46 protein-coding genes and 1 pseudogene (1 of these 47 running past the window's edge) are annotated in these 57,671 nt (G+C 71.1%); 17 read left to right on the top strand and 30 right to left on the bottom strand.

What is annotated here, in order from left to right; all coding sequences use genetic code 11:
- From ABTY62_RS02595 to ABTY62_RS02550, 10 genes are all read right to left on the bottom strand, one after another.
- A protein-coding gene (locus tag ABTY62_RS02595; protein ID WP_352127507.1) for a hypothetical protein crosses the window boundary here: on the bottom strand, positions 1-836 show its 5' portion. The gene continues 616 nt to the left of window position 1, outside the view; only the first 836 of its 1,452 coding nucleotides appear in the window; its start codon is at positions 834-836; its stop codon lies off the left edge, out of view.
- A gap of 34 nt (positions 837-870) precedes the next feature.
- On the bottom strand, positions 871-1,842 hold the full coding sequence (locus ABTY62_RS02590) for a formylglycine-generating enzyme family protein (protein WP_352127506.1): 972 nt from the start codon (positions 1,840-1,842) through the stop codon (positions 871-873).
- A gap of 8 nt (positions 1,843-1,850) precedes the next feature.
- Complete coding sequence (locus tag ABTY62_RS02585; protein ID WP_352127505.1) at positions 1,851-3,392, bottom strand: sulfatase family protein; 1,542 nt, start codon at positions 3,390-3,392, stop codon at positions 1,851-1,853.
- Between the two features lie 70 nt (positions 3,393-3,462).
- The gene (locus ABTY62_RS02580) at positions 3,463-4,917 is read right to left on the bottom strand and encodes a sulfatase family protein (protein ID WP_352127504.1); all 1,455 of its coding nucleotides are present in this window, start codon (positions 4,915-4,917) and stop codon (positions 3,463-3,465) included.
- Complete coding sequence (locus tag ABTY62_RS02575; RefSeq protein WP_352127503.1) at positions 4,914-7,421, bottom strand: beta-glucosidase family protein; 2,508 nt, start codon at positions 7,419-7,421, stop codon at positions 4,914-4,916. The genes ABTY62_RS02580 and ABTY62_RS02575 overlap by 4 nt, the downstream gene beginning before the upstream one ends.
- A gap of 53 nt (positions 7,422-7,474) precedes the next feature.
- A complete protein-coding gene (locus tag ABTY62_RS02570) occupies positions 7,475-9,598 on the bottom strand; it encodes an ABC transporter ATP-binding protein (protein ID WP_352127502.1) in 2,124 nt (707 codons plus the stop codon).
- Positions 9,595-10,506: an ABC transporter permease gene (locus ABTY62_RS02565; protein WP_352127501.1), complete on the bottom strand. Its 912-nt coding sequence runs from the start codon at positions 10,504-10,506 to the stop codon at positions 9,595-9,597. Before ABTY62_RS02565 ends, ABTY62_RS02570 begins: the two co-directional genes overlap by 4 nt.
- The gene (locus ABTY62_RS02560) at positions 10,503-11,456 is read right to left on the bottom strand and encodes an ABC transporter permease (protein WP_352127500.1); all 954 of its coding nucleotides are present in this window, start codon (positions 11,454-11,456) and stop codon (positions 10,503-10,505) included. Before ABTY62_RS02560 ends, ABTY62_RS02565 begins: the two co-directional genes overlap by 4 nt.
- A 2-nt stretch (positions 11,457-11,458) precedes the next feature.
- On the bottom strand, positions 11,459-13,021 hold the full coding sequence (locus ABTY62_RS02555) for an ABC transporter substrate-binding protein (protein WP_352127499.1): 1,563 nt from the start codon (positions 13,019-13,021) through the stop codon (positions 11,459-11,461).
- A 247-nt stretch (positions 13,022-13,268) separates the two neighbouring features.
- Positions 13,269-13,907 (bottom strand): TetR/AcrR family transcriptional regulator, encoded by a 639-nt coding sequence (locus ABTY62_RS02550; protein ID WP_352127498.1) that lies wholly within the window; start codon positions 13,905-13,907, stop codon positions 13,269-13,271.
- A gap of 129 nt (positions 13,908-14,036) precedes the next feature.
- Here ABTY62_RS02550 and ABTY62_RS02545 point away from each other — a divergent pair, with 129 nt between their 5' ends.
- The 3 genes from ABTY62_RS02545 (at position 14,037) to ABTY62_RS02535 (ending at position 17,698) form a co-directional block, all read left to right on the top strand.
- Positions 14,037-14,648: a PadR family transcriptional regulator gene (locus tag ABTY62_RS02545; protein WP_352127497.1), complete on the top strand. Its 612-nt coding sequence runs from the start codon at positions 14,037-14,039 to the stop codon at positions 14,646-14,648.
- Entirely contained in the window at positions 14,645-16,423 is a 1,779-nt protein-coding gene (locus ABTY62_RS02540) for a sulfatase (RefSeq protein WP_352127496.1), read from the top strand. The genes ABTY62_RS02545 and ABTY62_RS02540 overlap by 4 nt, the downstream gene beginning before the upstream one ends.
- A gap of 135 nt (positions 16,424-16,558) precedes the next feature.
- A complete protein-coding gene (locus ABTY62_RS02535; RefSeq protein ID WP_352127495.1) occupies positions 16,559-17,698 on the top strand; it encodes an amidase domain-containing protein in 1,140 nt (379 codons plus the stop codon).
- A 68-nt stretch (positions 17,699-17,766) separates the two neighbouring features.
- Here ABTY62_RS02535 and ABTY62_RS02530 read toward each other — a convergent pair whose 3' ends face one another.
- A complete protein-coding gene (locus ABTY62_RS02530; RefSeq protein ID WP_352127494.1) occupies positions 17,767-18,588 on the bottom strand; it encodes a maleylpyruvate isomerase family mycothiol-dependent enzyme in 822 nt (273 codons plus the stop codon).
- 243 nt (positions 18,589-18,831) lie between these two features.
- On the opposite strand from ABTY62_RS02530, the gene ABTY62_RS02525 reads away from it, so the two are divergent.
- On the top strand, positions 18,832-19,524 hold the full coding sequence (locus ABTY62_RS02525; RefSeq protein ID WP_352127493.1) for a pentapeptide repeat-containing protein: 693 nt from the start codon (positions 18,832-18,834) through the stop codon (positions 19,522-19,524).
- 17 nt (positions 19,525-19,541) lie between these two features.
- On the opposite strand, the gene ABTY62_RS02520 is transcribed toward ABTY62_RS02525, so the two are convergent.
- Positions 19,542-20,456, bottom strand: a complete 915-nt coding sequence (locus tag ABTY62_RS02520; RefSeq protein WP_352127492.1) for an MBL fold metallo-hydrolase — start codon at positions 20,454-20,456, stop codon at positions 19,542-19,544.
- Between the two features lie 104 nt (positions 20,457-20,560).
- Between ABTY62_RS02520 and ABTY62_RS02515 the strand changes: the two genes are divergently transcribed.
- From ABTY62_RS02515 to ABTY62_RS02505, 3 genes are all read left to right on the top strand, one after another.
- Entirely contained in the window at positions 20,561-21,487 is a 927-nt protein-coding gene (locus ABTY62_RS02515) for an AraC family transcriptional regulator (protein WP_352127491.1), read from the top strand.
- A 161-nt stretch (positions 21,488-21,648) separates the two neighbouring features.
- Positions 21,649-22,893: a right-handed parallel beta-helix repeat-containing protein gene (locus ABTY62_RS02510; protein ID WP_352127490.1), complete on the top strand. Its 1,245-nt coding sequence runs from the start codon at positions 21,649-21,651 to the stop codon at positions 22,891-22,893.
- Between the two features lie 293 nt (positions 22,894-23,186).
- The gene (locus ABTY62_RS02505; protein WP_352127489.1) at positions 23,187-23,795 is read left to right on the top strand and encodes a choice-of-anchor C family protein; all 609 of its coding nucleotides are present in this window, start codon (positions 23,187-23,189) and stop codon (positions 23,793-23,795) included.
- Between the two features lie 38 nt (positions 23,796-23,833).
- On the opposite strand, the gene ABTY62_RS02500 is transcribed toward ABTY62_RS02505, so the two are convergent.
- Positions 23,834-24,154, bottom strand: a complete 321-nt coding sequence (locus tag ABTY62_RS02500) for a helix-turn-helix domain-containing protein (RefSeq protein WP_502997389.1) — start codon at positions 24,152-24,154, stop codon at positions 23,834-23,836.
- Between the two features lie 67 nt (positions 24,155-24,221).
- Here ABTY62_RS02500 and ABTY62_RS02495 point away from each other — a divergent pair.
- A pseudogene (locus ABTY62_RS02495) lies at positions 24,222-24,404 on the top strand (peptidase inhibitor family I36 protein); the annotation flags it as partial.
- A 167-nt stretch (positions 24,405-24,571) separates the two neighbouring features.
- Here ABTY62_RS02495 and ABTY62_RS02490 read toward each other — a convergent pair.
- From ABTY62_RS02490 to katG, 5 genes are all read right to left on the bottom strand, one after another.
- Complete coding sequence (locus ABTY62_RS02490) at positions 24,572-26,032, bottom strand: dihydroorotase (RefSeq protein WP_352127837.1); 1,461 nt, start codon at positions 26,030-26,032, stop codon at positions 24,572-24,574.
- 23 nt (positions 26,033-26,055) lie between these two features.
- Positions 26,056-26,880, bottom strand: a complete 825-nt coding sequence (locus tag ABTY62_RS02485; protein WP_352127488.1) for an ABC transporter permease — start codon at positions 26,878-26,880, stop codon at positions 26,056-26,058.
- A complete protein-coding gene (locus ABTY62_RS02480) occupies positions 26,877-27,659 on the bottom strand; it encodes an ABC transporter ATP-binding protein (RefSeq protein ID WP_502997398.1) in 783 nt (260 codons plus the stop codon). Before ABTY62_RS02480 ends, ABTY62_RS02485 begins: the two co-directional genes overlap by 4 nt.
- Before the next feature lie 105 nt (positions 27,660-27,764).
- Positions 27,765-28,880 carry an ABC transporter substrate-binding protein gene (locus ABTY62_RS02475; protein WP_352127486.1) on the bottom strand — a complete coding sequence of 372 codons (1,116 nt, stop codon included), beginning with the start codon at positions 28,878-28,880 and terminating at the stop codon, positions 27,765-27,767.
- 215 nt (positions 28,881-29,095) lie between these two features.
- A complete protein-coding gene (gene katG / locus ABTY62_RS02470) occupies positions 29,096-31,312 on the bottom strand; it encodes a catalase/peroxidase HPI (protein WP_352127485.1) in 2,217 nt (738 codons plus the stop codon).
- A 310-nt stretch (positions 31,313-31,622) separates the two neighbouring features.
- On the opposite strand from katG, the gene ABTY62_RS02465 reads away from it, so the two are divergent.
- Together ABTY62_RS02465 and ABTY62_RS02460 are read left to right on the top strand one after the other, a co-directional pair.
- Complete coding sequence (locus ABTY62_RS02465) at positions 31,623-32,033, top strand: Fur family transcriptional regulator (RefSeq protein ID WP_352127484.1); 411 nt, start codon at positions 31,623-31,625, stop codon at positions 32,031-32,033.
- Positions 32,034-32,237: 204 nt separating this feature from the next.
- Complete coding sequence (locus ABTY62_RS02460; RefSeq protein ID WP_352127483.1) at positions 32,238-35,249, top strand: carbohydrate binding domain-containing protein; 3,012 nt, start codon at positions 32,238-32,240, stop codon at positions 35,247-35,249.
- On the opposite strand, the gene ABTY62_RS02455 is transcribed toward ABTY62_RS02460, so the two are convergent.
- Positions 35,237-36,595 carry an MFS transporter gene (locus ABTY62_RS02455; RefSeq protein ID WP_352127482.1) on the bottom strand — a complete coding sequence of 453 codons (1,359 nt, stop codon included), beginning with the start codon at positions 36,593-36,595 and terminating at the stop codon, positions 35,237-35,239. The two genes, ABTY62_RS02460 and ABTY62_RS02455, sit on opposite strands and share 13 nt — an antisense overlap.
- Before the next feature lie 307 nt (positions 36,596-36,902).
- Here ABTY62_RS02455 and ABTY62_RS02450 point away from each other — a divergent pair, with 307 nt between their 5' ends.
- Positions 36,903-38,060 carry a T6SS phospholipase effector Tle1-like catalytic domain-containing protein gene (locus ABTY62_RS02450; RefSeq protein WP_352127481.1) on the top strand — a complete coding sequence of 386 codons (1,158 nt, stop codon included), beginning with the start codon at positions 36,903-36,905 and terminating at the stop codon, positions 38,058-38,060.
- Between the two features lie 7 nt (positions 38,061-38,067).
- On the opposite strand, the gene ABTY62_RS02445 is transcribed toward ABTY62_RS02450, so the two are convergent.
- From ABTY62_RS02445 to ABTY62_RS02430, 4 genes are read right to left on the bottom strand one after another with little or no spacing between them, the layout of a single operon-like run.
- On the bottom strand, positions 38,068-39,090 hold the full coding sequence (locus tag ABTY62_RS02445; protein WP_352127480.1) for a Gfo/Idh/MocA family protein: 1,023 nt from the start codon (positions 39,088-39,090) through the stop codon (positions 38,068-38,070).
- The gene (locus tag ABTY62_RS02440) at positions 39,087-40,091 is read right to left on the bottom strand and encodes a Gfo/Idh/MocA family protein (RefSeq protein ID WP_352127479.1); all 1,005 of its coding nucleotides are present in this window, start codon (positions 40,089-40,091) and stop codon (positions 39,087-39,089) included. Before ABTY62_RS02440 ends, ABTY62_RS02445 begins: the two co-directional genes overlap by 4 nt.
- A gap of 32 nt (positions 40,092-40,123) precedes the next feature.
- Positions 40,124-40,885, bottom strand: coding sequence for an SDR family oxidoreductase (locus ABTY62_RS02435; protein ID WP_352127478.1), 762 nt, complete (start codon positions 40,883-40,885; stop codon positions 40,124-40,126).
- Positions 40,886-40,901: 16 nt separating this feature from the next.
- A complete protein-coding gene (locus ABTY62_RS02430) occupies positions 40,902-42,080 on the bottom strand; it encodes a phytanoyl-CoA dioxygenase family protein (protein WP_352127477.1) in 1,179 nt (392 codons plus the stop codon).
- 109 nt (positions 42,081-42,189) lie between these two features.
- Here ABTY62_RS02430 and ABTY62_RS02425 point away from each other — a divergent pair, with 109 nt between their 5' ends.
- Together ABTY62_RS02425 and ABTY62_RS02420 are read left to right on the top strand one after the other, a co-directional pair.
- Entirely contained in the window at positions 42,190-43,236 is a 1,047-nt protein-coding gene (locus tag ABTY62_RS02425; protein ID WP_352127476.1) for a LacI family DNA-binding transcriptional regulator, read from the top strand.
- Between the two features lie 183 nt (positions 43,237-43,419).
- Positions 43,420-44,535 (top strand): SGNH/GDSL hydrolase family protein, encoded by a 1,116-nt coding sequence (locus ABTY62_RS02420; RefSeq protein WP_352127475.1) that lies wholly within the window; start codon positions 43,420-43,422, stop codon positions 44,533-44,535.
- Between the two features lie 50 nt (positions 44,536-44,585).
- Here the strand turns inward: ABTY62_RS02420 and ABTY62_RS02415 are convergent, their stop codons facing one another.
- From ABTY62_RS02415 to ABTY62_RS02395, 5 genes are all read right to left on the bottom strand, one after another.
- Positions 44,586-45,212, bottom strand: a complete 627-nt coding sequence (locus ABTY62_RS02415; protein WP_352127474.1) for a hypothetical protein — start codon at positions 45,210-45,212, stop codon at positions 44,586-44,588.
- Positions 45,213-45,342: 130 nt separating this feature from the next.
- Positions 45,343-46,479, bottom strand: a complete 1,137-nt coding sequence (locus ABTY62_RS02410) for a mandelate racemase/muconate lactonizing enzyme family protein (RefSeq protein WP_352127473.1) — start codon at positions 46,477-46,479, stop codon at positions 45,343-45,345.
- A complete protein-coding gene (locus ABTY62_RS02405; RefSeq protein WP_352127472.1) occupies positions 46,476-47,420 on the bottom strand; it encodes a dihydrodipicolinate synthase family protein in 945 nt (314 codons plus the stop codon). The genes ABTY62_RS02410 and ABTY62_RS02405 overlap by 4 nt, the downstream gene beginning before the upstream one ends.
- Positions 47,417-48,781 (bottom strand): MFS transporter, encoded by a 1,365-nt coding sequence (locus tag ABTY62_RS02400; protein ID WP_352127471.1) that lies wholly within the window; start codon positions 48,779-48,781, stop codon positions 47,417-47,419. The genes ABTY62_RS02405 and ABTY62_RS02400 overlap by 4 nt, the downstream gene beginning before the upstream one ends.
- Before the next feature lie 410 nt (positions 48,782-49,191).
- Positions 49,192-50,550: an alpha-L-fucosidase gene (locus tag ABTY62_RS02395; RefSeq protein WP_352127470.1), complete on the bottom strand. Its 1,359-nt coding sequence runs from the start codon at positions 50,548-50,550 to the stop codon at positions 49,192-49,194.
- 152 nt (positions 50,551-50,702) lie between these two features.
- Here ABTY62_RS02395 and ABTY62_RS02390 point away from each other — a divergent pair, with 152 nt between their 5' ends.
- The 4 genes from ABTY62_RS02390 (at position 50,703) to ABTY62_RS02375 (ending at position 54,539) form a co-directional block, all read left to right on the top strand.
- The gene (locus ABTY62_RS02390) at positions 50,703-51,983 is read left to right on the top strand and encodes an ABC transporter substrate-binding protein (protein ID WP_352127469.1); all 1,281 of its coding nucleotides are present in this window, start codon (positions 50,703-50,705) and stop codon (positions 51,981-51,983) included.
- A gap of 86 nt (positions 51,984-52,069) precedes the next feature.
- Positions 52,070-53,059 (top strand): carbohydrate ABC transporter permease, encoded by a 990-nt coding sequence (locus ABTY62_RS02385; protein ID WP_311722232.1) that lies wholly within the window; start codon positions 52,070-52,072, stop codon positions 53,057-53,059.
- Positions 53,060-53,061: 2 nt separating this feature from the next.
- On the top strand, positions 53,062-53,925 hold the full coding sequence (locus tag ABTY62_RS02380; RefSeq protein ID WP_352127468.1) for a carbohydrate ABC transporter permease: 864 nt from the start codon (positions 53,062-53,064) through the stop codon (positions 53,923-53,925).
- Complete coding sequence (locus tag ABTY62_RS02375; RefSeq protein WP_352127467.1) at positions 53,922-54,539, top strand: hypothetical protein; 618 nt, start codon at positions 53,922-53,924, stop codon at positions 54,537-54,539. Before ABTY62_RS02380 ends, ABTY62_RS02375 begins: the two co-directional genes overlap by 4 nt.
- Here ABTY62_RS02375 and ABTY62_RS02370 read toward each other — a convergent pair.
- Together ABTY62_RS02370 and ABTY62_RS02365 are read right to left on the bottom strand one after the other, a co-directional pair.
- On the bottom strand, positions 54,496-56,415 hold the full coding sequence (locus ABTY62_RS02370; protein WP_352127466.1) for a polysaccharide lyase family protein: 1,920 nt from the start codon (positions 56,413-56,415) through the stop codon (positions 54,496-54,498). The genes ABTY62_RS02375 and ABTY62_RS02370 overlap by 44 nt on opposite strands.
- 138 nt (positions 56,416-56,553) lie before the next feature.
- Positions 56,554-57,671 (bottom strand): alpha/beta hydrolase (locus ABTY62_RS02365; protein WP_352127465.1); only part of this gene is annotated, 1,118 nt, incomplete at its 5' end.

Raw genomic sequence — 57,671 nt, 5'->3', positions numbered from 1 at the left:
GCCCCGGCGCGCAGCTCCGCATAGATCGAGGCGCGCCGCTCCTCGGGCGTGTCCTGGCGGGCGAAGACCTCCGCGCGCACCAGCGGGTCGGGGTCGCCGGCGAGGGTCTCCCGCAGCTCCGTCGGCAGACCGGGGTGGGCCGCGACGGCCGCGCGTACCGCCGGGTCCTGGTCCGTGGCCAGCTCACGGGCCGTGTCGGGACCGAGGTCGAGGTGCGCCACCACGCCCGCCCGCGTCACGGGGTCGGCGAGCAGCGCGGGGTGGAGATCGGCGGGCGGCACCGGGTGGGGCAGTCTGCGGAAGTAGGTGGCGCAGGCCGCCGCCCGGACGGTGGACTCCGCGTCGGTCAGCCAGATGCGCCGTATCTCTTCCGGCGCGCCCGTCCACCGCTGGGCGAGCCTGGCGCGGACCGTGGGGGCCGGATCCCGGGCCAGCCGGGCGCGGAGGTCGACGGGCACATCCTCGTTCTCGGCAGCCGACTCCCGTACCTCCACCGACGGGTCGGCGATCAGCCGCTCCCACACCTCGCGCGGCAGCTCCTCGCGGAACGCGATCGCCGCCCGGACCGAGGTGTCCGGGCTGTTCGCCAGGCGGTGTTTCACGCCGGGCGGGATGTTCCGGTTGCAGGCGAGCGTGTGGACGAGGACGGTGTCGCCCAGCGCGACGATCTCGTCGGCCAGTTCCTCGGTCAGGTCCGTGCGCCACATCACCGCCTCGTCGCGGGTCGCCCGGTGGCCGAGCAGGCGGCGCAGCAACGCGGGCGGCAGGGCCGGGTTCCGGGCCAGGCCCAGCAGGACGGCACCGAGTTGGGCGGGGAGAGGCAGGGGCGGCCGCATGGCGGTCATCCTAGGCAGCGGCCGCCGGGAGGATTCAGACGGGCTCGCTCCACGCGACGCGGAAGCCGGTGTTGCCGCCGGAGCTGTCGGGGCTGTTGCTGGTGCGCGCGGCGACGCGATAGCGGTTGCAGTAGGAGTCGTGACACAGATACGAGCCGCCGCGCATGACGCGGGCGGTACCGTCGCGCGGGCCGCCGGGGTTGGCGCAGGGCGCGGCGGCCCCGGTGGGGCGGGCGGTGCTCCACCAGTCGGCGCACCACTCCCACACATTGCCCGCGACGTTGTACAGCCCGAAGCCATTGGGCGGGTAGGCGGTGACCGGAGCGGTGCCCTCGTAGCCGTCCTCGGCGGTGTTCCGGGTGGGGAAGCGGCCCTGCCAGATGTTGCAGCGGTGGTCGCCGCCCGGGGTGAGCTCGTCTCCCCAGGGGTAGCGTTTCCGCTCCAGGCCGCCGCGGGCGGCGTACTCCCACTCGGCCTCGGTGGGCAGCCGGGACCCCTCCCACGCGCAGAACGCCTGCGCGTCGGCCCAGGAGACATGGACGACGGGGTGGTCGCCGCGGCCGGACAGATCGCTGCCGGGGCCCTCCGGGGCCGCCCAGTACGCCCCGTTCACCCCGCACCACCACGGCGTGGTGTCCGGCCGCGGGGACACCCGGCGCAGCGCCGACGGCAGGAACTTGGCGAACACGTACGACCAGCCGAACCGCTCGGCGTCGGTGCGGTGGCCGGTCGCGTCCACGAACGCCGCGAACCGCTCGTTGGTGACGCAGTGCGCGTCGATCGCGAACGGGTCCACCGCCACCTCCCGGACCGGGCCCTCGCCGTCACCGGGGTTGACGTCCGGGTCCTCGCTGCCCATCCGGAACGTGCCCCCGGGCAGGCGCACCGCGTGGGCGCGGGCCCCCGCCCCCGCGCCCCCACCGGTTTCAGGGGCAGGGGCGAGGGGCGCGAGGACGGGGGCCGGGCCGGAGGAGGACCGGCCGGGGGAACAGCAGTGCGAGGCCATGTGCGGGATTATGTCCTTTCCGGGAGACGGGCCTGGAGGCGCACGTCCGGAATGTGCGGGGCGTGCCAGGAGACCCGGGTCGCGCCACCGGTGGGGGTGAGGCGTGTCTCCAGGTCCTCGGCCAGCGCGGCGCGGCCGGTGTCCCGGAGGTGCTGAGCATATTGGCCGGGGTCGTTGTAGTAGGTGGGGCCGGTCTGGAGGGTGGTCAGCATCGGGTCCGGCAGGGCCCCGGGGCCGCCCGCGTAGTGGTTCCACCACTCCGCGAGATGGGCGCGCATCCGGTCGGCCAGCTCCGGCTCCTCCGCGAGGAGGTCGCGGGTGAGATGCGGATCGGCGGTGACGTCGAACAGGGACTCCCACTCGGCGCGGAAACACCCGGGGTGGTAGGTGCGGATGTAGAGGTGGTCGCGGGTGCGCACGGCCCGCTGGTAGGTGTGCGCGCCGTGGCCGAGGACGAGGTACGGGCGGGAGTCGATCGCCTCGCCGCGGACCGCGGCCGCGAAGGACCGGCCCTGCCATCCCGAGGGTGCCGGGATGCCGAGCAGGTCGCACAGGGTGGGGGCGTAGTCGATGTTGTAGAGGAGGCTGTCGCAGTGGCGTGCGGAGTCCGGGAGGTCGTCGGTCACTCCCGGCCAGTAGACGACCAGCGGCAGCCGGTGGGTGGGTTCGTTGGCGAGGCCGTGTTCGGCGTAGGAGCCCTGTTCGCCGAGCGATTCGCCGTGGTCGGCGCTGACGATGATGGCGGTGTCCTCGGCGATGCCCAGCTCCTCCAGGGTCGCGAGGAGCCGGCCGAGGTGGTGGTCCCAGTACATCACCGCGCCGTCGTAGCCGTTGACGAGCAGTTCGAAGTCCTCGCGGGTACGGATGGCGTCGGGCATGGCGTGCGGGACCGCCGAGTCGCGGGGGCCGCGGAAGTAGTGCAGGTCCAGGGCGCTGCGCGGGCCGTAGACCTCCGCGTGGCCGTCGATGGCGGCCTGGTCCGGCCAGGCGGGGGCGGGTCCGGATTCGGCGGCCCGGCGGACCCATTCGGGGCCGATGAGGTAGTCGGTGTGCGGTTCCCAGTAGGTCAGATGCAGATACCAGTCGTCCTGGTCGGCGTGGCGGCGGATCCAGTCCAGGGCGACCGCGTTGATCTCGTGGGCCTGTTCGTCGTTGATCTCGTTGGTGGCGCGGATGGCCTCGCGGAAGTTGCCGTGGAAGAAGTACGCGCGGTGGCGTTCGGCGAACATCGACACCATCGCGGTGTACCAGCCGTGGTCCTGGAGCCGCTGGCCGAGCAGTGGCCGGTCGCGGTCGGGCCGGTGTCCGGAGTCGAGCCGGAAGCGGGCCGCCTCGCCGAAGTGTCCGACCACGCCGTTGGTGATGCCGAACTGCCCGCTGGTCAGCGCGGTGCGCGAGGGCAGACAGGGCGAGTCCGAGCAGTAGTAGCGGTCGAAGACGACCCCGCGGTCGGCGAGGCGCTGGAGGTTGGGGGTGGTGGGGCGGTGGTATCCGTAGGGCTGGGTGTGGTCGGCGCGCAGCGTGTCGACGTCGATGTAGATGACGCGCAAGGGGTCCTCCGGCGGGGCGGTCGACGGGTGGGCGGTCAGGTCGGCGGGTGGGTGGTCGGTGGTGTCCGGGTCAGGTCCGCGGACCCGCCGCCGGGGCGGCCAGCTCGACCGGGGGGAACCGCGGGTCCGTGGTGGGCGGGATGATGTCGGCCGTCTCGATCTGCCAGCGCAGCAGGGCCTGCTCGAAGCGCCGTTCGGTGTCGGCGTGCTCCGGGCGCCCGGCCAGGTTGACCGTCTCATGCGGGTCGTCGCGGCGGTGGTACAGCTCCGGGGGCTCGTACAGCCGCCACACATACGCCCAGTCCGTGTCGCGCACGGCCACCGCCTTGCCGACGAGGTGGGGCTGTTCGTGCTGGAGGTCGCCCTTGATGTCGTAGGGGTACCCCGGGCGCTCCAGCTGCGGCTCCTCCTCCGCCACGAAGCCGCCCTCGGTGAAGGCGTAGCGACGGTGTTCACGGCCGGGGTCCTTCAGCACGGGCAGCAGGCTCCGGCCGAAGTGGCGGTGCGGCGCGGTGACACCGGCCAGGTCCAGGACGGTGGGCAGGACGTCGACCAGCTCCACCATCCCGTCGTGGCGCTGTCCGGCCGGCAGCCCGCCACCGCTGATGATCAGCGGGTCCCGGGTGATGCAGGGGTCCATGGCGGAGGGCCACTTCTCGATCAGTCCGTAGTCGCCGAGGTATTCGCCGTGGTCGGCGAAGAAGACGCTGACGGTGCGGTCGGCCGCGCCCGAGTCGCGCAGGGCGGCCTGGACGCGCCCGACGTGGTCGTCCAGCCGGGACACCATGCCGTGGTAGACGGCGGCGATCTCGCGCCACATCGGCGGGCTGACCCGGTCCAGGCCGTACGCGCGGCGGATCGCCTCCTTGAAGCCGGGTTCGGCGCCCTCGACGGCGGAGGCGGGCACCGGGTCGGGCACCGTGCCGCGGCCGTGCATCGAGAAGTAGGGCTCCTGGGCCTGGAACGGGCAGTGCGGTGCGAACAGCGGCACGAACAGCACCCATGGCTCCGGCGGCGGGTCGGCGAGCCAGCGCTCGGCGGTCCGCACCGCCGCCTCGTCGTGGTCGATGAGCCCGTCCTGCTCGATCCGGCCCCGGTAGAAGGCCCGGGCCCACACCTCCGACGGGAAGTCCTTGGCGAACCCCGGCCGGGTCGGCTCCTCGGCGAAGCCGTACTCGTCCACGCTCAGCTCGGTCACCCCGGGCGCGAAGGTGTCGCCGCGGGTGCCCGCCCAGGTGACGTGGTATCCGGCCTCCTTCAGGATGCGCAGCAGGTTGGGCTCGTCGGGCCGCAGCAGATGGGTCAGGGTGCGATGGCCGCGCACGTGCGGATACCAGCCGGTCAGGAAGGACGCCCGGCTCGGGGAGCAGACCGGGTGCTGGACGTACGCCTGCCCGAAGACCGTGCCGCGCTCCGCGAGGGCGTCGAGGTGCGGGGTGCGGGCGCGGTCGTTGCCGAAGCAGCCCAGGGCGTCGGCGCGCAGCTGGTCGGGGACGAGGATGACGAAATTGGCGGGGCGGGTCATGACAGCCGTACCTCCTCGGTCAGCGGGGTGTCGTCGCTCGCGGTCCCGGCGTGCACCAGGAAGGTGCCGGGTTCATAGGCCCACCCCCCGCCGTCCGGGGCCGCCTCCCAGTGGGCGAAGGCCCGGGGCGGCAGCTCGACGGCGACCTCGGCGGACTCGCCGGGGGCGAGGTGTACGGGCGCGAAGCCCGCGAGCCAGCGGGCCGGGCGCGCCACGGCGCTGCCGGGCCGGGACAGATACACCTGGGCGACCTGTTTGCCGGGGCGGTGGCCGGTGTTGGTGAGCCGTACGGTGGCGGTCAGGCCCGCGCCCGGGCCGATCCGGGCGGGCAGTGCGAGGCCGTCCAGCCGCCATGTGGTGTAGCCGAGGCCGTGGCCGAAGGCGTAGGCGGGGGCGCGGCCGGCGCGCAGCCAGGCGCGGTAGCCGATGTCCAGGCCCTCCTCGTAGGCGAGGCGGCCGTCCACCGGGCGGGTGGACAGGACCGGCACGTCCTCTTCGGTGGCGGGCCAGGTGGTCGGCAGCCGTCCGCCCGGCTCGCGGACACCGAGCAGCACATCGGCCAGCGCGCCACCGAAGTCCTGGCCGGGGAACCAGGTCAGCAGCACCGCGGCGACCTCGTCCCGCCATGGCATCAGCACCGGGCTGCCGGTGTTGACGACCACGACGGTGCGCGGGTTGGCCGCGGCCACGGCGCGGACCAGGTCGTCCTGGCGACCGGGCAGGGCGAGCGTGGCCCGGTCCCGGCCCTCGGTCTCCGCCTGCGGGGTGGTGCCCACGACCACGACGGCCACCTCGGCCTCGCTCGCGGCCCGTGCGGCGTCGGCGATGGCCCGGTCCGGGTCGGGGACGACCGGCAGCAGGCCGAAGGACAGCACGACGGAGCCGGTGCGGCCGGTCCCGGCCCGGGAGGCGAGGTCGTGGACCACCCTCAGCGCGATCTCCCGCCCGGCCTCGAGACGCACCGGAGTGGCGGCCGTGGGCGGCACGAACAGCCCCGCGCCCAACTCCTTCTCGGCCCCGGCGCGGAAGTCGGACTCCAGGACCGGCTCGCCGTCGGCGTACAGGACGCTCTGGCCGACCGAGGCGACGGCCAGCTCCGCCGGGCCGCCCTCCTCGGGCAGATACCGGGTGGTCAGCTCCAGGGTGCGGGCCCCGGCCGGGGGGTCGCCGAGCCAGACCAGGTCGGAGGCGAACCGGTCCTCGGTGAAGACCTCGCCACCGTCCTCGTCCAGGAACCGCACCCGCACCCCGGGGCCGCCGGTCGCGGGGTTGGTGAGGGTGTGCGGGGGCAGCGGCACCGGCGCGTCGGAGACGACGGTGCCGATGTCGTACCGGACCTCGGCGCCGGGGAGCGCCGCCCGCAGGCCGTCGAGGGGCGAGGTGAGGTGCGTCGGGACGACGGTCGCGCTGCCGCCGCCCTGGATCCGCGGGGTGCGGGCGGCCTGGCCGCTGACCGCGACCGAGCGCAGCGCATCGGGGCTCCAGGGCAGACCGCCCGGGGCGTTGCGGACGAGCACCATCCCGGCGGCGGCCGCCTCGCGGCCGAAGTCCTCCGGGACCTCGGCCGGGAGGGGGTATCCGGCGGGGCCGGCGCCGCGCAGCGCGCCCACCCGCGCGGCGAGCCGCAGCAGCCGCCGCACCTTCTCGTCGATGGCCGCCTCGGGCACCCGGCCCTCGCGCACGGCGGCGACCAGGCGGTCTCCCCAGGGTCCGTCCGGGCCCGGCATCGCCAGGTCCTGCCGGGCGGAAGCGCTGGCCTCGGTGGAACGCACGGCGGTCCAGTCCGAGACGACCGCCCCGTCGAAGCCCCACTCGGTGGACAGCGGATGGCGCAGCAGGTCGTTCTCGCTCATGGTGGCGCCGTTGACCGCGTTGTACGCGGACATCACCGCCCAGGCCCCGGCCTCGGCCACCGCCGTCTCGAAGGGGGCCAGGTAGAGCTCGCGCAGGGTGCGTTCGTCGACCCGGATGTCGACGGTGTACCGGTCGGTCTCGGAGTCGTTGGCCACGAAGTGCTTGGGCACGGCCGCCACCCCGTGGCGTTGCAGACCGCGGACGTAGTGCGCGGCGAGCGCCCCGGACAGCAGCGGGTCCTCGGAGAAACACTCGAAGTGGCGGCCACCCAGCGGGCTGCGGTGCAGGTTGATCGTCGGCCCGAGGACGACATGCACCTCCTTGGCCCTGGCCTCGCGGGCCAGGACCGTTCCGTAGCGCCGGGCGAGGTCGGTGTCCCAGGACGCGGCCAGGGAGGTCGCGGAGGGCAGGCTGAGCGAGGGGGACCGCTCGTCCCACAGCTCGCCGCGCACCCCGGACGGCCCGTCGGACAGCAGCATCGAGTCAAGACCGATGGCGGGTTCGGCGTGGGTGCGCCAGAAGGTGCCCCCGGTGAGCAGGCGGACCTTGCGCTCCAGGGTGAGCGAGGCGGTCAGCTTCGCCACCATGGCGTCGTCCTCGGCGGTCAGCTTCTGGGCGGTCGGCTCTTCTTCGGTGGTCGGCCGAGTCATCGTCGTCCTTGTCGTTCTTGTCGTTTTTGTCGATAGGGGGGAACGGCGGGCGGTCAGCGGACTGCTCCGGCCGCGGTCAGCTCGCCGGCGAAGTGGCAGGCGGCGCCGTGCGCGGCGAGGCCGTCCACGCGGAGTTCGGGTGTCTTCTCGGCGCAGATGGTGCGCTCGGGGCGGGCCAGCGGGCCGATGGGACAGCGGGTGCGGAACCGGCAGCCGGAGGGCGGGTTCTTGGGGCTCGGCAGGTCGCCGCGGAGCACGATCCGCTCCCGGCCAGCCCCCACCTCGGGAACGGGCGAGGAGGACAGCAGGGACACGGTGTACGGGTGGAGGGGGTCGGCGTAGAGCCGCTCGGCGGGGCCGGTCTCGATGATCCGGCCGAGGTACATCACGGCCACCCGGTCGCTGATGTGGCGGACCACGGCCAGGTCGTGGGCGATGAACAGATAGCCGAGCCCCAGCCGGTCGCGCAGGTCGGCGAGGAGGTTCATGATCTGGGCCTGGATGGACACGTCCAGCGCGGACACCGGCTCGTCCAGCACCAGGCACTCGGGTTCGACGGCCAGCGCGCGGGCGATGCCGATGCGCTGCCGCTGGCCGCCGGAGAAGGCGCGCGGCAGCCGGTCGAGGTGGCGTTCGCCGAGGCCGACGGTCTCCAGCAGCTCCAGCGCGCGGGCGGACCGCTCGGCGGCCGGAACTCCGCGCACCTCCAGCGCCTCGTCCAGGACCTGGCGCACGGTGCGGCGCGGGTTGAGCGAGGCGTACGGGTCCTGGAAGACGTACTGGAGACCGCGCCGGACCTCGGCGGCCTCGCCGCGGGTCATCGAGGCGACGTCCCGGCCGCGGACCCGCACGCTGCCCTCCGTCGGCCGGTTGATGCCGACCAGGGTGCGGGCGAGGGTGGACTTGCCGCAGCCGGACTCGCCGACCAGGCCCAGGGTTTCGCCCGCGCGGACGGTGAGGCTGACGCCGTCGACGGCGTAGACCGGGCTGCCGCGGCCGAAGGCGCGCCGGGTGCCGAGGTTCACCCGCAGGTCGGTGACGTCCAGGATGGAGTCGCCGATGGGGGCACGGGGATGGCCGGGCGCCTGGGCGGCGGACGGCACCGGCTCGGGCCCCGGCACCGCCTCGGCCTCCGGCTCCGATGCCGCCGTCACCCAGCAGGCCGCCGTGTGCTCCGGATCCGCGGGCAGCGGTTCCAGCGCGGGCACGGAGCCCAGGCACCGGTCCCGGGCCAGGGCGCAGCGGGGGTGGAAGGCGCAGCCGGAGGGCAGCCGGGCCGGGTCCGGCGGCTGGCCGGGGATGGCGAACAGCCGATCGGCGGAGGTGGCGTCGGGGCCGTCCAGGCGGGGCATGGCGCGCAACAGGGCCCGGGTGTAGGGGTGGGTGGGCGTGGCGAACACGGTGGCCGTGGTGCCGGTCTCCACGATCCGGCCGCCGTACATCACCGCCACCTCGTCGCAGAGCTCGGCGACCACACCCATGTCATGGGTGATCATCAGCACCGCGACCCCGGTGCGGTCGCGCAGGTCGGCCAGCAGCCGCAGGATCTGGGCCTGGATGGTGACGTCCAGGGCCGTGGTGGGTTCGTCGGCGATCAGCAGGTCGGGGTCGCGGGCCAGCGCCATGGCGATCACGACGCGCTGGCGCATGCCGCCGGAGAACTGGTGCGGGTGCTCGCCGGCGCGCCGCTCGGGGTCGGGGATGCCCACCATGTCGAGCAGTTCCACGGCCCGTCGGCGGGCCTGGGCGCGCGGTGTGCCGTGCACGATCAGGGCCTCGGCCACCTGGGCGCCGACGGTGAGCACGGGGTTGAGCGAGGCCTGCGGGTCCTGGAAGACCATGGCGATCCGGTCGCCGCGCACCGCCCGCATGGCGCGCTCGTCCAGTGCCATCAGGTCGGTGCCGTCGAAGCGTACGGTGCCGCTCACCCGCCCCGGGGCGGGGACCATGCGCATCAGGGTGCGCGCGGTGACGGACTTGCCGGAGCCGGACTCGCCGACCAGGCCGGTGATGTGGCCGCGCCGGATGCGCAGGGACACGCCGTCCACCGCGGTGACCGGCCCGCCCGCGGTGTCGAACCGCACGCGCACATCGGTCGCTTCGAGAAGGACACCCGCGGTGTCCGGGCCGTCCGCCGGGCCGTCGACGGCCCTTCTGCCGGTCACTTCCGCGGTCATGTCCGGGTCACCGCCTCGTTGAGTGCGTCGGAGAGCAGGCTGAAGGCCAGGGCCAGCAGCAGGAGGATCAGGGTCGGGCCCAGGACGTAGACGGGCGCGAAGGACAGATAACGGACACCGGTGTTGAGCAGGGTGCCCAGGGACGGCTGCGGCGGCTGGATGCCGAGGCCGACCAGCGAAAGACCGGTCTCCAGGAAGATGGCCACGACCATGGCGATCGCCGTGTGGACGATGATCGGGTCGATGGCGTTGGGCAGGATGTGCCGGATCAGCACCTTCCCCCGGTCCACCCCCAGCACCCGCGCGGCCAGCACGTACTCGCGCTGTTCCTGGGTGAGCAGGGCGGCCCGGGCGAGGCGCCCGTAGCCGGGCAGCAGCACGATCACGATGGTGAGCAGCAGGGCGGAGACGCCGGGCTTGAGGATCAGGGCGATCACGATGCCGAGCACCAGGCCGGGGAAGCCGAGGATGATGTCGAACACGCGCTGGAGGAACAGTCCGAGGGTGCGGGAGAGCCCGCCAGCGATGCCCAGCAGGGTGCCCAGGGCCATCGCGATCGGCACGCCGACGAACAGCAGCACCAGGTCGGAGCGGAGGCCGTAGAGGGTGCGGACGAAGATGTCGCGGCCGAGTTCGTCGGTGCCGAACGGATGTGGCCACGACGGCGGGGCGAAGGTGGTGGTCGACTGCTGGTCGTAGCCGGCGCTGAAGGCCGGCACCAGCAGCGCGGTCAGCACCAGCAGCCCGAGCAGGGACACCCCGACGGCGCCGCGCGGGCGTCGCACCGCGAGCAGATAGCGCCGCCAGCCCTCGGCCGCCCGGGGTCCGGCCCCGGCGCCCGGCTCCGGGGCGGTGGCGGTGGCGGTGGCCGAAGCGGGGTCCGGAATGGTTTCCGCGGTGGTGGTCATCGGGTGCCCTCCAGCCGGATGCGCGGGTCGAGCAGGGACAGCCCGATCTCGGTGAGCAGTTGCAGCAGCACGGCGACGCCGACGGCCAGCAGGACCAGCGCCTGGATGACCACGTAGTCACGCTGCCCGGAGCTGGACACCGCCAGGGAGCCCAGGCCGTTGCGGGCGAAGACGGCCTCGACGACGATGGCGCCGCCGAGCAGCTCGCCCAGCCGGACACCGAGCGAGACCAGGGCGGTGGCCAGCGAGTTGCGCAGGACGTGGCGCAGGGTGACCCGCCGGCCCGACGCCCCCTTGGCCACGGCGGTCTGCACATACTCCTCGGTGTACGACTGGCGCATGGCGGTCTGGATGAGCCGGGCCATCGAGGCGGCCTGCGGCAGCGCGAGCGCCACGGCGGGCAACAGCAGGTACTGGAAGCCGATCTCGGGGTCGCCCAGCAGCGACACCTCGCCGCTGACCGGGAGGACCTGCCAGGCGACGCCGAACAGCAGGGCCAGCAGCAGACCGGTCAGGAACGCGGGGGTGGCCAGCAGCACCGTACAGGTGACGTCCAGCAGGGACCGGGCCCACGGGCGCCGGCTCGACCCGGCGGCGACGCCCAGCGTCACCCCGATGACGATCATCAGCAGGGTGGCGGCCAGGGCGAGTTGCACCGTGCTGCCGAACCGGTCGCCGAGCAGCGCGGTGACCTGGCGGCCGGTGGTGTACGAGGTGCCGAAGTCGCCCTGCACCACCCCGGCCAGCCAGTGGCCGTACTGGCTGATCAGCGGACGGTCCAGGCCCAGGTCGGAACGGACGGCGGCGATCTGGGCGGCGGTGGCGTCCGGGCCCGCGACGGCGGTGGCGGGGTCGCCGGGGGCGAGCCTGGGCAGGACGAAGGCGAGGACGGAGGTGGCGAACAGGACCAGGACGGCCGAGGGGATTCGGCGGATCAGGAAGGGGAGCATGCTCACACCAGATGTGCGTCGTCGAGGCGGAAGGCGCCGAGGAAGGTCTGGTCGACCCCCTGGGCCCGCTTGGAGCGGATGATGGCCGCCGGCGCGGTCACCAGGGACTGGCTGAAGGCCTGTCGCTGCATATACGTGCCGAGGTCCCGCACGGCAGCCCGGCGGTGTGCGGTGTCGGCGGTCGCCACCCGTTCGATGGCGGCGGTATAGGCGTCCGTGTGGAAGCGCGAGGCGTTGGTGGCGGCGAACGCGGGGTGTGATCCGACGAGTGTGGCGGCCGACAGATCGGCGATGCCATAGCCGTTGAGGAACATCTGCCCGAGCTTTCCGGCGGCCTGCCGGCCGCTGTACTCGATGGCGTCGAGCACCTGGGTGCGTACCGTGAACCCGGCCGCGGCCAGGTCGTAGCGGACGATCTGGGCGGTGCTCAGCGCGGCCTGGATCGCGATGACGTCGATCGACACCTCCGCGCCCCTGACCCCCGCCTGCTCGATCATCCGGCGGGCCCGGTCGGGGTCGTAGGTGTAGGCCTCGGACTGGTCCTTCCGCCACCCCGGTTCCTTGGTGGTCCACCACAGGCTGCTGGTGTGTCCGTAGCCGGCGAAGACCTGGTTGAGGATCCGCTCGCGGTTGATGGCGTAGCCGACCGCCCGGCGCACCTCGGGCTTGTCGAAGGGGTGGGCCTGTACGTTCATGCCGAGCGCGTAGTCGACCGTGACACCGCGGTCGATGACGTACCGCTCGTCCTTGGACATCCCCTTGGCGTCCAGTGGCGCGGTGCCGTAGGCGATGTGCGCCCGGCCGCTGCGGACGGCGGTGACCAGGGCGGTGGCGTCGGTGATGACGGGCATGTCGATCCGGTCCAGATAGGGCCGGCCCGGGGTGCGGAAGTGTGGGTTGCGCACCAGCGTGAGCTGCGAGCCGGGGTTCCAGGACCGCCAGGCGAACGGCCCGGTCCCGATCACCTCCTTGCCGCTGGCCAGGCCGGACGCGCTCTCGCGGTCGAGGATGGAGGTCAGCTCGAACATGTCGAAGAGGTTGCCGGCGGGCCGGCGCAGCCGGATGCGCAGCGCGTGGTCGCCGTCGGCGGTCATGTCGGTGATGTGCGCGCTGACGGACCGGGCCTGCGTGCCCGCCGCCGGGTCCATGGTCCGCTTCAGCGAGAAGATCACGTCCTCGGCGGTCATGGGCCGTCCGGAGTGGAAGCGGACGTCGTCGCGCAGGCGCAGCGCGACGGTGCGGCCGCCGTCGGTGATCTTCCAGTCGGTGGCCAGGAGCGGGCGGGGGGTGCCGCTCGCGTCGTACGCGGTGAGGGTCTCGAACACCAGCCGCCGCCAGGTCACCGACTGGGCCTGCTGGGACTGGGCGGTGACCGGTTTGGCGTCGATGTTGCAGGCGATGACGAGGGTCCCGCCGCGGCGGGCCTTGCCGCCGACGGACCCGCGGGCCTCGTCCACGGCGAGACGGCAACCGCTGAGGGTGGCGAGTCCGGTGGCCCCGAGTCCGGCGAGTCCCAGGAGGGTGCTGCGCCGGGTGACGGGCCCGGCTCTGAGAAAGGCTGTCATGGCTTTTCGCCTCTCTGTGCGCCATGTGTGGCGTCTGTGGCATCACCGCCCGAAGCGACGGGCGGTGTGGGAGCACTGTAGGACTAGAAACCATTCATGTGAATGGTTTGTTGCCGACTCATTGCCACCGTCACGTGCCGCAAGCGGGCGGTGACGCGGGGAAACACCGGAGAAACGTCCGGAGGCGAGGGGGAGGTGGCCCGGGCAACATACCCCTGTGCGCCGCGCGCCGGACCGCCTTGCCGCCTTAGGCCAGGCCGCGCAGATAGCCGTCCAGGAACCGGGTGAACACCTCGGGCATGTCGACGGACGCCGGGTCCAGCAGCCACTGGAGTTGGAGGCCGTCCATCACGGCGAGGATCGAGGTGGCCGCCTGGACGACATCGACGTCCTCGCGGATCAGCCCCTCGGCGCGGGCGCCGCGCAGATACCCGGCGACCCGCTCCCGCAGCTCGGTGTAGCGGGAGATGAAGTACGGCTGCGCCGGGTGGCCCGCCCCCACCGACTCGCCCGACAGCACCGTGTACAGACGCACCAGCCCCGCCTGCCGCGCGTTGAGCTCCACCAGGTCCACCAGCCGGCGCAGCGCGGCCATCCCGGTCTCCCGCCCGAAGCGCTGGTTGAAGGCGTAGGTCTCCTCGTCCCTCAGCCGCAGCACCTCGGCGAGCAGGTCGTCCTTGGAGCGGAAGTAGTGCAGCAGCCCGGCCTGGCTCAGCCCCACGGCCTCGGCGATCTCCCGCATCGAGGTCGCCCGGAAGCCCTGGTCGGCGAAGGCCCGGTGCGCGGTGCGCAGGATCTCCTGGCGCCGGGCCCGCCCCTTGGCGTATCCCCGGCCGGAGCCCTCCTGGTCGGTGGCGGCGGACTGCACTGGCTGATCGGGACGCATGACGGAAACGGTAGCCGGATCGGCCACGGATCTTGACGCCGTCGCGGACAGCTCCTAGTTTTTCGGCCACACATATGTGCTCTTGCACATAGGAGCCCCCTGGAAGCCCCAGGAACCCCAGGAGCCCGAGTGAAGCTCGAACACGTCCTGCTGCGGCTGCTGGCCACCCGTCCGTACAGCGGTTACGACCTGCGTAAATGGCTGTCCGCCGAGGGCCAGTTCGTCAGCTCCCGGCTGCATCACAGCCAGGTCTACCGAGCCCTGGCCCGGATGCAGGAGAGCGGCTGGGTCGAATTCCGCGTGGACCCGCGCGAACGCCGCCCGGACGCCAAGGTCTACCGGCTGACCGACCAGGGCCGGGCCGCGCTGCAGAAGTGGGTCCGCTCGCCCTACGAACCCACCAGCCGCTTCGCGGACCCCGACTTCACCAACCGCTTCCTGATCACGGTGGCGCTGGACCGGCAGGCGGCGGTCCGGCTGGTGACGACCGAGCTCCGGTACCGCAGGGAGCAGATCGCCAGGATCCGCCACCGGGACCGCACCCTCCTCTTCGAGGACCCCGTGCCCGGGCTCGACCCCGTACGCCACCAGGCCGCCGCGGACCTGGTGCACGGGTGGGGCACCGGCGCCGTGGACCGGTGGGTGGCCTGGCTCGAGGACGTCCTGCGGCGGCTGGAGAACGACGACCTCGCCCCGGACACCTCCCCCGACCGCCCGGACACCTCACAGGAGGACACATGAAAGCCATCATGGTGATGTTCGACAGCCTCAACCGGCGCATGCTGCCTCCGTACGGGGCCGACTGGACCCACGCCCCCAACTTCGCGCGGCTGGCCGAGCGCACGGCCGTCTTCGACAACGCCTACGCCGGGTCCATGCCCTGCATGCCGGCCCGGCGCGAGCTGCACACCGGCAGATACAACTTCCTGCACCGCTCCTGGGGGCCGCTGGAGCCGTTCGACGACTCCGTCCCCGAGCTCCTGGGGCGGCACGGTGTGCACACCCACCTGGCCAGCGACCACCCGCACTACTGGGAGGACGGCGGCGCCACGTACCACGGCCGCTACACCACCTGGGAGTTCTTCCGGGGCCAGGAGGGCGATGCCTGGAAGGGGCAGGTGGCCGGCCCGAAGGCGCCGGACGACCTCAAGGAGGTGCGCCGCCCCACCTACCGCCAGGACTGGGTCAACCGGCAGTACATGACCACCGAGGAGGAACACCCGCAGACCCTCACCTTCGACGCCGGGATCGAGTTCATCCGCACCAACGCCGCGGCCGACCGGTGGTTCGTCCAGGTGGAGACCTTCGACCCGCACGAGCCGTTCTTCTCCCACCAGCGCTACAAGGACCTGTATCCGCACGACTACGACGGCCCGCACTTCGACTGGCCCGACTACAAGCGGGTGGCCGAAACACCGGAGGAGAGCGCCCACGCGCGCTACGAGTACGCCGCCCTGCTGTCCATGTGCGACCGCTCCCTGGGCCGGGTGCTCGACCTGATGGACGAGCTGGACCTGTGGTCGGACACCATGCTCATCGTCAACACCGACCACGGCCTGATGCTGGGCGAGAAGAACTGGTGGGGCAAGGGCGTCCTGCCCTGGTACAACGAGCTGGTCCACCTGCCGCTGTTCGTCTGGGACCCGCGCGTCGGCACCGCCGGGGAGCGCCGGACCTCCCTTGTGCAGACCATCGACCTCGGGCCCACCCTGCTGGAGTACTTCGACGTGACGCGCCCCGCGGACATGCAGGGCAGGCCGCTGCGCGGTGTCCTCGCCGACGACACCCCGATCCGCGAGGCCGGACTGTTCGGCATCTTCGGCGGCCATGCCAATGTCACCGACGGCCGCCACGTCTATATGCGCGCCTGCGCCGACGACTCCAACGCGCCGCTGTACGACCACACCCTGATGCCCACCCGTATGCGTGGCCGCTTCACCCCGGCCGAGCTGGCCGGGGCCAGGCTCGCCGAGCCCTTCGACTTCACCAAGGGCGTCCCCACGCTGCGCGTCCCGGGCCGGTCGATGCTCAACCCCAGCGCCTACGGAACGCTGCTGTTCGACCTGGACACCGACCCGGAGCAGACCGCCCCGATCGAGGACGACGAGGTGGAGCTGCGCATGGCCGGGCTGCTCACCGAGCTGCTGCGGGCCACCGACGCCCCGGACGACCAGTACCTTCGCCTCGGCCTGCCCCGAACCGGCCCGGTGACCGCGGAACACCTGCTGGTCCGCGCCCAGGGCGAGCGCGCCCGGGCCGCGCTGCGACCGCTGCCGCCGGTCGGTGACTTCCCGGACAGCCGGCTGTCGGTGCGCACCCCCGTGCACATCCTCACCGCCGACCCGGCCGCCGCCGAGATCCTGAGCCGCCACATCCCGGGCGTCACCGACTCGGAGAACCTCCAGTTCATGGCCACGATCTCGCTGATCGGCCTGGCCGCGCTGCCCGTCGCGCGACTCTCCGTCGAGCAGTTGCACGCCATCGCCGACGAACTGGCCGCCCTGGACGCGGCCTGACGGGCCACCAGACGACGGAACACCACGTGGCCGAATCTGATCGGCAATCTTGTGAAGCAACTGAGAAGGTTGAGGAGGTCATGCAAAGATGACGCTCACCCGGGAGCCGACCACCCGGGTTCGAGGAGAAACCCCGTGAGATCTCGGACGTTGAGCCGTTGCTCAGCCGTTGCCGCAACCGTGCTGTCCGCCGCGCTGCTGCCCCTGTCCGCCGCCCACGCCGCCGACGCCTCGGCGCCCGCGGCGCCGCAGCCGAACGCCGACTCGTTCGGCCGAATAGCGGACGCCGTGCTGACCGACCGTACGGCCGCGCTGCTGGACCGGCCCCAGCTCGCCCGTACGGCGCAGAAGGCGCAGGGTAACGTGCGGCTCTCGTCCGCGCTTTCCCGCACGGAGAACACCACCCTGGCCTCCGTGCGGGGCACGCGCGAGCGGCTGGCCGAGTTCGGTGAGGCCTACAGCGACGCCGACACCGAGGTGACCGTCGACAGCACCCGCGTGGAGGGGCAGCGCGCCACGGTCCGGGTCACCGAGGCCACCACCCTCACCTATCAGAAGATCCGCGGCGACGAGCCCCCGACCACCGGCTTCACCGCGCACCACGAGCTCACCTTCACCGCGCAGACGGACGGCACCTGGCAGCTGGAGAGCGTCCGCCGCACGGACAAGGGCCCCCGCGCGGTCAACGAGCCCGTGCCCGCGGCGAGCTCGGCGCCGGTGCGCCCGACCGCGATCATCGACGCCCCGCGCGCCGCCATCACCCTCCCGGCGCCCGCCAAGCCCAAGAACCTCGGCAGCGGCACCACCTACGACTACACGGCGATGGCCACGTACGCCGAGAAGTACTGGAAGAACTACAACACCGCCTACCGCCGCTTCAACAGCGCCGGCGGGGACTGCACCAACTACATCAGCCAGTCCCTCTTCGCGGGCGGCTGGAAGAACGACACCACCTCCACCGAGGACTACGACACCTGGTGGTACAGCACGTCGGGCCAGTCCGACTCCTGGATCGGTGTCAACGAGTGGTCCTGGTTCACCCAGACCGCGAAGCGGACCACCGCCCTCGCGAACGCCTACCAGATGGACCTCGGTGACGTCCTCCAGGTGGACTTCGACAAGGACGGCGCGAAGGACCACACCATGATCACCTCGTACCGGAGCACGAGCGGCGTCCCGTACCTCACCTACCACGACACCGACACCTACCGGCGGTCGCTGTCCAGCCTCATCTCCTCGTACCCGAACTCCGCGTACTACGCCTACCGCACCTGACACCGCGCCACCCCCTGAACCCCGGCCCGCTGCTCCCGTACCCCCGGCGACAGGAGCGGCGGGCCGGCTCACGGCGGGGTGAACAGCGTCGGAAAGCGGGGCGCGAGCCACGGCTTGCGCCCCCAGGCCAGCACGTGGCCCCGGGCGAGCGCGCCCCACGGGCCGAGGCGGCCCAGCGCCATCAGGAAGAAGGCCACCGGCTCGGTGAGGATGGTGCAGTCCGGCCGGCTCGGCGGGCACGGGCTCACGGCTATCGCGCCGTCGGTGAAGGTGGTGCCGAAGCGGGCGCCACCCCTCAGCCGGATGGTGTAGCGCGCCGTGAGCCCGGCGGTGGCCTCGGCGTCGACGACCCGCTCCATGGCCGTGAGCAGGAAGGGCAGGGTCAGCTCGACCCGGACGCGGTCCACCATATGCGGACGGCCCAGCGCGCGGGCCAGGTCATAGCCGTGGCCGAGCATATGCGTCAGCAGATACGACCCCAGGACGTCCAGGCCCATCGGACCCATCGGGGTGTCCAGCTCGCCCTGCGCCACCGGCCGGGCAGCCGCCTCGAGAAACGCGTCGGCCTGCTCGACGATCATGGTGGCCAGCGGCTCGGCCCGGCGCTCCGTGAACGCGGCGAGCGCACGCTCATTGGCCACGGCCAGCCCGTCCCGCGTGCCGTCCCCATGGGTGCGCGCCTTCCCCGCCGCGACATCCGCCATCAGCCCATTGGCCTGCGCCAGATGCGCCGCCGCCTCCCCGACCGACCACCGCGACCCGGGCACCGGAACCCCGGTGTCGGCCGCGCCGCGCAGTACTGCGGCGATGTCCTCGGCGGTGGCGTGGATCGCCTCGCCCAGCCCCGCGGGCCCCGGGCCCCCGATGTTCCGGCCACTCACGGACCCCATCGCTCTCCCTCTCGAACCGGATGCGCCCCGGCGCCTGCCCGAGCGTCAGCCCAGGATCCCCGAACCCGCCGGTAACCTCTACCGCCACGACAAGCGCACCAGGGCAACACGCGGGGACCACCGAGAGTGCGGCGCCCGCTTCTGAGGCTCGTCTACGCTGGCCACAGGCGCGGGGCCGACGGGTTCCGTGCCCTCATCGGTACCGCGCGGCACTCCGCGACCAGGCGGCGGCAGGGATGGCCCATGAACACGCGTTGGCCCCGTTCGCTCTCCTGCCTCATGGTGGCCGCCCTGTCCTCGGCCTTCCTCATCGGCTGCGGAAGGGACGAGCACGGCCGCAACTGTCCCGGCCACGCGGGCAAGGACCTCTCCGGCCGCACCGTCGACGGCTCCGACCTGTGGCAGAAGAAGATGCGCTGCATCAGGCTCGAAGGCTCCACACTGACCGGGTCCGTGTCCGAGGCGAACCTGCGCCACGGCAACCTCTACAAAGCGCGGCTGACCGGGGCGTCGCTGGAGAACGTCGACCTGCGCGACGCCGACCTCCGCCGGGCCGACCTCAGCACCGCCACCCTCTCCGAGGTCGACCTGCGCGGCGCCGACCTCAGCGGCGCGGCGCTCGGCAGGAGTCTCCTCACGGACGTGAGCTTCGACGGCGCACACCTGGGCGACGCGAATCTGCGGTCCGCGTCGCTCACCCACGTCGGCCTGGCCGACGCGGATCTGCGCGGTGCCGACCTGGCCGGGGCCACGCTGTCCGACTCGGATCTCCGCGGCGCGCGCGTGCGGAAGGCCGATGTCACCCAGGCGAGCTGGGAAAACGTCGTCTGCCCGGACGGCTCCCGGTCGACCCCCGGGGGTTCCTGCCTGGACCATCTCACCCCGGCGGCCGGACCCTCGGGGCATCGCGGACACGCCGGGACCACGCCCGGGTGATGGCCGGGAACACCCGCCTACCGGGTGGCGTAGGCCGCCCACGGCCCGAGGGTGAACCCGCCGTCCTTCCTGCGGACTTCCACCGCGCCCGCGCCACCGAAGTGTGCCGGAACGACCAGCTCGCGTGTCTCCGCCGCCCGTTCGAGGATGCGACTGCGGCTGGCCACCGCCTGCCCCGGGCCGAGGCAGAAGCAGCTGTTGCAGGAAGGGCGCAGGATCTGCACCGGGCTGTGCAGCAGATCGCCGACGAACACCGCCCGGTCACCCCCTGATGCGAGCCGCAGCACCGAGGATCCGGGGGTGTGGCCGGGTGCGGACTCCAGGATGAGGTGTTCGTCGATGCGGTGGGTGCCGTCCCACAGCACGGCCTGTCCGGACCGGTGGACCGGTGCGACGCTGTCCTCGTAGACCAGCCGGTCGTCCTCCCGCAGGCCGCCGCCGTACGCGTTGTCCGGCCCGAAGTGGAAGTCGTCCGCGGCCGGGATGAGGTAGCGGGCGTTGGGAAACGTCGGCACCCACTCCCCCTCGACGCCGACGGTGTTCCAGCCGACGTGGTCGGCGTGGACGTGGGTGTTGACGACGACATCGACAGCCTCCGGGCGGACACCAGCCCGCGCCAGCCTGCCGAGGAAATCGCCCTCCCGGCGGTGGAACTGCGGCATTCCGGGGCGCTCGCGCCCGTTGCCCACTCCGGTGTCGACCAGGACGGTCCGCCCGGCGCTGCGCAGCACCCAGGTCTGGAGCGCGGCCACCGCCATGTCGTGCTCGGGGTTCCAGTGGTCCGGCGCCAGCCAGTCCTCGTTCTCCTTCCACACCTCGGCCCCGGCCTCCGGAACGATGCCGGGGGCCGGCGCGAAGGGCCCGCCCCACTCGACGATCCGGATGACCTCGACATCTCCCAGCACGATGTGCTGCACGTTTTCGCTGCTCATGTTCTCGACCTTAAGGAAGGCCGGTTGAGCCTCTCAATGCGTGAAGGAGTCTTCTGAATACGCATCCGTCTCATGCTCGAAACGATGAGAGCTATCCTGACCCGGTGGATGTGGTGAGCGATGCGATCGCGGCCGTGCGCGTCGGACGGCCGTCCTCCAACCGGGTGCGGGTGGGCGGAAGCTGGTGCACACGGCTCGCCCCGTATGACGGCGCGGGCTTCCATGTCGTACTGGAGGGCAGTTGCTGGCTGCTGCCCGACGGCGGCGCCCCGGTCTCGCTCGGCACGGGGGACGCGGTGCTGCTGCCGCACGGCACCGGGCATGTGCTCGCCGACGCCCCGGCCGACGCGGCGACCGTGCGGCGGGCGGTGCCGTTCGAGCCCTGGCTCGACGGGACTCGGCCACGCGAGACCGGGCCGGCCACCGGCGCGGCGGAGTTGCTCTGCGGCAAGTACCGGCTGGACCGCGCCTGCGTCCATCCGCTCATGACGGAGCTGCCGACGGTCGTCCACCTGCCGAACCGCGTGGGCGGCCACCCCGAACTCCGCGCCGCCATCGACCTGCTGGGCCGTGAGCTGGACGCGCAGCGGCCCGGGTCACACGTCGCGGTCCCCAGCCTGCTCGACCTCTTGCTGGTCTACATGGTCCGCTCCTGGGTGGCCGAGGACACCAGCGGGGTCTGGCCGGCCGTGCTGAACGACCCGGTGACGACCCTCGCCCTCCGGGCGATGCACTCGGATCCGGCCGCCGCGTGGAGCAACGACCGCCTGGCCGCCGAGGCGGGCGTCTCCCGTCCCACCCTGGCCCGCCGGTTCACCGCGCTGGTCGGCCGCCCGCCGATGGCGTATCTCACCTGGTGGCGCCTCACTCTGGCGGCCACTCTGCTGCGCGACACCACGGATCCGCTGGCCACCATCGCCCACCGGATCGGCTACGGCACCCCGTATGCCTTCTCCCACGCCTTCAAAAGGGAGTTCGGAGCCACCCCCGGGCAGTACCGGACCGAAGCCGCCGGGCGGCGGGGGCGTTGACGCTCCAGCAAGCGCTTGCTAATTTGAACTTCATGTGATGGCCGTCACGTGCTAAGAGCCGCCCTGTCCTGCCCTTCTGAGGGTGGGAAGCCGTCAGCAATCGCTCTCATGTGCTGCGTGCCGCCCCCACGGCAGCCCTCACAGCAGGAGGTCTCAGCGCCATGAAGCACACCCGGATGACCCGGATTTCCCCTGCCCCGCGGCAGAAGCCCCCCACGGCCGCGCGCGCCCACCGCGCACGCGGCACCCTCGCCGCCGCCGCTGCGGCGGTGGTCGCCTCGGCGGGTCTGCTCGCGGTCCAGCCCACCGTCTCGCACGCCGCGTCGATCAAGGCCGACGCCTTGTACGTGTCGCCGAACGGCAGCGCGAGCGCCCCCGGGACGGAGTCCTCCCCGACGACTCTCGCCTCGGCGATCACCCGCATCACCGCCGGTGGCACCATCTATATGCGCGGAGGGACCTACAACCTCTCGCAGACCGTCACCATCGCACCCGGCAACAACGGCACCTCCAGCGCCCCCAAGCAGCTGTCCGCCTACCCGGGCGAGAAGCCGGTGTTGAACTTCTCGGCCATGAGCGAGGACCCGGCCAACCGCGGGCTCGCCGTCAACGGGTCGTACTGGCGCATCAGCAACCTCACCGTCGAGCGCGCCGGTGACAACGGCATCTTCGTCGGGGGCAGCAACAACGTCATCGAGCGGGCGGTGACGCGCTTCAACCGCGACACGGGGCTCCAGATATCGCGTATCGCCTCCAGCACCCCGCGTGAACAGTGGCCGGCGAACAACCTCGTGGTGAGCTCGGAGTCGCATGACAATGCCGACTCCGACGGCGAGGACGCCGACGGCTTCGCCGCGAAGCTCACGGTCGGCGCCGGAAACGTCTTCCGCTACGACGTGTCCCACAACAACATCGACGACGGCTGGGACCTGTACACCAAGGATGACACCGGCGCCATCGGCCCGGTGACCATCGAGGACTCCCTCGCCCTGAACAACGGCACCCTCTCGGACGGCTCACAGGCGTCGAGCGGTGACCGCAACGGCTACAAGCTCGGCGGCTCGGACATCGCCGTCGACCACGTCGTCCGCCGCAGCATCGCCTACCGCAACGGCAAGCACGGGTTCACGTACAACAGCAACCCGGGCCACATGTCGGTGTCGGGCAACGTCAGCGTCGACAACGCCGAGCGCAACTTCTCCTTCGACGGGGGCACCTCGGTGTTCCGCGACAATGTGTCCTGCCGCAGTAGCAGCAGCGGGACGAAGGACCGCACCATCGGCGACGCCGACGGATCGAACCAGTTCTGGTCCGGCACGAACGGATCCCGCTGCTCGTCGTACGGTGGCGCGCTGAAGTGGTCCTTCGCCTCGGACGGCCGCCTCACCGTGAGCTTCGGCGGCTAGCCGGCGGCCACCGCGCCGAGCCCGGGCGACACCGCCGGCCCGGGGAGAGGTGGTCCCGCACCACGGACGGCTTCTCCCCGGGCCGGCGGCAGCACGATCCCCCGCGTCACCGTGTCACCGCGTCGGACGAACCTCCCTCCCCCATCGGCTCGTTGTTGCGCGAGGGGCGCGCACGGGCCACCGGGCGATGCCCGGCGCCACCGCACTCCCGCCTGCGAGCCTTCCTGGCGCCTTCCGCCAGGTGGGAAGGTCGAGCGCTGTTCCGCCGACCTTCACTCTTCGGGAGGAATTACATGGTGGTTTCCCGCTCTGCCTTCACCGCGATCGCGGTGGTCGGGCTGCTGGCCGCCTCCGGTACGGCCATGGCCGCGGCCCCCGCCGCCACCGCCACCGCGGCCGTCAGCCGTTTCGACGACGGGAGTTTCGAGTACCCCACCGCGCCCGCGAACGCGTTCACCACGCTCTCCAGCGGCCAGTCCATCGGCCCCTGGAAGGTCACGCGCGGGGCCGTGGACCTGATCGGCGCCGGATTCTGGCAAGCGGCCGAGGGGAACCAGTCCGTCGATCTCAACGCCGCCGAGCCGGGCACGGTCGCACAGACCTTCCGGACGACGGCCGGCCAGAGGTACACCGTGACGTACTCGCTGGCCGCGAACCCGGCGGGTGGTCCGGCGGTGAAGACCGGGAGCGTCCTGATCGACGGGCAGAACTTCCAGGACTTCTCGTTCAACTCCACGGGCAAGAGCTTCGCGAACATGGGCTATGTCACCCGAGGGGTCACGTTCGTCGCCAACGGCACCACCACGACGCTCGGCTTCACCAGCACGGTGGCGGGCGCCTACGGCCCCGTCATCGACGACGTACAGGTCGAGCCCTGCTGCCAGTGTGGTTGCTCGAAGTAACAGCCGCCAGGGCGGTGCCCGGTGACCCGCGGCCGGGTTCACCGGGCACCGAGCCGCTCTCCGCAAGGTGGGCCGAGGACGGGGTCTCCCCCGCCGACCTGCTCCGCCACCTCCCGCCGGCGGCGCTCCCACTCCTCGGTGTCCCCGTCGCAGGCGCGCACATACGCCAGCGTCACCGCCAGCGTCGGCAGCCGCTGTCCGGACGCGGCGGACGACAGGGTCGAGATCGAGTAGTGGGCCCGCTCCGCCAGCGCCCGGTACGTCGGGCTGCCGGCCTTCTGCCGCAGCTGCCGCAGGCCCGCGGCGAACTCCGGTAACGGGCCTTCCTCCGTATCCAGCGGGCGCTCCCTGCGCGCCATCGCCGCACCTCCCCGCTGCCCGGGCGCACCGGCGGGGCCGCCTGCCGAGACGGGAGAAGTGGTTGTGATGATCAGGAAGAGGATGCTGGGCGCGGCGGCCGGTGTCGCGCTGACGCTGAGCGGCACCCTGGCGGCCGGCCCCGCGGCAGCCGGGACCACGGCGGCCGCGGCCGGTTGGGAACGCTGCAATCCCGGCTACTTCTGTATCTTCGACGGCCCTGACGGGACCGGCACTGGAATCGCACCAGCAGGGTCTGGACCATGTACGACGGCTACAACTACACGGGCCAGGACACATGCGTCGGGGCGAGCACCGGTCCGTGGACGATCACGCCCGGCCGCGACAACACGGTCAGCTCGCTGAGGGCGACCCCCGGGCGCGTCTGCCCCATCTGATGTGGGCTGGATCAGCCTGCATCAGGCCGGGCGGTGCAGATAGGCGCCGACGGGCTCGCCGACGACCTCGCCCGCCCGCAGGATGTGATGGCCTCTCAGGAAGGTGTCGGTGACCCGGGCGGTCAGCTCGAACCCCTCGAACGGGGTGTACTCCTGCATCGACTCCGACTCCGCGGCGCGCACGGTCCACGTGCGGCCCGGGTCGACCAGGGCGATGTCGGCGTCGAAGCCGGGTGCGATGGCGCCCTTGCTGGGCAGCCCGTAGCGCTGGGCCGGGTTCCAGGAGGTCAGCGCGGCGATCCGGCCCAGCGGCAGGCCACGCTTCGTCCCTTCGGTGATCAGGCCGGGGAGGAGGTATTCGGTGCCGCCGAATCCGGACCTGACGACGAAGACGTCGTCCTCGGGCTCGCCGAACTTCAGCTCCTCGCGGCAGCACGCGTGGTCGCTGACGACCCAGTCGACGGTGCCGTCGAGCACGTACTCCCACAGCGCCTCCACGTCCTCGCGCGGCCTCAGCGGCGGGTTGACCTTGCCGCCGAGGCCGTGCGCGGTGGTGATGTCGGCGAGCAGATGCCCGATGGTGACCTCGCGGCGGAAGTCGATGTGCGGGAACGCACGGCCCATCCGGACGGCCGCGTCGACCGCCTTGCGGGACGACAGATGCAGCAGGTTGACGGTCGGCAGCCCGGTCTCGTGCGCCAGATAGGAGGCGATGGAGACGGCGAGCCCCTCGGAGTGCGGTGGCCGGGAGGCGCTGTAGGCGGCGAGCCCGGTCAGCTCGCCCGCCTCCTCGACCAGTTCGGTGTACGCGGTCATGATCTCGGCGGTCTCGCAGTGCAGGGACAGCGAGATCTGATCGGCGAGGCCGGGGAACCGCTCGCGTGCGGCCTGCACCCCGCGCATGACGAACTCGAAGTGCGCGTAGTCGTAGCGCTCGTCCTCACCGATCATCAGGAACGCGCTCTGGTCGGCCGACCTGCCGTGCAGACCATGGCTGCCGTAGAACATGAAGACCTTGAACGAGACGACGCCGAACCGCTCGATCAGGTCGGGGATCTCGTCGATGTGGCCGCGCGATATCGGCGCGAGGTGGAAGCCGTAGTCGACATGGGCGCGGCCGGAGGCGGCGTCCAGCACCTCGGGGAAGAAGTCGGCGTAGTCGCCGCCCTTGTTGAGGTAGTACCGCCCGGTCCGCATATAGGTCAGGGCGGTGGTGACCCCGCCCTGAGCGCACGCGCGGCTCTCGGTGGCCGCGTCCTCGGCCAGCGGGTGGTAGATCCCCCAGTGCTGATGGGCGTCGACGACGCCGGGGAACGCCAGCTTGCCTCCGGCGTCGATCACCCGGCGGGCGCCTGCCGCGGCGATGCCGGGGGCCACGGCGGCGATCCGCCCGCGGCTGACGGCGATGTCCGCGGGCCGGGGCTGGTCATGGTCGTGGGTGACGACGCGGGCGTCCCGCACCACCAGGTCGTACTCGGTCACCGCGGCCTCCTGTCGACTCGCGCTCATGCCCCGATCACCCGGTTCTCCTCCGACCAGAAGACGAGGCGCTTCTGCGCGAAGCGGATGATGAAGTGGGCGATCAGCCCCAGCACGGAGAGCACCACCAGCACGGCGAACATCCCCGCGATGTCGAAGTTGTAGTTGGTCTGGAGCAGCAGATATCCCAGGCCCTCCTTCGCCCCGATGAACTCTCCGACGACCGCGCCGAGGATCGAGAAGACGATCCCGATGTCGAGACCGGCGAAGATGAAGGGGAGCGCGCTCGGCAGCCGCACCATCCTGAAGACCGCGAACCTGCCGGCGCCGAACGCCGTGAGCATCTCGATCCGGTCGGCATCGGCCGAGCGCAGCCCCTCGATCACATTGACCAGCACCGGGAAGAACGAGATCACCGCCGCCATGACGACCTTGCTGGTCATGCCGAAGCCGAACCACACCACGAACAGCGGCGCGAGGGCCACCTTGGGGACCGTCTGGAAGGCGACGACGTACGGCATGAAGGTGCGCTCGATCAGCCGCACCTGGGAGATCGCGGTGCCCAGCACCAGCGCCGCGCCCACGCCGAGGAGAAAGCCGTAGAGCGACTCCAGCACCGTGATCTTCACATGTCTCCAGAACAGCGGGTCGGACAGCTGCGTCCGCAGGGCGTCGAGGATCTGGGTGGGGCGCGGCAGCACATAGTCGTCGACCCCGAAGGCGGGGACCGCGAACTCCCACGCCAGCATCACGGTCACGAAGACGCCGGGGACGAGCAGCAGCTCGGGGCGCTCCCTGAGATCCACGCCGAAACCGCCGCGTGCGGTCTTGGTCCTGGCCTTGGACCTCATCCGTCGATCACTCCGATGGCGTTGAAGTGCTTGCGGATCCGCTCGACATAGACCCCGGCCCGGTCCGAGGCCATGACGCTCAGCGCACGCGGTCGTTCCAGCTCGATGTCGACGACCTCGGCGACACGCCCGGGGCGGGGGCTGAGCACCACCACCCGGTCGGAGAGGAAGACCGCCTCGGGAATGGAGTGGGTGACGAACACGATGGTCTGGCCGCTCTCCCGCCAGATCCGCAGCAGCTCGACGTTCATGTACTCGCGGGTCATGGCGTCGAGCGCGCCGAAGGGCTCGTCCATCAGCAGCACGGCCGGATCGTGCACCAGGGCCCGGCAGATGCCGGCGCGCTGCTGCATCCCACCGCTCAGCTCATGAGGGTACTTGCCCTCGAAGCCGGCGAGGCCGACCATCGCGAGCAGCTTCCCGGCCCGCTCCCGGTACACCCGGGCGTCGAGTTTCCGCACCTCCACGGGCACCATCACGTTCTCCAGAACGGTGCGCCACGGCAGGAGGGTGGCCGCCTGGAAGACCATGCCCACCTCGGGCAGCGGCCCCGCCACCTCGCGGCCCGCGACCCGGACCGCCCCCTCGCTCCCGGGGATCAGCCCGGCGAGGATCTTCAGCATGGTGGTCTTGCCGCATCCCGAGGGGCCGACGACCGAGATGAACTCACCGCGCCGGACGGTGAAGCCGATGCCCGAGAGCGCATGGGTCGGTTCGGATCTTCGCGGGCGGTAGATCTTGTGCAGTCCTTCGACTTCGATCCAGCGGGCTTCGTCCACGTCGGGCGCGGGATGCGCGTTCCGGGCATCCCGGCCACGGCGGCGGCCCGGAGTCCTCATGGCCATGATGGTCTCCTCACCCTCCTGTTGCCGGCGCTCCGGTCGCTACTCGGCCGCCTTCGCCTTCTCGATCACGGCCGCGGAGTCGAAGTCGTTCGCGCCCTTCAGCAGGCTGTCGTCCCACAGCTCCGTGAGCTTGGCGTCCTGGGTGATCTGGCCGGATGTCCTGGTGTAGGCGACCGTCCTGGTCCACTCCTCTTCGCTGATCGCGCCCCAGTCCTCGAAGCTCTCGGGCTCACCGGTCGCGGGCACGGCTGTCCTGATCCACGCGTTGAGGGTCTTGGTGTCGTCGGCGACGCGGTCGTCGGCCTTCTTGCCGGTCAGCAGCTGCGGGAAGACCTGGTAGCCGTCGCGCATGGCGGCCTCGGGGTTGACGGCGGAGAAGAGCAGCGCCTTGTACGCGGCGCGCAGATAGCGCGTCAGCACGTCCCGCTTCTCCTTCAAGGTCTTCTCGGTCACCGCGAAGGTCAGGGAGCGGATGCCCTCGAAGGCGTCGGAGTTGTCCAGGTAGCGGAGCTCCGCGCCGGTGTTCTCGATCGTGGTGTACGCCTGGGTGTACAGCGCGAGCGCGTCGACCCTGCCGTTCTCCAGGGCGGCCAGGGCCTGAGCGCCCACTCCGGCCGGCAGCAGCTCGATGTCCTCGGCCGCGTCAAGACCGGCGTCGTTGGCGTACGCGCGGGCGTAGATGGCCGAGCCGGAGGCGAGGCTGATGACACCGATCTTCTTGCCCTTGAGATCGGCGGGGGTCCTGATGTCGCTGTCCGGCCGGACCGCCATGCGCCACGGCCAGTTCCGCACCAGGCCGCCGATGGCCTTGACCGGAACTCCCTTCTCCCGCGCGGCGAGGATCGCTCCCGCGTCGGCCGCCGTGATGTCGGCGCTGCCCGAGGCCACGGCCTGGACGGCGGCCACCGAGCCATTGGTGTTGATCACGTCGACCTTCAGCTTCTCCTCGGATAAGTAACCCTCGGCATCGCCCACCGCGTGGGTGGCGACCTCCTCCTTGGGCGCGAGTACGGCCGAGGCGACGGCGAGGTCGAGCGTGGCCCGGTCGCCCTTGGCGGACGAGGAGGACCCGCCTCCGCAGGCGGAGAGCGCCGCGAGGGCGGCGAGGGCGGCGAGGGCGGCGGCGCTGACGCCGAGTCGCAGGGAGCGTTTCATGTTCGGCACCTCTATCCATCCGGTGGAACAACAAGGAGGCAGCGGTCGGCCCGGCGAGGGGCGGGTGGCAGACCTCCAGGATGTCGGAGGCGAGCAGGTCGCGGAAGAACGACGCAGCGCGCGCTCCGCCCGGCTGGGCGGAGCGCGCGCTGGAAAGCGTTCGGGCCGGCCGGCGTGTGCCGACCGACCCGAGCGTCAGGGCCTGAACCCCATGATCAGACCAGGTCGAACCGGTCGAGGTCCATCACCTTGCTCCACGCCGCGGCGAAGTCGCGCACGAACTTCTCCTTCGCGTCATCGCTCGCGTAGACCTCCGCGACCGCGCGCAGCTCGGAGTTCGAGCCGAAGACCAGGTCGGCGCGGGTGCCGGTCCACTTGACGGCGCCGGAGGCGTCGCGGCCCTCGAACTCGTCCTGCGCCTCCGACGTCGACTTCCACGTCGTGCCCAGGTCGAGCAGGTTGACGAAGTAGTCGTTGGTGAGCGTGCCGGGCTTGTCGGTGAGGACACCGTGCTTCGACTGGGCGTGGTTGGCGCCCAGGACGCGCAGGCCGCCGACGAGGACCGTGGTCTCGGGCGCGCTGAGGGTCAGCAGGTTCGCCCTGTCGAGCAGCAGGTACTCGGCCGGGAGGCGGTTGCCCTTGCCGACGTAGTTGCGGAACCCGTCGTAGGTCGGCTCGAGCGCGGCGAACGACTCGACGTCCGTCTGCTCCTGCACGCCGTCCACACGGCCCGGGGTGAAGGACACCTCGACGTCCACGCCGCCGTCCTTGGCCGCCTTCTCGACTGCCGCGGTGCCCGCGAGCACGATCAGGTCGGCCAGCGAGACCTGCTTGCCGCCGGCGGCGTTGAAGGCCTCCTGGACGCCCTCCAGCGTGCGCAGCACCTGCGCCAGCTCGTCCGGGTTGTTGACCTCCCAGCCGCGCTGCGGCTCCAGGCGGATACGGGCGCCGTTGGCGCCGCCGCGCTTGTCGCTGCCGCGGAAGGAGGAGGCGGAGGCCCAGGCGGTCGAGACCAGCTGGGAGACCGTGAGGCCGGAGCCGAGGACCTGCTCCTTGAGGGAGGCGATGTCCGCGGCGTCGATCAGCTCGCCCGTACGCTCCGGCAGCGGGTCCTGCCACACCAGCACCTCGGACGGGACCTCCGGGCCGAGGTAGCGCACGATCGGGCCCATGTCACGGTGCGTGAGCTTGTACCAGGCGCGGGCGAAGGCGTCGGCGAATTCCTCGGGGTTCTCGTAGAACCGGCGGGAGATCGGCCCGTAGATCGGGTCGACCTTGAGGGAGAGGTCGGTGGTGAGCATCGTCGGGCGCTGCTTCTTCGACGGGTCGAAGGCGTTCGGGACGATCTCGGGAGCGTCCTTCGCCACCCACTGGTTGGCGCCGGCCGGGCTCTTGGTGAGCTCGTAGTCGTACTCGAAGAGGTTCTTGAAGAACCCGTTGCTCCACTGGGTCGGGGTGCTGGTCCAGGTGACCTCGAGGCCGGACGTGATCGCGTCCTTGCCCACGCCCGTGCCGTAGGTGCTCTTCCAGCCGAGGCCCTGCTGCTCGATCGGGGCGCCCTCGGGGTCGGCGCCGACGTTGTCCGCCGGGCCGGCGCCGTGGGTCTTGCCGAAGGTGTGACCACCGGCGATCAGGGCGACGGTCTCCTCGTCGTTCATCGCCATGCGGCGGAACGTCTCACGGATGTCGCGGGCCGCGGCGATCGGGTCCGGGTTGCCGTTGGGGCCCTCGGGGTTGACGTAGATGAGACCCATCTGGACCGCGCCGAGCGGGTTCTCCAGCTCGCGGTCGCCGGTGTAGCGCTGGTCGTCGAGCCAGACGGACTCGGGGCCCCAGTAGACGTCCTCCTCGGACTCCCACACGTCCTCGCGGCCACCGGCGAAGCCGAAGGTCTTGAAGCCCATGGTCTCCAGGGCGACGTTGCCGGTGAGGATCATGAGGTCGGCCCAGGAGATGCTCTGGCCGTACTTCTTCTTGACCGGCCACAGCAGACGGCGGGCCTTGTCGAGGTTGCCGTTGTCCGGCCAGCTGTTGAGCGGCGCGAAGCGCTGCTGACCGGCGCCGGCGCCACCGCGGCCGTCGCTGATCCGGTAGGTGCCGGCGCTGTGCCAGGCCATCCGGATCATCAGCGGGCCGTAGTTGCCGAAGTCGGCGGGCCACCAGTCCTGCGAGCTGGTCAGCACCTCGGCGATGTCACGCTTCACGGCCGCGAGGTCGAGGGCGTTGAACGCCTCGGCGTAGTCGAACTCCTCGCCGAGCGGGTTGGCCACGGCGGGGTTCTTGGCGAGGATCTTCAGGTTGAGCCGCTCGGGCCACCACTGGCGGTTTCCGCCGCCCTGGGTCGGGTGCGGTGCGCGCCCGTGTGCGACCGGGCAGCCGCCCCCACCCTCGGCCTGCTCGTCTACGGCGTTTGCTTCATGGTTCTCGGACATCGGAATCCTTCCGGACTGGGCCCATCTCGGTGTTCAGGAACTGCGGGCGGTGGAACAGCCGGGGCGCGGGCCCCGGTGGCAGACCTCGGACACCGCGCTGACCGGCGCCGGGCAACTGCTCGGCGGTGGTCCCGTCACGTGGCTGTCTCCTGCCGTTTTGGAGTCTTCCTGTCCCTTGGCTGTCGCCAGAACCGATCCTACGATGGACAGAGTCCAAGTCAAGAAGAACGCCAATCCCATATCCGATCGGATTTCGGACATCCGCTGGTAAACTCCGGGTGTCCTACCGAACCCGAATAGGTGAGCCGATATGAGTGACCTGCTGGAGCGACTGCGCGGGCGTGGCTGGCGGCTGACTTCCCAGCGGCGCGTAGTAGCGGAGGTCCTCGACGGCGACCATGTGCATCTCACGGCGGACGAGGTGCACGCCCGCGCGGCCCGGCGGCTGCCCGAGATCTCCCGGGCGACCGTCTACAACACCCTGGGCGAGCTGGTCACCCTCGGTGAGGTCATAGAGGTCTCCACCGACGGCCGCGCCAAGCGCTACGACCCCAACGCGCACCGCCCACACCAGCACCTGGTGTGCTCCGGCTGCGGCACCATCCGCGACGTCCACCCGATCGGCAACCCGCTGGCCGACCTCCCCGCGGAGGAGCGGTTCGGCTTCACGGTGTCCGAGGCCGAGGTCACGTACCACGGGCTGTGCCCGTCCTGCGCCTAAGCCGCGCCAGGCGGATCTGACGCCTGCGGCGGGCGCTCCCTGGGCGCTCCGGGCGGTATCCCGCCGCTCCCGCGGCAGTGTAGGCCGCGTCGCATCTCTTTACCGGGCTGTCATGTCCCTGTAGCTTGCAATGAAAGAGCTTGCAGCAACTTGCCGGTTCTGGATTCAGCGCACTCCCCACCCGCTCCCCCACTGGGAGACGCCATGAGACCCACGTCAACGGCACCCTTGCGCGACAGACCACCAGCTCCGCTGCGGCGCACGCTCGCCACGGCCCTCGCGGCGGCGGGGGTGCTCGGGCTCGTCGCGGGCCCGCCGGAGTCCCGCCCCACCCCGGTCAGGACCGCCGCCGCCACCTCGAACACGACGACCGTCTTCTACTACACGAAGACCAAGAACTGGTCCGCCACCTATCTGCACTACGCCCCCGACGGCGGCGCCTGGACCACCGCCCCCGGCTTACCGATGGAGGCGGCCTGCACGGACTGGGTGAAGAAGACCGTCGACCTCGGCTCGGCCACCGGGCTGCAGGCCACTTTCAACAACGGCAGTGGCACCTGGGACAACAACGGCGGCGCGAACTACGCCCTGGGCACCGGAAACATCACCGTCAAGGACGGGGTGATCGCCCACAGCGACCCCTGCGCGGACACCGGGGGCGGCTCAGGGGACGGCTCCGGCAACAAGGCGACCGTCTACTACTCGACGGCCACCACCGGATGGACCACCGCCAACATCCACTACGCGCCCGCCGGGGGCTCCTGGACCACCGCCCCGGGCGTCGGCATGGAGCCCGCCTGCACCGGCTGGTGGAAGAAGACGCTGGACATCGGCACGGCCGCCTCGCTCAGGGCCGCGTTCAACAACGGCAACGGCGTCTGGGACAACAACAACAGCTCCGACTACACCATCCCCACGGGCACCACGACGGTGAAGGACCGAACGGTCACGGCCGACGCCGAGGACCCGTGCGCGGCGCAGGCCCCGGACACCCAGCCCCCGACGGCGCCCACCGGGGTCACGGCCAGTGCCACCCACACCTCCGTGGTCGTGAGCTGGGCAGCGGCCACCGACGACACGGGGGTCGCGAAGTATCAGGTCACGCGCACCGGCGGCACCAGGGGCACGGTCGTCACGGACGTCACCTCGACGGTCTTCTCCGACACCGGCCTCGAGGAGAAGACCACGTACACCTACACCGTCAGGGCCGTCGACGCGGCCGGCAACACCTCCCCCGCCTCCGCGGCGGCCACCGCGACCACCGGGGAGAAGGCGCCGGAACCGGCCGCCGGCACCCCGCTGGGCACCGACCCCCGCAAGGACCCCATCTACTTCGTCCTCACCGCCCGCTTCTTCGACGGCGACGGCTCCAACAACCGTGGCGGCAGCCAGCATGTGAAGTCCGGCAACGCGGCCAACGACGACCCCATGTTCCGCGGGGACTTCAAGGGCCTGATCGGCAAACTCGACTACATCAAGGCGCTCGGCTTCTCGGCGGTCTGGGTCACCCCCGTGGTCCTCAACCGCTCGGACTACGACTACCACGGCTACCACGGCTACGACTTCTACCGAGTCGACCCGCGCCTCGAGTCGGACGGCGCCTCCTACCAGGACCTGATCAACGCCGCCCACGCCAAGGGCATGAAGATCTACCAGGACGTCGTGTACAACCACAGCTCCCGCTGGGGTGCCAAGGGCCTGTTCACCCCGACCGTCTACGGCGTCCGGGACGCCCAGTGGAGCTGGTACTACGACGAGAAGAACGACGGCTTCGCGTACGACGGCCTGACCATCGAGCCCAAGTCCGGGAAGTCGTACTACAACGGCGACCTGTGGTCCACGGCCGAACCGGCCGGGAACACCTGCCTCAACTGGGGCAAGCCGACCGGTGGCAAGAGCCCCGAAGGCTACACCCTCTACAACTGCCAGTGGCCCGGCCCCACCTCGGGGATGTTCCCGAAGCAGTACTACCACCAGTGCTGGATCGGCAACTGGGAGGGCGAGGACTCCCGCTCCTGCTGGCTGCACGAGGACCTCGCCGACTTCGACACCGAGTCGACCCCCGTGCAGAACTACCTGATCGGCGCCTACGACAAGTACATCGACATGGGCGTCGACGGGTTCCGCGTCGACACGGCCGTCCACATCCCGCGCGTCACCTGGAACCGCCGCTTCCTGCCCGCCATCCAGGAACGGGTCACCCAGAAGTTCGGCGCCGACGCGGCGCGCAACTTCTTTGTCTTCGGCGAGGTCGCGGCCTTCGTCAACGACAAGTGGAACCGCGGGTCCGTCAACCACTCGGCGCAGTTCTACACCTGGAAGGAGCGCCAGGAGTACAGCGCCGACGACGAGAAGGCGGCCATCGAGCAGTACGACCACGAGGAGCAGCTCGGCACGGGCAACCAGCCCACCTCCGCCAACGCCTTCCTGGACGGCAACACGTACCACGCGCCGGACCACAGCCGGTTCTCCGGCATGAACATCATCGACATGCGCATGCACATGAACTTCGGTGACGCGCAGAACGCGTACAACAACGGCAAGGACTCCGACGACAGCGTCAACGACGCCACCTACAACGTCGTCTACGTCGACAGCCATGACTACGGCCCGAACAAGTCGAGCAACCGCTACAGCGGCGGCACCGACGCCTGGGCCGAGAACATGGCGCTGATGTGGACGTTCCGCGGCATACCGACGCTGTACTACGGCTCGGAGATCGAGTTCCAGAAGGGCAAGCAGATCGACTGCGGCCCGACCTGCCCGCTGGCCTCCACCGGACGCGCGTACTACGGCGACCATCTGGCCGGATCCGTCACGGCCTCGGACTTCGGCAAGGCCGACTCCGCGGCCGGCCAGGTCGCCACCACCCTCGCCCAGCCCCTGGTCGAACACGTCCAGCGGCTCAACCGGATCCGCCGGGCCGTCCCGGCCCTCCAGATGGGCCAGTACTCCACCGACGGCATCACCGGCCCGATGGCGTTCAAACGCCGCTACACCAGCGGCGGCACCGACAGCTTCGCGCTCGTCACCGTCACCGGCGGGGCCACCTTCACCGGCATTCCGAACGGGACGTACACCGACGCCGTCACGGGAGACGTGAAGACCGTCTCCGGCGGCTCGCTGTCCGTCGCGGCCCCCGGCAAGGGCAACCTCCGGGTGTACGTGCTGAACGGCCCCGGCAAGATCGGCGGTGACGGCCCCTATCTCAAGTGACACCGACCGCGCCCGTCGAGGTCCGGACCCCGTCGTACGCGCCACCCCAGCAACGCCGCGCACGCGACCGCACAACCGGCGGCCATGACCAGCAGCGCGGTGTCGGCGGCGGCCCCGGCACCGACGCCGGCGAGGGCAACACCCAGGCCGGCGGCGACGGTGATGACGGTCTTGGTGACACCTGAGGCCTCGCCGGCCCGTTCCGGGCGGATGACTCCCTGGGTGGCGACGAGGGTGAGGGCGTTGCCGAACCCGAGGGCGGCACCGCAGCAGGTGGCAACGGTCAGATAGACGGGGAAGGAGGGAGCGAGGGCGAGCCCGGACAGGCCGAGCGCGCCCGCGCCGAGGCAGGCGGCCATCGCGGGCGCGGCGTCCCGGGTGGCGACGCGTCCCGCGAGGGGACCTGCGGCGGCCATGGCGAGGGCCGCCGGGAGGAAGGCCGCGCCCGCGGCCATGGCGGAGCAGCCCCATCGGTCCTGAAGGGACTGCGGGACGACGAAGAGGAACATCACGGCGGCGGTGTTGGCCACGGCGCCCGTGAGGGTCAGGGCGACGTAGAGGCCGTTGCGGAACAGGGCGAACCCGACCAGAGGATGCGGCGCACGGCGCTCGGCGTGGACGAACGCGCCGAGCAGCGCCCCGCACAGCAGGACGAGGAAGGCCATCTCGCCCCGGGGCGTGCCGCGTTGGACGCGGTCGAGGAGCACGGCGAGCGCGGCGAGCGCGCCGGTGACGGTGAGCAGGCCGCGCCAGTCGAGGTGTCGCCGGGGTCCGCCGGTGTCACGGCTCTCGGCGGCGCGCGCGGCCCACACGGCGCCGAGCGCGGCGAGGGGGACGTTCAGCCAGAAGACGGCGCGCCAGGAGAGGGTGTCGGTGAGCGCGCCCCCGACGAAAGGGCCGCAGGCGGTGGCGATGCCCCCGATACCGAGGGCGAGGCCGGTGGCCCGGCCACGCAGGTGTTCGGGATAGACGTTGGTGAGCAGGGCAAGCCCCACCGGCATGATCACGGCAGAGCCGGCGCCTTGGACGGCGCGTGCGGCGACCAGCATCGGCAGGCTCGTGGCCAGCGCGCACCCCACGGAGGCGGCGCCGAAGAGGGACAGGCCCAGCACGAGCGGTCCGCGGCGGCCGAACAGGTCGCCCAGACGGCCGGCGCCGAGCATGAGCGTGCCGGTGGACAGCAGATAGCCGCTCACCGCCCATCGCGCTCCGTCCCCGGGTGCGCCGAGGTCGGCGCCGATACGGGGAAGAGCGAAATTGAGGGCGAAGGCGTCCAGTTGGACACAGAACACCCCCACGGACATCGCGAGCAGCACCCAGGTACGGGGGTGCGGTGGTGTGGCCATGCGCGCGTCTCCTGATCGCGGGTGTGTGACAGGGCGTGCGATGGGGGAAGGGGGCAGCGAAGTACACGGGAGACCGCGAGAGTGGCGGGTGCTGCCGGGACGGACGCCTGGTGAGGGCGTCGCGAAGGCGGGGGCCGATACGGCCCGCACCGCCTGACTGCTCGACACCGCCGCTCGTTCACCGGGGGCGGGAGCACCTCCACCCTAGCGGCATGCGGAGGGTCGTTCCTCCGCTCCAAGGGGGTGATGCGTAGGGTATGAACCACCCAACGGCCCGGCTGAACACGGTCGTGGGAGGAAGGCTGTCATGCCCAAACGTCTCGTCGTGTGCTGCGACGGTACATGGAACACCCCCGATCAGACCGAGGACAGGCGCCCCTGCCCGACCAATGTCACCAAACTCGCCCTGACCGTGGCGTCCGAGGACTCGGGCGGGAACCGGCAGTGCGTCTACTACCACCGTGGTGTGGGCACCAGCCGGAAGGACCGGCTGCGCGGGGGCGCCTTCGGGATCGGGCTGTCGCGCAATGTGTTCGACGCCTACCGTTTTCTCATCGACAACTACGAACCCGGTGACCACCTCTACTTCTTCGGGTTCAGCAGGGGCGCGTTCACCGCGCGCAGCATCGTCGGCATGCTCCGCAACTGCGGCATCCTGCGCCGGGAGAACGCCGACCGGATCGCCGAGGCGTGGGCCCTGTACCGCAGTTCGGCCGACCAGCCGACCGGTGTCGCGGCCAGCCTGTTCCGCCGGGCGTACTCGTACGACCCGCGGATACGCTTCATCGGCGTGTGGGACACCGTCGGTGCCCTCGGTGTCCCGGCTCTCGGGCCCCGCTGGATGAGGCCCGTGGTGCGGCGGCTGAACCACCGCTGGGAGTTCCACGACACCAAGCTCAGCACCCGGGTGGACGGCGCGTTCCACGCCCTGGCCATCGACGAGCGGCGGGCGGCGTTCGAGCCGACGCTGTGGCATCAGCAGCCCGGAGTCCAGGGGCAGGAGCTGAAGCAGGTGTGGTTCAGCGGGGTGCACTGCGACGTCGGCGGCGGATACACCGACACCTCCCTGTCGGACATCGCGTTGCTGTGGATGGTCGAGCAGGCCCGGGAATACGGCCTGGAGTTCCGGCCCGGGGCCTTCAGCCCCGAGGGCCCCATCCGGATAACCCCCGGCGAGAGCGTCGAATTCAGGGTCGTCCCCGATCCGATGGCTTCTCCGCACCCCTCCCGGACGGGGCTTTACCGATTGGTCAAGCCCTTCAACCGGCCCATCGGCGAGGCCACGGACAAGGACGGCCGCGCCGACGGCTTCGAGTATCTGGCGACGACCGCGAAGGAGCACTACGACGGGGACCCCGGCTACCGGCCGCCGTCGCTCGTCACGTACCTGGAACACCCGGAGAGGGTGCGCATCGAGCCGGTGCCCCGGGCGGCGCCGCCCGGGGACGACGCCCCGCCGACGTGACGTCCGGTCACCAGGCCGCGGCCGGGAGGGCCGTCCGCGGGCGCACCGGGAAGCCGGCGGCCCGGTAACAGTCGTCGATGAGCCGCATGGTGGTGAGCGCGTCCCCCGCGTCGAGGGCCAGGGGCGCGCCGTGGCGCAGGTGGGCGGCGAGGGCTTCGAGCTGGTAGGTGTACGAGGACCGGCGGCCGAGCTCCTCGGTGCGCTCGCCCGAGGCCGTACGCACCACGACCCGGTCGTCCAGGTGCGGCTGGACGAAGTTCACCGCGGTGGCCTCGCCGCGGGTGCCGACGATCCGGCAGCTCATCTGCCACTGGTGGTACGCCATGTGGCAGTTGGCGGCGCCGGTGGCGCCGTTCGGGAACTCCAGGTCGGCGTGGAGCCATTCGTCGACCCCGGGGGCCGTGGCCCGCGCTCCGCCGCGCGCGGCGACCAGGCGCGGAGCGCCACCGGCCCAGGGGGCGAGCATGCGCTGGGCGTGCAGGCTGTAGCACCCCAGATCCATCAGCGCGCCACCTGCAAGGGCCAGCGACCACCGTACGTCGTCGTCCGGCGGGGCGGGCATCGCGACCATGGTCTCGACGTGCCGGAGGTCGCCCAGCTCACCGCTGTCCAGCAGCTCGTGCAGCCGCCGGGTGACCGGGTGGAACAGATAGTGGAAGCCCTCCATGAAGGCGGTGCCCGCCTTCGCGGCCGCCGCGTGGACCTCGGCCGCCTCCTCGGCGTTGCTCGCGGACGGCTTCTCGGTCAGCACATGCTTGCCGGCCTGGAGCGCGGCCAGGTTCCAGGGCCCGTGCGCGCCGTTGGCCAGCGGGTTGTACACGACCTCCAGTTCCGGGTCGGTGACGAGACCGGCGTACGAGCCGACCACACGCTCGACGCCGTGGGCGGCGGCGAACGCCTCGGCCCGGTCCCGGTCGCGGGCGGCCACCGCGACGAGGCGGTGGCCGGCCGCGCGGGCGGGACCCACGATCGACAGTTCGGCGATCCGGGACGCGCCCAGGACACCGATGCGCAGGGGTTCGTCCGTCATGCCGTGCGCACCTCGGTCAGCCGCACGGGCCGCCTCTCGCGCAGCGACAGGGTGCACGCCTCGGCGATCCAGCTCGCCTCGAGGGCGTCCGCCACCGTGCACGGCGAGGGGCGGGTGCCCGCCACGACCTCGGTGAACGCGGTGAGTTCGGCGCGGTAGGCGTCGGCGAAGCGGTCCATGAAGAAGTCGTGCGGCCGCCCGGCCGGGAAGGTGGCGCCGGGTTCGACGGAGCGCAGTGGCAGCCGGTCCTCCAGGCCGACCGCGATGCTGTCCTTCATGCCGTGCAGTTCCAGGCGCACGTCGTAACCCCGCGCGTTGTGGCGGGAGTTGGAGACGACGGCGAGGGTGCCGTCGTCGAGGGTGAGCAGGGCCGAGGCCGTGTCGACGTCGCCCGCCTCACGGATGTAGTCCGCGCCCCGGTTGCCGCCGGTCGCGTACACCTCGGTGACCTCGCGGCCCGTCACCCACCGCACGATGTCGAAGTCGTGCACGGCGCAGTCGCGGAAGATGCCGCCGGAGGTGGCCACATATCCGGCCGGCGGGGGCGCGGGGTCGAGGGTGGTGGACCGTACGGTGTGCAGCGGCCCGAGTTCACCGCTGATCACGGCCTCGCGGGCGGCGGCGCATCCCGCGTCGAAGCGACGGTTGTAGCCGATGTGCACCTCGACGCCGCCGGCCTCGACGGCACGCAGCACCTCCAGGCTCTCCGCGACACCGCGGGCCACGGGCTTCTCGCAGAAGACGGGGACGCCCGCCTTGACGGCGGCGAGGATCAGCTCCGGGTGGGCGTCGGTGGCGGCCGCGATGACCACGCCGTCCACACCGGCGGAGAACACGGCCTCCGGGGAGTCCACGGCGGTGGCCGCGAACCGCTGTGCCGCGGTGGCCGCGGCCGTGGCCACCGGGTCGGTGACCACGAGGGAGTCCACCGCGTCGAGCCCGAAGAGGGTTTCCGCGTGGAAGGCGCCGATCCGGCCCAGTCCCATGATGCCTATACGCATGAGTTTCTCGTTCCTTCAGCCCGAGGGGCGGCTCAGTCGAGTCCGCCGATGACGATCTGGTCCCAGTCGATGACCGAGCCGGTCACCACGCCGCTGCGGTCGGAGAGCAGGAAGACGACGAAGTCGGCGATCTCGTCGACCTGGCCGAGCTTGCCCATCGGCTGCGCCTCGGCGGCCCTCTCGCGCCAGTCGTCTCCCGCGCCGTGGAAGGCGCGCTGTGTGGCGTCCTCGCCCTCGGTGTCGGTCCAGCCGATGTTGAGGCCGTTGATCCGGACGCGGTCAAAGCGGTGGGCGTGCGCGGCGTTGCGGGTCAGGCCGACGAGCCCGGCCTTGGCGGCGACATACGGGGCCAGGTAGGGCTGTCCGCCGTGTGCCGAGGTGGTGATGATGTTGACCACCGTGCCGGGCGACTTGCGGGCGACCATGTCGGCGACGGCGGCCTGCATGGCGAAGAACGGCGCCCGCAGATTGATCGCGACATGGGCGTCGAACAGCTCCGGCGTGGTGTCGAGCAGCGAGCCCCGCGACGTCAGCCCGGCCGCGTTGACCAGGCAGTCGAGGCGCCCGTGCGCGGCCACGGCCCGTGTGACGCTGTCGCGCGCCTGCGCCGGGTCCGCGAGGTCCGCGCGGAGGAAGTGCGCGCCCGTCTCCGCCGCGAGCTGGTCGCCGACCCCGGCCCGGCGCCCGGTGAACACGACGGTCGCGCCCTCTCGTACGGCGGCCCGTACGATGCCCGCGCCGACGCCCTGGCTGCCGCCGTTGACGAGGACGACCTTGTCATCGAGCAGTCCCATGAGTGCTGTGTCTCCTTCAGCCCTGACGCCGTTCGGCGCCCGCTCGCAGTTCCTCGCGCAGCCGCTCCGGGGTCCAGCCCTCGCTGACGGCCCGCCACACGGTGTCCGCCTGGGAGGGCGGAGCGAGACCGTCGACCGGCGGGTCGAGGTCCAGATGGGTGGGGAAGGGGTAGCCCTCGGCGGTGGCCGCGACCACGCGGCGCAGCCAGTCCTCGGAGGCGCCCTCGGCCTTGCGGCGCAGCAGCACCGGGAAGACCGCGTTGGCCATCGCCTCGCGGTCGACCGTCTCCATGGCGCGGCCGAACGCGGAGGAGACCTGGAGCAGATTGGCCATGCGCTTGATGTCGGCGGAGCGGTTGTGCCCGGCGGCGTGGAAGAGCGCGGGGTTGAAGAAGGCGGCGTCCCCCTTCTCCAGCGGGAGCTGGATGTAGTGGGACTCGAAGTACTCGACGAACCGCGGGAGGCGCCAGGCGAGATAGCCGGGCTCGTACTTCTGGGAGTGCGGCAGGTACATCGTCGGGCCGGACTCGACGGGCATGTCGCAGTGGGCCACCGCGCCCTGGAGGGTCAGCACGGGCGACAGGCGGTGGACGTGCGCCGGGTAGGCCGCGGCCCGCTCCTGGCTGAGAAAGCCCAGGTGGTAGTCGCGGTGCACGCTCTGCGCGGCTCCGCCCGGGTTGACCACGTTGACCTGGGAGGTCACCTGGTAGGCGGGGCCGAGCCAGGCCTCGGAGATCAGCGCCAGCATGTCGTTGGCGTAGTAGTCGGCGAACGCCTCCGGGGCGCGCACCGCCACCTTGTCCAGGGCGTTCCAGACCCGGTCGTTGGCGCCCGGCTTGGCGAAGTGGTCGCCGCGGGCCCCGCCGGTGGCGCGCTCCTCCTCGATCAGGGCGTTGAACGCCTCGGACGCCCGGTCCACGACGGCCGCGTCGGGGAACGCGCCCTTGAGGAGCACGATGCCGGGGCCGTCGAGCATGGCCCGGACCAGCTCCGCCTGAACGGCCCGGCGCCCCTCCGGGGTGTCCGCGAGGGCGCGCAGCCGGCCGCTGTCGTAGAGCGGTACGTTCCGGTCGACTGCCTCGGCCGAGGGGTGGTCGCCCGGATCGGTGCGCCGCTCCACGAGCGACCGGAAGGCGTGGAAGTCACAGTCTTCCTCGGTGAGCCACATCCGTGATCCCTCAAGGGTGGGGGACATCCCGGGTCCTTTCGCCGTCCTTGCCTTTCTGCCAGTCTTGTGAATCCGAACCCATCATTCAATCCTCAGCAGTACATCAAAAAACCATCATCATCCATCGGGAACAGCCATGGGACACCCCTATCCGATCAGGGAAATCGCCCGCCAGGCCGGGCTGAGCACGGCCACGGTCGACCGCGTGCTCCACGGCCGCGGCGGGGTGCGGGAGAGCACGGTCAGGGAGGTGCACGAGGCGATCAAGGACCTGGACCGGCAGCGGAGCCAGATCCGCATCGGGGGCCGCACCTTCATGATCGACATCGTCATGCAGGCGCCGGAGCGGTTTTCGCGCGCCGTGCGTGACGCGCTCGAGGCGGAGCTGCCCTCCCTGCACCCGGCCGTCGTGCGCTCGCGCTTCCACTTCCGCGAGACCTGCCCCTCCGCCGAGCTGATCGGGACGTTGGACAAAATCGGCAAGCGGGGGAGCCAAGGGGTGATCCTCAAGGCCCCGGACGTCCCGGAGATCGCCGCCGCCGTCGGCCGGCTGGTCGCGGCCGGCGTTCCCGTCGTCACCCTGGTGACCGACCTGCCCCACAGCGCCCGCGTGGCGTACGTCGGCATCGACAACCGCGCCGCGGGGGCCACCGCCGCCTATCTCCTCGGCCAGTGGCTCGGCGACCGCCCCGGCAACGTCCTCACCACCATCAGCCGGGGCTCCTTCCGCGGCGAGGAGGAGCGCGAGATGGGCTTCCGCAGCGCCATGCGCCTCACCCAGCCCAAGCGGTCCCTGGTGGAGGTCACCGACACCGACGGACTGGACGCCACGCAGCGCGAACTCGCCCTGGAGGCGCTCACACGCGACGAGGACATCGTCGCGGTCTACTCCATGGGCGGCGGCAACCTCGCCACCCTCGACGCCTTCGGCGCCCTCGGCCGGGAGTGCGCCGTGTTCATCGCCCACGACCTGGACCAGGACAACACCCGGCTGCTGCGCGAGCGCCGGCTGTCCGCGGTCCTCCACCACGACCTGCGCCAGGACCTGCGCCGCGCCTGCCAGACCATCATGCGGGCCCATCAGGCGCTGCCGGACGACGGGCCCGCCCTGCCCTCGGCGATCCAGGTGGTCACGCCGTACAACATGCCGCCCGGGGTGCCGCCGGCGCCGCTCGAAGGCTGAGCGCGGCCCTCCCGGGCCGCGAGCAACTCGGCACGGGCGGCGGCGGATTCGCGCGGCGGAGGAGCTGTCGCATTCCCCGGCCCGCCCCTACAGTGGTGCGGTTGTGTGCCGCGTCCCGCCCCCGCCGCGCCCCGCCCCAGCCGTGCCCCGGCACCATGTGCCCCACCATCAAAGGATGGCCACATGCAGACGCCCCGTCGTTTCACCCGAAGGACACTGGTGACGGCCGCCGCCGCGGGCCTCGTCACCGCTGCCGCGTCCCCCTCACAGGCATCCGGTGCCCGCGCCCGGTTCCACACGGCGGGCCGGGTCAAGAACACCTCCGACGGATTCGTGGAGTACTCCTGGCCCGGCATCTCCTTCGAGGGCCGCTTCCGCGGTACCGGTGTCGGCATCGTCCTCGACGACGCCGACAACGACTACGACGTCCAGATCGACGGAACGACCGCCACCACGCTCGTGACCCCGGGCCGCACCACGTCCTGGATCGGCGACCTCCCCGACACCGAGCACAGCGTGCGCCTCGTCAAGCGCACCGAAAGCCCCTGGGCCGCGGGCCGGTTCGGCGGGTTTCTCGCCGCGCCCGGGGGCGCGGTCCTGCCCGGGCCCCGGGCCCGGCGCAGGCAGATCGAGTTCATCGGTGACTCCTTCACCGCCGGCTACGGCAATGTCTCAGGCACCCGCGACTGTTCGGGCAACGGCGGAGTCAACCGGAACAGCAACGCCGACCTCGCCTTCGGCGCCCTCACCGCCCGCAGCCTGGACGCCGACTACCAGCTGAACGCCTACTCCGGCCGCGGCATGGTCCGCAACTACAACGGCAGCAGCCCCGGCACCGACTTCCGCACCTACTACGACCGGGCCCTGCTGCATGTCGACGGCGACATCTGGCGGAAGCCGGACACCTGGCGGCCGCGGGTCGTCGTGATCGGCCTGGGGATCAACGACTTCTCGACCCCGCTCAACCCGGGCGAACGCTGGACCACCGAGGACGGCCTGGCCGCCGCCTACGAGGCGGCCTACCACGGCTTCCTCGACAAGCTGCGCGCCCGGTACGGACCCACGCCGTTCATCGTGGTCGGCGCCACCTACCTCGCCAACACCACCGCGTTCGCCCGGACCGCCCTGCGGATCGTCGAGGAGCGCAACCGGCGGGGCGACGACCGGGTCCGCTCCTGGTACTACGACGATCCCGCCCTGGATCGCCTCGGCTGCGACTGGCACCCCTCGTCCCACGACCACCGGATCATCTCCGGTCTGCTCAACACCTTCCTCGCCGGCCTTCCGCTGCGCTGGTAGCCGGGCGGAAGACCGGCGTCCGGCTCCGGCGGCGCTCCCGGCTCAGGCCCTCAGCCGCTGGTCCCCTCGGTCATTCCGGCCGGGTCCTGGGGCGCGCCGTCGCCGGTGTTCGGCAGATCGCCGCGCTCGGTGCCACCCTGCCCGCCGCCGTCGCCCGCACCCTCCGGCAGGACCTCGGCCAGCTCCCCGTCGTCGGCCTGATGGACGCTTTTCGCGGCCTCGCGGAGGGTGTCGCGGGAGACGCTCTCCCGGTCGGCGCTCAGCCGGATGACCCGTCCGCCGTCCTCGCGCGCATACTCATGGGCGGACTTCGAAGCGCGGTACCAGCTCTCGCCGTCCCGCTCACACGTCCGCTTCTCGCCCCCGGCCTGGTCGGGGCCGGACTTCCCGCAGTCGACGGGGGCGTTCCCGGCCTCGTCCACCCGTAGTTCGATCATCCCGCCGCCGGGCTTGGTGTAGGAGCCCCCGAAGCCGTGGTCGCCGATCACGCCCACGGACTGCGACGCGAGCGTGTAGCCGGGTACGTCGGTCACGTACACCATCTCCAGCTCGGTGCCCAACGCCCGGGCCCGAGTCTCCAGTTCGGAGCGGTCCACCGACCCCTCCCCGCACGCCGACAGCGTCACCGCCAGCGGCAGCAGGAGCAGCGGCAGGGATCTTCGTGAACGCATCGTCATGTGCCCATCATGCCGCCTCGCGCGAACGAATACCGAGCCGTTGCCGTGCGCGGGCCACAACGCCCGCGCACGGCAACGGCTTCCTTCTGCGGTGCCCTTCACCACCCGGGCCGGGCCGCCGTCCTCTTCCTCACATCCACGCCGTCGAGCCGTCCGGGCGCACCGGTACTCTCCGCTTCCAGGTGACCCAGTCGTCGGTCCTGAGCGCGTCCTCGTCGATCTCGATGCCCCATCCGGGGCGGTCCGGGCGCAGTTCGAGGTGTCCGTCGACGGGGAGGTAGGGGTCGGGGCACCAGGACACGGTGTCCGGCTTGTACTCGAGGATGGCGAAGTTGGTCGTCGCGGCCGCGAAGTGCACATTCGCCGCGGTGGCGAGCGGACCGAGCGGGTTGTGCGGTGCGATCGGGACGTAGTGCGCGTCGGCGATGGCGGCGATCTTCATCATGTGGGTGAGGCCGCCGACGACGCAGATGTCGGGTTGCGCGATGTCGGCTCCGCCCGCGCCGAGCAGCGCCAGGAACTCATGGGGCGAATAGAGGCACTCCCCCGTCGCCAGCGGGACCGCCATCTCGGAGCGGATCCTGGCCCAGGCGGGGATGTGCTCGGGGCGGATGGGCTCCTCGAGGAAGAGCGGCTGGTGGGGGGCGAGCGCGGCCCCGAGCTCGACGGCCTGCCGCGGCTCCCACAGACACGCGTGGGCGTCGAACGCGAACTCCCACTCCGCGGGGTGGCTCTCGCGCACCTCGCCGAAGTACTCGCCCAGCTCGCGGACGACCAGCCCGAACCGGGTGCGGTGCAGCTCCTTCCGGTAGGGGCTCAGTTTGAACGCCGTGAAACCGAAGCGGTCGTGCAACGCCGCGGTGGTGTCGCGCAGTTCGCCGACGTCCGGCGCGGAGTAGAGCCCGGCGTAGACCCGTACCCGGTCGCGTACGGCGCCGCCGAGCAGCTGGTACACCGGCGCGCCGAGGGCCTTGGCCGCGATGTCCCACAGCGCGTGGTCGATGGCGGCGATGGCGGCCAGCCCCAGCGCGCCCTGGGGGAAGCGGCCGGACTGGAGGAGGAACTGGTTGACGCGGCCCGGGGACCGCGCGTCCATGCCCTTGATCTGCTCGAAGAGGTAGTCGAGCAGCGGTGGATAGGCCAGGTCGGGGCCGTGGTTGTAGACCTCCGACCAGCCGTGGATCCCGTCCTCGGTGCCGATCTTCACCAGCACCCTGGGCCGGTCGCCCACCCGCTGCCGGAAGGTCTCCAGTGACTCGATCCTCATGCCGCACGCTCCCCCGCCGCCTCGGGCACCGCGGAGCGCCAGTGCGCCATGGACTCGGTGACCTCGCGGGCGAGCTCCTCGGCCAGCGGGTGGCTGGGCGCACGGACATCGCGCCGGCACAGCCCGAGCTGGTGCATGGCCTCCTTCACCACGGACACGTTGTTGGCCGAGGCGTCGCGGGCGCGCAGCTCCTCGAAGTGGCGGATCCGCCGCCAGACCCGTGCCGCGGCGACGTAGTCACCTCGCCGGAGCGCCTCCAGCATCTCCAGGGACACGGCCGGAGCGAGGTTGACCAGGCCGGAGGTGAAGGCCCGGGCCCCGGCCTGCCAGTAGGCGGGAGCGTAGGACTCCGCCAGGCCCGCGATCCACAACAGCCCGTCCTTCGCCTGCGCCTTGGTGGTGGCGAACACCACCGGATCGGGAACGGAGTACTTCAGCCCCACGACGTTCGGCGCCCGTTCCGCCAGGCGCGTGATGTGGGCGCCGGTGACCGCGCGCTTGGTGAGGTAGGGCAGCACCCCGATGTCGGGTACGGCCGCCGCGACCGTGGCGTTGTACTCGACCCAGCCGTCCGCCGACAGATACGGCAGGACGGGTTGGTGGATCATGACCGCGTCCGCGCCCGAGTCCCGGGCGAAGCGCGCGTCGGCGACGGCCGTCTCGAGGTCGAGCCCGACCCCGGCGATGACGGTCGTGGCACTCTCGCGCGCCGACAACACGTACGTCAGCACATGGCGGCGCTCGTCCGGGGAGAGCGCGTAGAACTCGCCCGTGTTGCCATTGGGCGTCAGCACGGTGACTCCGTTGCGGATCAGCCGGGCCGTCAGCGCGACGGTCAGGTCGCGGTCGACCGCGCCTTCCTCGTCGTAGGGGACGACGGGGATCCCGATGACCGTGCTCAGCCGCTCGACCAGGCGAGCCGGGTCCCAAGAGGCATTCACGAGGTGCTCCTTCCATGGTGTCCGGCGGACGCCGCGAGGGCGTCCCCCTCCGGCGCGACGGGCTTGATGCTCACCCAGAACAAATAGATCGCGGCGCTGACCAGGCAGCACACGGCCGCGCCGACCAGCGGGCCCACATACGAGCCGTTGCTGGTGGCCAGGAACAGCCCGATGGCGATGGGGCTGAGCAGATTGCCCACCTGGGAGCCGAAGTTCTGGAAGCCGGCCACCGCACCGACGCGCTCCGACGAGCGCGCCACCTCGGCCGGCAGGCTCAGGATCGCCGCGCCGGCGAACGAGTGCGCCGAGCTGCTGATGGTGAGCACCACCATCAGCAGCAGATTGCTGTCGATGAACGGGGCGAAGCCGATGCAGGCGCTCAGGCCGAGCCCGGTGACGATGGGCACCTTGCGGGCCCGGTTCGGCGAGTGTCCGGACGCCAGCATCCGGTCGGACACGATGCCTCCGAGCACGGTGGAGCCGATCGCGATGAGCGACGGGATCCAGCCCACCATGCCGAAGTCCGCCTTGGAGAACCCGCGGTCGTCGAGCAGATAGCTGGGGTACCAGGTGAGGAAGAACGCCCCGGCGAGCGAGCGGAACACATAGCCGGTGGTCAGCGCCCACACCTGCGAGTCGCTCAGCAGCTCCCGCCACGGCACCTCGGCGCCGCCCGAGGCCGCGGCGTCCTTCGGGCCCCGATCGGACCGGATGTGCGCCAGTTCGGCCTCGGAAACCCGCGGGTGCTCCTCGGGATCGCGGTAGACGGCCAGCCAGCCCACCAGCCACAGCAGCCCGACGAGACCGATGACGGCGAAGGACAGCCGCCAGCCGCCGAACAGGGCCAGCGCCGTCACCACCGGGATCGACAGCGTCGTGCCGATCTGCTGGCCCATGTCGAACAGGCTCGACGCGAAGGCCCGCTCCTTGCGCGGAAACCACCGCGAGACGACCTTGATGTTCGCCGGCTGCACCGGCGCCTCACCGATGCCGAGGCCGAGCCGGAACACGATGACCGATCCGACGCCCCGCGCGAAGAACATCAGCGCGGTCCAGATCGACCACCAGCCGACCGCGATGGGGTAGATGACCCTCGGCCCGAAGCGGTCGAGCAGCCAGCCGGAGGGAATCTGGAACAGCGCGTACGTCCAGAAGAACGCCGACAGCATCACGCCCTGCACCGCAGAGCTGATGTGGAACTCCTTCGACATGTACGGCATGGCCACGCTCAGCGCGGCACGGTCGAGATAGGCGATCGTCAGGCCGAGCGCCGAGAAACCGACGATCGTCCACCGCATTCTGCTGCGCTGCCGGGCCGGTGATCTCCCGGTCTTGGACGTGGACAGGCTGGAAAGGGGCACCATCGCTCCCGAAGTTGGATAGGCTCCCCGAAGAGGGAGCATCGGAACTCTCTGACGCGGCCCGGGATCTTGGCGGTGAACGGGCCGCGTTTCTCATTCGTCAGTGCGTCCGCGGCTGTTTTCTGATCAGTCCGCGTGGCTGCCCAACGAGGCGCCTGGCTTATGCCGCTAACGGATACCCGGGCTCGGGAAGCGACCGGGCGGCCACGGCCGTGGCGCGCGCCGACGCATGAGGCGACCCCCATGAGCACACAACGGTCACTGTCCCCCCAATCCCGGCATAACGCGTCTCGTATATGACGTACGATGCATGACGCGATGAAGGTAGGAGGGGCGCAAGAGATTCGTCAACGCTTCTGACAAAACCCGGTCTTGGCGAGCCGCTCGACGTGGCCGGCCCGCCCGCCGGATCAGCGTGCGTCGCGCAGGCGCAGCTCAACGACCGCGGGGCCCACAGCCGTCGGCTCGGGCAGGCGCACCTCGAGACGTCCGGCACCCGCCGCCACCTCGACCGGCGTCCCGTCGGACAGGCGGGCCGAGGGGAGGTCGAAGGCGTCGGCGTCGGCGCTGATCGCCACCGTTCCACGCGCGTCGATCACCGCGTGCGCGAGATGTCCGGAGCGGGTCCAGCGCACCCACGGATCATCGCCGGGGCGCGCCAGATCCTGCCCCAGGGGGGTGGCGCCGAAGACCGCCGGAGCGCCCGTGGCCATCCAGTCGGCCAGGTACTCCAGGGTCCTTCGCTGAAGCTCCGGGACGCGCCCCGCGGCGTCCGGGCCGACGTTGATCAGCAGGTTGCCGCCGCGGGAGACGGTGTCGAGCAGATGGCGGATCAGCCCGGGGCCGTCGAGGCTGACGGTGGCGTCCTCGGCCTGGTTGTAGCCGAAGGACAGGCCGATGCCCCGGGTGTTCTCCCACACTCCGGCGCTCTCGTTCTCCGTCCCGCTCTGGTACTCACTCGTGCGGAAGTCCCAGTGCGTCTCGCCCCACCGGTCGTTGACGACCCCTTCGGGGACCCGCTCGTAGTAGTGGGAGAACAGCCCGGCGAGCCCGTCGGGGCCGTCGTGCTTGCCCGCGTCCGGCCAGTCGATGTCGTTCCACAGCAGGTCCGGGCGGTAGCGGTCGACGAGATCCCGCACATGCCGGTAGGCGTAGGCGGCGTACGTGGCGTCGTTGGGCCGGTCCTCGAACACCGAGCGCTGGGTGTCATGCGGGGGAAAGTCGCTGACGTGCCAGTCGAGGCCCCCGGAGTAGTAGACGCCGAACCGCATACCGGCCTTTCTGGCCGCCCGCTCGAACTCGGCGACGAGATCGCGCCTGGGGCCGCGGCGCACGGTGTTTCGGGTGCCGGTACCGGGGGCGTCCCACAGCGCGATGCCGTCGTGATGCTTGGTCGTCGGGATGACATAGCGGGCGCCGGCCCGCCGGAAGAGCCCCACCATCTCCTCGGCGTCGAACGCCTGGGCCTGCCACATGTCGAGGAAGTCGTCGTAGGGCGCTCCCCCGTAGGTCTCACGGTGGTGGCGCTGGGCCGGACTGCCGTCGAGACGGATGGTGTTGCCGTACCACTCCGCGTAGGCGCAGTGCCGGAACCACGTCGGCTCGTCGACCTCGCCGAGCTGGCCGACCGGCTCCGCCCAGGCGGGGACGGAGTAGGCACCCCAGTGCACGAAGATCCCCAACTTGGCATCGGTGTACCAGGCGGGCACCTGCCGGACGAAGCGGTCCCAGGGCGCGATACGGGGCGGCGAGGACTGAAAATCTGTCACGTTTCTCGGTTCCATTCGGTTGGCACGATCCTTTTGAAAGGACTCAGAGCCCTGCAAAGGTTCGACGCACCATCTTGACAGAGGTCAGTCACGACAATAGCTTCTCCCCGCCAAGGTCCTTCAAAACGTTTCAATTCACTGAAGGAGCAACCATGCGGCTCGGAAGTATCCACTGGGGCAGACGGATGGCCGCCGCGGCGCTGGGGCTGGCCGTCGTCGCCACCACGGCCGGGTGTGGCGGTGGAACCGGTGGCGATGGCAAGGTCACACTGCACTTCACCTGGTGGGGAAACGCGGACCGGGCGGAGATCACCCAGAAAGTGATCGACCTGTTCGAGGCCGAAAACCCCAAAATCAAGATCGAGACCTCGTATTCCGAGTTCGACGCGTACTGGGAGAAGATGGCGACCCAGTTCGCCGGGGGTGGCGGCCCCGACATCCTGACGATGGATTACCGGTATATACGCGAGTACGCCGACCGTAATGTGCTCGCCGAGATCAACGGCGTGAACACCACGAAGATGAGCCCCAACCTGCTCAGCTCCGGCAGGATCGACGGCAGGACCTATGCGATCCCGGTGGGCCAGACCACCCAGGCGCTGCTGTACGACCCCAAGGTGTGGAAGTCGGCCGGCGAGCACGCCCCCAAGGACAGCTGGACCTGGTCCGACCTGGAGGCCGGCGCGGCCGAGGTGAGCGAGGCGAGCGGCGGCAAGGTGCGCGGGGTGACCAGCTTCGGGCAGATCGAGGACTGGTTCGAGGTGTGGCTGCGGCAGCAGGGGAAGACCCTCTACACCGACGACGGCAAGCTCGGCTACACCGCCGCCGACCTCGCCGCGTACTGGAAGCTGGCGGAGCGGCTCCGCACCTCGGGCGCCGCGACCCAGGCCGCCGAGACCACGAAGATGGACGGCTCACAGGCCAACTCGCCGCTGGTCAAGAAGACCTCCGCCGCCGAGTTCAACTACGACTCCGGCCTCACCGCCGCGTCCTGGGAGATCTACGGCCGGCCGCTCAAGCTGAGCACGTTTCCGTCGAGCGGCAGTGAACTGGGCCAATACGCCAAGCCGTCCATGCTGATGTCGATCACCAGGCGGTCGAAACACCCCAAGGAGGCCGCGAAGTTCGTCGACTTCCTGCTCAATGACACCAAGGCCGGGACCATCCAGTCCACCTCGCGCGGCATGCCCGCCAACTCGGATGTGCGCGCCGCCGTCGGCAGGAGCCTGACCGGCCCGCCCCGCCTGGCCTATGACTTCGAGACCGCGCTGCTGCCGAAGCTGACCACCGCCCCTCCCCCGCCGCCCAAGGGCGCGGGTGCCGTCAAGGCCGCCCTCCAGCGCGTCTACGACGACGTGATGTTCGAGCGCTCCACCCCGGAGAAGGCCGCCGGGGAGTTCATCAAAGAAGCCGAGCAAGCCATCAACCGGTGACACCACGGCTGCCGGGCCCGCCACCCGGGGCCGGCAGGCCCCATGGACACGCCAGGAGCACAAAGGAGCGCTAAGGAGTACTGCGGATGGCACAACAGGCCCTGAAGCGGGGGGCGGTGGCGGCCTCGGCCGCTCCGGGCCCCAGGGCGGCGAAGGCGCCGCCCGGCGGTGGCGGGCGGAGACACCGCTACGGCGAGCGGCCCGGCATCGCGTATCTCTTTCTCTCGCCCTGGGTGCTCGGCGCGCTGCTGCTCACCCTCGGCCCGATGCTCTACTCGCTCTATCTGTCGTTCACCGCATACGACCTGTTCACCTCGCCCCGCTGGATCGGCCTGGAGAACTACCGGCGGCTGTTCACCGATGACGACCGCTTTCTCACCTCGGTGTGGGTGACCCTGAAGTACGTCCTGATCGCCACCCCGCTCAAGCTCGGCGCCGCGCTCGGCGTCGCGCTGCTGCTCAACCGGACCAGCCGGGCCCAGGGGTTCTACCGCGCCGCCTTCTACGCCCCGTCGCTGCTGGGCGCGAGCGTCGCGGTGGCCCTCGTCTGGCGGGTGATCTTCGACAACGGCGGCCCGGTCGACAAGGCGGCCTCGGCCTTCGGGCTGCACGCGGGCGGCTGGACGACGGATCCGCAGTACGCCCTGCTGGCCATCGTGCTCCTCACGGTGTGGCAGTTCGGCGCGCCGATGGTCATCTTCCTGGCCGGTCTGAAGCAGATCCCCCGCAGTCTCTACGACGCGGCGGCGGTGGACGGGGCGGGGTGGTGGCGCTCCTTCCGGTCCATCACCGTGCCGATGCTGTCACCGGTGATCCTGTTCAACCTGGTGCTCGAGACCATCCACTCGTTCCAGGCCTTCACCTCGGCGTTCGTGGTCAGCGGCGGGCGCGGGGGGCCCAGCGACTCGACCCTGTTCTACACGCTCTATCTGTACCAGTCCGGGTTTGTGGAGTACCGCATGGGTTACGCCTCGGCCATGGCCTGGCTGCTGCTGATCGCGATCGCCGTCGTCACCGCGGTCCTCTTCCGCACCTCTCGGGCCTGGGTCTTCTACTCCGGCGGGGAGGAGAGGTGAGCATGACGACCGCCCGCGCGCCGCGGGCCGCCAGGATCTGGCGCCGAACACTCTGGCATCTGGTCTGCGCGGCGCTGCTGGCGCTGCTGCTGTATCCGGTGCTGTGGCTGATCTCGATGTCGTTCAAGCCGGCCGAGGAGATCGTCTCCAGCCTCGCCCTGCTGCCCAGGAAACTCGTCCTCGGCAACTACACCGAGGCGCTGAAGGGCTCGGGCGGGGTCAGCGTATGGACCTTCTTCGGCAACTCGCTCACCGTGGCGCTGCTGTGTGTGCTGGGAAACGTGATCTCCTGCGCGCTTGCCGCCTACGCCTTCGCCCGGATGCGGTTCCGGATGCGCGGGCCGCTGTTCGCCTTCATGATCGCGACGCTGATGCTGCCCGCACACGTGGTGCTCATCCCGCAGTACACCATCTTCAACCATTTGGGCCTGGTGAACACCTTCGTGCCGCTGGTGCTGCCGAAGTTCCTGGCCACCGACGCCTTCTTCGTGTTCCTCATGGTGCAGTTCATGCGCAATCTGCCGGACGAGCTCGGCCAGGCCGCGCGCATCGACGGCTGCGGCCCGATCCGCGCCTTCACCATGATCTTCCTGCCGCTGTCGAAGCCCGCCCTGGTCACCACGGCGATCTTCACCTTCATCTGGACCTGGAACGACTTCCTGTCCCAGCTGATCTACCTCAACGATCCGGACACGTACACGCTGCCGCTGGCCCTGCGTCTGTTCATCGACCAGACCAGCGAGAGTTCCTACGGCCCGATGTTCGCCATGTCGGTGCTCACCCTGCTCCCCATCGGCCTGTTCTTCCTGGCCTTTCAGCGACTTCTGGTGGAGGGCGTCAGCACCTCCGGATTGGGCGGCGCATGAGCGCATCGTCGACCCGGGCCACGGTGGACGGCCGGTTCGGGCTGTTCGCGGATGTGCTGCTGCTCGGGGTGTTCACCGCGGTGGCGTCGGTCGGCGTGATCACCGCGTTCCCCGCCTTCGCCGCGGCCTGCGCCCTGCTGCGGGAGCGGGTCGCGGGCGGGCCCGGGGTGGGCGTGCGCCCCTATCTGGTCTGCCTGGTCCAGGCGTTGCGCGCCGGACCGGCCGGCCTGCTGATCCCGCCCGCGGTCGCGGCGGTGCTGGCCGTGGACGCCCTGGCCATCGCGGCCGGGGCGCCCGGCCGTCCGGTGCTCGCCACGGCGCTGGCCGTCGCCCTGCTCGCCGCGGTGCTGCTCGGCCTGCGCGCCGCCGGCGGGTGGCGGCCCGGACTGCGCTGGGGCGCCGTACTGCGTGAAGCCGGGCGCCAGGTCGGCCGCCGTGACCTGGGCGGCGACGCGCTGCTGCTGGTCGCGGTCGGCACCGCGGCCGCGGTGGTGGCGCTGCTGCCGATCACGGCGCTGCTGCTCGCCGGGCCGCTGGCCGCCGCCACCGTAGCCGTCGACGCGAGGAGTGTCAGCGCAGTTCGAGCCGGATGGCGTCGTAGGCCGCCGTGTTGATCATCTCCGGCCCGGTGTCCTCGTTGATCGTCAGCGTGATCTCGTTCTCGCCGCGCCGCAGCGCCGCGGCGTCGAAGGAGAAGATCCGCCGGAAGTAGCCGCCGGAGCAACCGGATCGGTAGGTCGCACCGCGGGAATCGTCCGGTTCGAACGTCCAGACCGTCTTCTCTTCGTTTTTCTCGTCGTTGACCCGGATCGTCAGATTCGTGGGCCCGCTGGGCACACTGCGGGCGGTGTCCAGCGACCAGGCGGCCAGCGCCACCGTCAGCGTCGCGGTCCGCCCGGCGCGCGGCGCCTCGTCCAGGTCGAACAGGATCCGCCACGGCGCCTGCCGAACCCCGTCGATCTGCTGGAACTGTAGGTAGTTCCAGTCCCGCGCGGGCGAACTCCGGCCGACGCGATAGACCACGCCGTCCGGGAAGTCCTGCGGATAGAACGACCAGGTGCCCCACTGCTGATACTCCGGGCCGCGGCGGTACTCCACCGATGTGCGGTCGGGCGTGCCGATCTGGAACACGGTGTGCCCGTGGCGCAGCGGCGTCCAGCGCAGCGTACCCAGCCGGACCGTGCCGCCACTGGGCACCACCACGTCGTCGCGCACATACTCGCCCCAGACCCCGGGCTTGTACACGGTCAGCCGATAGGTGCCGGGGCGCACATCGCGCAGGGTGAACCCGCCGTCGGCATGGGTGTCGGTCCAGTACGCGTAGCCGAGGGCGGTGCGCTGCATGTCCACCCCGTTGTCCGACAGCACCGCCACCGCGCCGCGCAGCCGTGACTCGCCCTGCGCCGCCACCATGCCGTGCACGGTGGCGCGCTCGGTGGACGGTGTCCACCCGGGCAGCGCCACCCGGTCGTAGAACGCCGCGTGCGCCTTCTCGTCCGCGTACCGCAGTGCGTCGGCGCGCAGGGCGGCCGGGTCGTCGCCGGTGTTGAAGTGCACGTAGTACGGTCCGTACGTCTTCTGCCACTCCTGGCCCGCGGCCACCCGGACCGGCGGGAAGCCGTAGTGGGCGCCGTGCGGTTCGACCAGCAGCACCGGCCTGCTGTCGGTCTGGTGCAGGGTGAGGTCATGCCGGGTGGGTCCGCCGCTGAACGCGTCGCGGTGCGCCGTCACCGCCCAGATGCCGAACCCCTTGCCGTAGAGACCGTGCACGGCGTGGTCCTTGATGTAGGTGCCCCAGTCGTACTTGGTGTAGTAGCGCTTGGGGTACGCCGATCCGAGCCCCGCCAGGTCGTAGGTGGCGTCCATGACCACGGTGGCCGCCTTCAGCTCCTCCGGGGTCGGCATCCGGGCGGCGCTCTCGCGCCAGGCGACCCCGCCGATGCCGTCGTCCTCGACCGAGGCGTGGGTGAACAGCTCCTTGTCCAGGTAGAACACATAGCGGTGCTGCTCGGACGAGAAGCCGTGCAGCTCGGCGGTGTGGTGGAACGTGGTGGCCAAGTGGATGCCCGGCTCTCCGGCCCGGACGATGTGGTGCCGCTCCAGCCAGAACGGCCCCCCGCTGGTGGGGCTGTAGCGGAAGGCGATGTCGACGAAGTCCTCGCCCCGGCGGATCTCGTAGGTGTTCTGCGTGGGCGGCAGCGGAAGCGGGTCGCCCACACGGGCGTTGTTCATGTCGAAGTTGCCGCGGCCACCGCTGCCGAGCAGTTCCTGGCCGAGATACCTGAGCGAAGTGGCGCGGGCCGCGCTCACCTTGCTGACGGTGAGCTGGACCGGCCCGTTGTCGACGGTGATGTCGGTGTCGGTCTCGACCACGCCGAGCGCTTCGTCCGCCATGGCGACGCCGTCGGTGATCCCGTTCTCCGCGATCGGCAGTGCGGCGCCGATCGCTGCCGCCACGCCGAACTGGTGAAATCGCCTGCGATCGAGCATGAACACTCCTTCGTGTTCCCGTGGCATCGCAACAGGCCGGCCACAAACGATACGCATGAAACGTTTCAATAATTCGTTTCAACTTTAGGCGTGTTGGCTACACCATGTCAATATCCCCGATATCCCGTCGGCCGCCGATTACTTCAGCTGTACCTCGTCATAGCGTCCCACCACGACTCTCGCCTGGTTCTCCAGGCTCTCCGAACCGGCCAGCCAGTAGTTTCCGTGCCCCTTGGTGTCGGTGGTCATCTGCTTGGCGCCGAAGATCGGGTCGTTCGGGGTGATGTACTGCGTCAGACCCTCGTGGTGGCCATGGGTGGGCGCCCCCAGCCTGGGGACGGGGTCGTCCTGCGCCCGCTGGTTCCACACATGCCCCGGGGGCACGTCCAGGTCCTCGGCCCGCCCCACCTGTACGCCGGGACTGCCGCTGAACATCACGTCGGCCGCCTCCAGGGTTCCCTGGCGGGCGGCGGAGCCCACCAGCACGGACCCATAGCTGTGCGCCTGCACCGACAGATGGTCATCGGCCGACGGGGCATGGGACGTGTGCAGCCCCGCCAGGAAGTCGTTGAAATCCCCCGCCCCCCGGTCGGCGTATCTGTTCAGCGCGCCCTCCGGAAACAGGTTCTGCGGAGCGTCATAACCGTTCCAGGTGATCGTCGAGACCTTGGGTTCCCCGGGCATCGCACTGGCCGCCTGCCAGAGATTGGCGCCCGAGACCATGGGGGTGTAGAGCCCGCTGAGCCTGCTTTTGATGCCGCCGACCAGCACGGCGGTGTGATCGGCCGTGTCCGGATTGCCGTTCGCGATGATCGCGCGCCCGTTGTTCTCCGGGTCGAAACCCAGCAGATACGCCGGCGGCAGCCCGTCGCCGGTCGGTTTGTGATCGGCGGGCCTCTTGGCCGGAAAGGGATCGGCCTTTCCGGTGGAGTCGAAGCGCATCTGAATGCGCATCATTCCGTCGAGGGCCCCCTCCAGATGTTTCTTGCGGTTGTACCACTCGGTCCACTTGTCATTGGGGACCATGGAACGGCCGGCCAGGATCTGCCTCGGCTTCGGCTCGGGCGGCAGATTGTCCAGCTCGGTCTGGTACTTCGCCCGCTGCTCGTTGAACCAGACGCGGTTCGCCTCGTCGCGGTCCTCGACGGGAAGGCCGTCCAGCTTGCCCACGCTCGCCGGATACAGGGAGATGTACTCCGCCTGCTCCTCCTTGGACAGGCTCTTCCACCAGGCCGCGTTGTCCTTGGGCGACTTGT

Origin of the sequence: Streptomyces sp. NPDC097640, from assembly GCF_040302705.1 — a bacterium.
Lineage (GTDB): Bacteria > Actinomycetota > Actinomycetes > Streptomycetales > Streptomycetaceae > Streptomyces.
Note: the sequence above shows the minus strand (reverse complement) of the source record. Positions and strands in the feature narration are given on the sequence as shown.

Bases quoted from the DNA above. Each gene is read 5' to 3' on its own strand.
- ABTY62_RS02590 (WP_352127506.1), bottom strand. From the start codon at position 1,842: ATGGCCTCGCACTGCTGTTCCCCCGGCCGGTCCTCCTCCGGCCCGGCC.
- ABTY62_RS02580 (WP_352127504.1), bottom strand. From the start codon at position 4,917: ATGACCCGCCCCGCCAATTTCGTCATCCTCGTCCCCGACCAGCTGCGC.
- ABTY62_RS02575 (WP_352127503.1), bottom strand. From the start codon at position 7,421: ATGACTCGGCCGACCACCGAAGAAGAGCCGACCGCCCAGAAGCTGACC.
- ABTY62_RS02570 (WP_352127502.1), bottom strand. From the start codon at position 9,598: ATGACCGCGGAAGTGACCGGCAGAAGGGCCGTCGACGGCCCGGCGGAC.
- ABTY62_RS02565 (WP_352127501.1), bottom strand. From the start codon at position 10,506: ATGACCACCACCGCGGAAACCATTCCGGACCCCGCTTCGGCCACCGCC.
- ABTY62_RS02560 (WP_352127500.1), bottom strand. From the start codon at position 11,456: ATGCTCCCCTTCCTGATCCGCCGAATCCCCTCGGCCGTCCTGGTCCTG.
- ABTY62_RS02555 (WP_352127499.1), bottom strand. From the start codon at position 13,021: ATGACAGCCTTTCTCAGAGCCGGGCCCGTCACCCGGCGCAGCACCCTC.
- ABTY62_RS02550 (WP_352127498.1), bottom strand. From the start codon at position 13,907: ATGCGTCCCGATCAGCCAGTGCAGTCCGCCGCCACCGACCAGGAGGGC.
- ABTY62_RS02540 (WP_352127496.1), top strand. From the start codon at position 14,645: ATGAAAGCCATCATGGTGATGTTCGACAGCCTCAACCGGCGCATGCTG.
- ABTY62_RS02530 (WP_352127494.1), bottom strand. From the start codon at position 18,588: ATGGGGTCCGTGAGTGGCCGGAACATCGGGGGCCCGGGGCCCGCGGGG.
- ABTY62_RS02525 (WP_352127493.1), top strand. From the start codon at position 18,832: ATGAACACGCGTTGGCCCCGTTCGCTCTCCTGCCTCATGGTGGCCGCC.
- ABTY62_RS02520 (WP_352127492.1), bottom strand. From the start codon at position 20,456: ATGAGCAGCGAAAACGTGCAGCACATCGTGCTGGGAGATGTCGAGGTC.
- ABTY62_RS02510 (WP_352127490.1), top strand. From the start codon at position 21,649: ATGAAGCACACCCGGATGACCCGGATTTCCCCTGCCCCGCGGCAGAAG.
- ABTY62_RS02505 (WP_352127489.1), top strand. From the start codon at position 23,187: ATGGTGGTTTCCCGCTCTGCCTTCACCGCGATCGCGGTGGTCGGGCTG.
- ABTY62_RS02500 (WP_502997389.1), bottom strand. From the start codon at position 24,154: ATGGCGCGCAGGGAGCGCCCGCTGGATACGGAGGAAGGCCCGTTACCG.
- ABTY62_RS02485 (WP_352127488.1), bottom strand. From the start codon at position 26,880: ATGAGGTCCAAGGCCAGGACCAAGACCGCACGCGGCGGTTTCGGCGTG.
- ABTY62_RS02475 (WP_352127486.1), bottom strand. From the start codon at position 28,880: ATGAAACGCTCCCTGCGACTCGGCGTCAGCGCCGCCGCCCTCGCCGCC.
- katG (WP_352127485.1), bottom strand. From the start codon at position 31,312: ATGTCCGAGAACCATGAAGCAAACGCCGTAGACGAGCAGGCCGAGGGT.
- ABTY62_RS02465 (WP_352127484.1), top strand. From the start codon at position 31,623: ATGAGTGACCTGCTGGAGCGACTGCGCGGGCGTGGCTGGCGGCTGACT.
- ABTY62_RS02460 (WP_352127483.1), top strand. From the start codon at position 32,238: ATGAGACCCACGTCAACGGCACCCTTGCGCGACAGACCACCAGCTCCG.
- ABTY62_RS02455 (WP_352127482.1), bottom strand. From the start codon at position 36,595: ATGGCCACACCACCGCACCCCCGTACCTGGGTGCTGCTCGCGATGTCC.
- ABTY62_RS02450 (WP_352127481.1), top strand. From the start codon at position 36,903: ATGCCCAAACGTCTCGTCGTGTGCTGCGACGGTACATGGAACACCCCC.
- ABTY62_RS02445 (WP_352127480.1), bottom strand. From the start codon at position 39,090: ATGACGGACGAACCCCTGCGCATCGGTGTCCTGGGCGCGTCCCGGATC.
- ABTY62_RS02440 (WP_352127479.1), bottom strand. From the start codon at position 40,091: ATGCGTATAGGCATCATGGGACTGGGCCGGATCGGCGCCTTCCACGCG.
- ABTY62_RS02435 (WP_352127478.1), bottom strand. From the start codon at position 40,885: ATGGGACTGCTCGATGACAAGGTCGTCCTCGTCAACGGCGGCAGCCAG.
- ABTY62_RS02430 (WP_352127477.1), bottom strand. From the start codon at position 42,080: ATGTCCCCCACCCTTGAGGGATCACGGATGTGGCTCACCGAGGAAGAC.
- ABTY62_RS02425 (WP_352127476.1), top strand. From the start codon at position 42,190: ATGGGACACCCCTATCCGATCAGGGAAATCGCCCGCCAGGCCGGGCTG.
- ABTY62_RS02420 (WP_352127475.1), top strand. From the start codon at position 43,420: ATGCAGACGCCCCGTCGTTTCACCCGAAGGACACTGGTGACGGCCGCC.
- ABTY62_RS02415 (WP_352127474.1), bottom strand. From the start codon at position 45,212: ATGACGATGCGTTCACGAAGATCCCTGCCGCTGCTCCTGCTGCCGCTG.
- ABTY62_RS02410 (WP_352127473.1), bottom strand. From the start codon at position 46,479: ATGAGGATCGAGTCACTGGAGACCTTCCGGCAGCGGGTGGGCGACCGG.
- ABTY62_RS02390 (WP_352127469.1), top strand. From the start codon at position 50,703: ATGCGGCTCGGAAGTATCCACTGGGGCAGACGGATGGCCGCCGCGGCG.
- ABTY62_RS02385 (WP_311722232.1), top strand. From the start codon at position 52,070: ATGGCACAACAGGCCCTGAAGCGGGGGGCGGTGGCGGCCTCGGCCGCT.
- ABTY62_RS02380 (WP_352127468.1), top strand. From the start codon at position 53,062: ATGACGACCGCCCGCGCGCCGCGGGCCGCCAGGATCTGGCGCCGAACA.
- ABTY62_RS02375 (WP_352127467.1), top strand. From the start codon at position 53,922: ATGAGCGCATCGTCGACCCGGGCCACGGTGGACGGCCGGTTCGGGCTG.
- ABTY62_RS02370 (WP_352127466.1), bottom strand. From the start codon at position 56,415: ATGCTCGATCGCAGGCGATTTCACCAGTTCGGCGTGGCGGCAGCGATC.